At 46.6% G+C, this 56892-nt stretch carries 59 protein-coding genes and 1 tRNA gene (1 of these 60 only partly in view); 34 read left to right on the forward strand and 26 right to left on the reverse strand.

What is annotated here, in order from left to right; translation table 11 throughout:
• The first annotated feature begins 127 nt into the window (after window positions 1–127).
• Window positions 128–1672 carry a protein adenylyltransferase SelO gene (locus IC612_RS08835; RefSeq protein WP_194739825.1) on the forward strand — a complete coding sequence of 515 codons (1545 nt, stop codon included), beginning with the start codon at window positions 128–130 and terminating at the stop codon, window positions 1670–1672.
• Window positions 1673–1720: 48 nt separating this feature from the next.
• A complete protein-coding gene (locus IC612_RS08840) occupies window positions 1721–2998 on the forward strand; it encodes a DUF6080 domain-containing protein (RefSeq protein ID WP_194739826.1) in 1278 nt (425 codons plus the stop codon).
• A 6-nt stretch (window positions 2999–3004) separates the two neighbouring features.
• Here the strand turns inward: IC612_RS08840 and IC612_RS08845 are convergent, their stop codons facing one another.
• Window positions 3005–3535, reverse strand: a complete 531-nt coding sequence (locus IC612_RS08845; protein WP_194739827.1) for an SPOR domain-containing protein — start codon at window positions 3533–3535, stop codon at window positions 3005–3007.
• Window positions 3536–3722: 187 nt separating this feature from the next.
• Here IC612_RS08845 and IC612_RS08850 point away from each other — a divergent pair, with 187 nt between their 5' ends.
• The 10 genes from IC612_RS08850 to ribH all read left to right on the forward strand — a co-directional run bounded on the left by IC612_RS08850 (window position 3723) and on the right by ribH (window position 15136).
• On the forward strand, window positions 3723–5093 hold the full coding sequence (locus IC612_RS08850) for a c-type cytochrome (RefSeq protein ID WP_194739828.1): 1371 nt from the start codon (window positions 3723–3725) through the stop codon (window positions 5091–5093).
• A gap of 22 nt (window positions 5094–5115) precedes the next feature.
• Window positions 5116–8160: a TAT-variant-translocated molybdopterin oxidoreductase gene (locus IC612_RS08855; protein WP_194739829.1), complete on the forward strand. Its 3045-nt coding sequence runs from the start codon at window positions 5116–5118 to the stop codon at window positions 8158–8160.
• A gap of 18 nt (window positions 8161–8178) precedes the next feature.
• A complete protein-coding gene (nrfD, locus tag IC612_RS08860) occupies window positions 8179–9573 on the forward strand; it encodes an NrfD/PsrC family molybdoenzyme membrane anchor subunit (protein WP_194739830.1) in 1395 nt (464 codons plus the stop codon).
• Window positions 9560–10081, forward strand: a complete 522-nt coding sequence (locus IC612_RS08865; protein WP_194739831.1) for a DUF3341 domain-containing protein — start codon at window positions 9560–9562, stop codon at window positions 10079–10081. Before nrfD ends, IC612_RS08865 begins: the two co-directional genes overlap by 14 nt.
• A 1-nt stretch (window position 10082) precedes the next feature.
• On the forward strand, window positions 10083–10751 hold the full coding sequence (locus IC612_RS08870) for a c-type cytochrome (RefSeq protein WP_194739832.1): 669 nt from the start codon (window positions 10083–10085) through the stop codon (window positions 10749–10751).
• Between the two features lie 14 nt (window positions 10752–10765).
• Window positions 10766–12097 carry a quinol:cytochrome C oxidoreductase gene (locus IC612_RS08875; protein ID WP_194739833.1) on the forward strand — a complete coding sequence of 444 codons (1332 nt, stop codon included), beginning with the start codon at window positions 10766–10768 and terminating at the stop codon, window positions 12095–12097.
• A gap of 74 nt (window positions 12098–12171) precedes the next feature.
• A complete protein-coding gene (locus IC612_RS08880; RefSeq protein WP_194739834.1) occupies window positions 12172–13323 on the forward strand; it encodes a hypothetical protein in 1152 nt (383 codons plus the stop codon).
• Window positions 13323–13865, forward strand: a complete 543-nt coding sequence (locus IC612_RS08885) for an adenine phosphoribosyltransferase (protein WP_194739835.1) — start codon at window positions 13323–13325, stop codon at window positions 13863–13865. Before IC612_RS08880 ends, IC612_RS08885 begins: the two co-directional genes overlap by 1 nt.
• A gap of 79 nt (window positions 13866–13944) precedes the next feature.
• The gene (locus IC612_RS08890) at window positions 13945–14652 is read left to right on the forward strand and encodes a YfgM family protein (protein ID WP_194739836.1); all 708 of its coding nucleotides are present in this window, start codon (window positions 13945–13947) and stop codon (window positions 14650–14652) included.
• 1 nt (window position 14653) lies between these two features.
• A complete protein-coding gene (gene ribH, locus IC612_RS08895; RefSeq protein WP_194739837.1) occupies window positions 14654–15136 on the forward strand; it encodes a 6,7-dimethyl-8-ribityllumazine synthase in 483 nt (160 codons plus the stop codon).
• 40 nt (window positions 15137–15176) lie between these two features.
• On the opposite strand, the gene IC612_RS08900 is transcribed toward ribH, so the two are convergent.
• Window positions 15177–16451 (reverse strand): DUF2130 domain-containing protein, encoded by a 1275-nt coding sequence (locus tag IC612_RS08900; RefSeq protein WP_194739838.1) that lies wholly within the window; start codon window positions 16449–16451, stop codon window positions 15177–15179.
• Window positions 16452–16613: 162 nt separating this feature from the next.
• Here IC612_RS08900 and IC612_RS08905 point away from each other — a divergent pair, with 162 nt between their 5' ends.
• From IC612_RS08905 to IC612_RS08920, 4 genes are all read left to right on the forward strand, one after another.
• Entirely contained in the window at window positions 16614–17144 is a 531-nt protein-coding gene (locus IC612_RS08905) for a thermonuclease family protein (RefSeq protein ID WP_194739839.1), read from the forward strand.
• 201 nt (window positions 17145–17345) lie between these two features.
• Window positions 17346–18197 (forward strand): KPN_02809 family neutral zinc metallopeptidase, encoded by an 852-nt coding sequence (ypfJ, locus tag IC612_RS08910; protein WP_194739840.1) that lies wholly within the window; start codon window positions 17346–17348, stop codon window positions 18195–18197.
• Between the two features lie 15 nt (window positions 18198–18212).
• Window positions 18213–18827: a hypothetical protein gene (locus IC612_RS08915; RefSeq protein WP_194739841.1), complete on the forward strand. Its 615-nt coding sequence runs from the start codon at window positions 18213–18215 to the stop codon at window positions 18825–18827.
• Complete coding sequence (locus IC612_RS08920) at window positions 18824–19711, forward strand: DMT family transporter (protein WP_194739842.1); 888 nt, start codon at window positions 18824–18826, stop codon at window positions 19709–19711. The genes IC612_RS08915 and IC612_RS08920 overlap by 4 nt, the downstream gene beginning before the upstream one ends.
• 9 nt (window positions 19712–19720) lie before the next feature.
• Here IC612_RS08920 and IC612_RS08925 read toward each other — a convergent pair whose 3' ends face one another.
• The 6 genes from IC612_RS08925 to IC612_RS08950 all read right to left on the reverse strand — a co-directional run bounded on the left by IC612_RS08925 (window position 19721) and on the right by IC612_RS08950 (window position 26939).
• On the reverse strand, window positions 19721–21091 hold the full coding sequence (locus IC612_RS08925) for a tetratricopeptide repeat protein (protein ID WP_194739843.1): 1371 nt from the start codon (window positions 21089–21091) through the stop codon (window positions 19721–19723).
• Window positions 21092–21171: 80 nt separating this feature from the next.
• A complete protein-coding gene (gene glmM, locus IC612_RS08930; RefSeq protein ID WP_194739844.1) occupies window positions 21172–22554 on the reverse strand; it encodes a phosphoglucosamine mutase in 1383 nt (460 codons plus the stop codon).
• Between the two features lie 254 nt (window positions 22555–22808).
• A complete protein-coding gene (feoB, locus tag IC612_RS08935) occupies window positions 22809–24845 on the reverse strand; it encodes a ferrous iron transport protein B (protein ID WP_194739845.1) in 2037 nt (678 codons plus the stop codon).
• Window positions 24845–25099: a FeoA family protein gene (locus tag IC612_RS08940; protein ID WP_326520654.1), complete on the reverse strand. Its 255-nt coding sequence runs from the start codon at window positions 25097–25099 to the stop codon at window positions 24845–24847. The genes feoB and IC612_RS08940 overlap by 1 nt, the downstream gene beginning before the upstream one ends.
• 118 nt (window positions 25100–25217) lie before the next feature.
• Window positions 25218–26102 carry a GLPGLI family protein gene (locus tag IC612_RS08945; RefSeq protein ID WP_194739846.1) on the reverse strand — a complete coding sequence of 295 codons (885 nt, stop codon included), beginning with the start codon at window positions 26100–26102 and terminating at the stop codon, window positions 25218–25220.
• A 66-nt stretch (window positions 26103–26168) separates the two neighbouring features.
• Window positions 26169–26939 (reverse strand): Rossmann-like and DUF2520 domain-containing protein, encoded by a 771-nt coding sequence (locus tag IC612_RS08950; RefSeq protein WP_194739847.1) that lies wholly within the window; start codon window positions 26937–26939, stop codon window positions 26169–26171.
• A 115-nt stretch (window positions 26940–27054) separates the two neighbouring features.
• Between IC612_RS08950 and IC612_RS08955 the strand changes: the two genes are divergently transcribed.
• From IC612_RS08955 to IC612_RS08990, 8 genes are all read left to right on the forward strand, one after another.
• Window positions 27055–27639, forward strand: a complete 585-nt coding sequence (locus IC612_RS08955) for an RNA polymerase sigma factor (protein ID WP_194739848.1) — start codon at window positions 27055–27057, stop codon at window positions 27637–27639.
• 30 nt (window positions 27640–27669) lie between these two features.
• Entirely contained in the window at window positions 27670–28230 is a 561-nt protein-coding gene (locus tag IC612_RS08960) for a hypothetical protein (RefSeq protein ID WP_194739849.1), read from the forward strand.
• 12 nt (window positions 28231–28242) lie between these two features.
• Window positions 28243–28869, forward strand: a complete 627-nt coding sequence (locus tag IC612_RS08965; protein ID WP_194739850.1) for a hypothetical protein — start codon at window positions 28243–28245, stop codon at window positions 28867–28869.
• Between the two features lie 151 nt (window positions 28870–29020).
• Window positions 29021–30817 (forward strand): translation elongation factor 4, encoded by a 1797-nt coding sequence (lepA, locus tag IC612_RS08970; RefSeq protein WP_194739851.1) that lies wholly within the window; start codon window positions 29021–29023, stop codon window positions 30815–30817.
• Between the two features lie 133 nt (window positions 30818–30950).
• A complete protein-coding gene (locus tag IC612_RS08975; protein WP_194739852.1) occupies window positions 30951–33644 on the forward strand; it encodes a TonB-dependent receptor in 2694 nt (897 codons plus the stop codon).
• Window positions 33645–33651: 7 nt separating this feature from the next.
• Window positions 33652–34518: a GLPGLI family protein gene (locus tag IC612_RS08980; protein ID WP_194739853.1), complete on the forward strand. Its 867-nt coding sequence runs from the start codon at window positions 33652–33654 to the stop codon at window positions 34516–34518.
• Window positions 34519–34582: 64 nt separating this feature from the next.
• Window positions 34583–35101, forward strand: a complete 519-nt coding sequence (locus tag IC612_RS08985; protein ID WP_194739854.1) for a KdsC family phosphatase — start codon at window positions 34583–34585, stop codon at window positions 35099–35101.
• 1 nt (window position 35102) lies between these two features.
• A complete protein-coding gene (locus tag IC612_RS08990; protein ID WP_194739855.1) occupies window positions 35103–35672 on the forward strand; it encodes a Maf family protein in 570 nt (189 codons plus the stop codon).
• A 6-nt stretch (window positions 35673–35678) separates the two neighbouring features.
• On the opposite strand, the gene IC612_RS08995 is transcribed toward IC612_RS08990, so the two are convergent.
• The 3 genes from IC612_RS08995 to miaE all read right to left on the reverse strand — a co-directional run bounded on the left by IC612_RS08995 (window position 35679) and on the right by miaE (window position 38335).
• Entirely contained in the window at window positions 35679–37055 is a 1377-nt protein-coding gene (locus tag IC612_RS08995; RefSeq protein ID WP_194739856.1) for a tryptophanase, read from the reverse strand.
• Between the two features lie 73 nt (window positions 37056–37128).
• Complete coding sequence (locus IC612_RS09000) at window positions 37129–37746, reverse strand: DUF502 domain-containing protein (RefSeq protein ID WP_194739857.1); 618 nt, start codon at window positions 37744–37746, stop codon at window positions 37129–37131.
• A gap of 10 nt (window positions 37747–37756) precedes the next feature.
• Window positions 37757–38335 carry a tRNA-(ms[2]io[6]A)-hydroxylase gene (gene miaE, locus IC612_RS09005; protein WP_194739858.1) on the reverse strand — a complete coding sequence of 193 codons (579 nt, stop codon included), beginning with the start codon at window positions 38333–38335 and terminating at the stop codon, window positions 37757–37759.
• A gap of 152 nt (window positions 38336–38487) precedes the next feature.
• Between miaE and IC612_RS09010 the strand changes: the two genes are divergently transcribed.
• Window positions 38488–38733, forward strand: coding sequence for a hypothetical protein (locus tag IC612_RS09010; protein WP_194739859.1), 246 nt, complete (start codon window positions 38488–38490; stop codon window positions 38731–38733).
• A gap of 31 nt (window positions 38734–38764) precedes the next feature.
• Here IC612_RS09010 and IC612_RS09015 read toward each other — a convergent pair whose 3' ends face one another.
• Window positions 38765–39865: an acyltransferase family protein gene (locus IC612_RS09015; protein ID WP_194739860.1), complete on the reverse strand. Its 1101-nt coding sequence runs from the start codon at window positions 39863–39865 to the stop codon at window positions 38765–38767.
• Between the two features lie 203 nt (window positions 39866–40068).
• Here IC612_RS09015 and rplU point away from each other — a divergent pair, with 203 nt between their 5' ends.
• From rplU to IC612_RS09035, 4 genes are all read left to right on the forward strand, one after another.
• Window positions 40069–40650 (forward strand): 50S ribosomal protein L21, encoded by a 582-nt coding sequence (rplU, locus tag IC612_RS09020; RefSeq protein ID WP_194739861.1) that lies wholly within the window; start codon window positions 40069–40071, stop codon window positions 40648–40650.
• Between the two features lie 27 nt (window positions 40651–40677).
• On the forward strand, window positions 40678–40935 hold the full coding sequence (gene rpmA / locus IC612_RS09025) for a 50S ribosomal protein L27 (protein ID WP_194739862.1): 258 nt from the start codon (window positions 40678–40680) through the stop codon (window positions 40933–40935).
• 141 nt (window positions 40936–41076) lie between these two features.
• Window positions 41077–42159, forward strand: a complete 1083-nt coding sequence (locus IC612_RS09030) for an endonuclease/exonuclease/phosphatase family protein (RefSeq protein ID WP_194739863.1) — start codon at window positions 41077–41079, stop codon at window positions 42157–42159.
• 257 nt (window positions 42160–42416) lie between these two features.
• Window positions 42417–42956: a hypothetical protein gene (locus IC612_RS09035; protein ID WP_194739864.1), complete on the forward strand. Its 540-nt coding sequence runs from the start codon at window positions 42417–42419 to the stop codon at window positions 42954–42956.
• A gap of 526 nt (window positions 42957–43482) precedes the next feature.
• Here IC612_RS09035 and IC612_RS09040 read toward each other — a convergent pair.
• Window positions 43483–43941 carry a GNAT family N-acetyltransferase gene (locus IC612_RS09040; RefSeq protein ID WP_194739865.1) on the reverse strand — a complete coding sequence of 153 codons (459 nt, stop codon included), beginning with the start codon at window positions 43939–43941 and terminating at the stop codon, window positions 43483–43485.
• A 54-nt stretch (window positions 43942–43995) separates the two neighbouring features.
• Window positions 43996–44535, reverse strand: coding sequence for a hypothetical protein (locus IC612_RS09045; protein WP_194739866.1), 540 nt, complete (start codon window positions 44533–44535; stop codon window positions 43996–43998).
• 301 nt (window positions 44536–44836) lie between these two features.
• Here IC612_RS09045 and IC612_RS09050 point away from each other — a divergent pair, with 301 nt between their 5' ends.
• The 3 genes from IC612_RS09050 to IC612_RS09060 all read left to right on the forward strand — a co-directional run bounded on the left by IC612_RS09050 (window position 44837) and on the right by IC612_RS09060 (window position 48213).
• A complete protein-coding gene (locus IC612_RS09050; protein WP_194739898.1) occupies window positions 44837–46201 on the forward strand; it encodes an ammonium transporter in 1365 nt (454 codons plus the stop codon).
• Window positions 46202–47206: 1005 nt separating this feature from the next.
• The gene (locus tag IC612_RS09055) at window positions 47207–48010 is read left to right on the forward strand and encodes a GLPGLI family protein (RefSeq protein ID WP_194739867.1); all 804 of its coding nucleotides are present in this window, start codon (window positions 47207–47209) and stop codon (window positions 48008–48010) included.
• Window positions 48011–48012: 2 nt separating this feature from the next.
• On the forward strand, window positions 48013–48213 hold the full coding sequence (locus IC612_RS09060) for a hypothetical protein (RefSeq protein ID WP_194739868.1): 201 nt from the start codon (window positions 48013–48015) through the stop codon (window positions 48211–48213).
• A gap of 40 nt (window positions 48214–48253) precedes the next feature.
• Here IC612_RS09060 and IC612_RS09065 read toward each other — a convergent pair.
• The 3 genes from IC612_RS09065 to IC612_RS09075 all read right to left on the reverse strand — a co-directional run bounded on the left by IC612_RS09065 (window position 48254) and on the right by IC612_RS09075 (window position 50292).
• Window positions 48254–48327 (reverse strand) — tRNA-Asn (locus IC612_RS09065).
• A gap of 74 nt (window positions 48328–48401) precedes the next feature.
• Entirely contained in the window at window positions 48402–49739 is a 1338-nt protein-coding gene (gene rseP, locus IC612_RS09070) for an RIP metalloprotease RseP (RefSeq protein WP_194739869.1), read from the reverse strand.
• Between the two features lie 112 nt (window positions 49740–49851).
• A complete protein-coding gene (locus IC612_RS09075) occupies window positions 49852–50292 on the reverse strand; it encodes a DUF6646 family protein (protein ID WP_194739870.1) in 441 nt (146 codons plus the stop codon).
• 118 nt (window positions 50293–50410) lie between these two features.
• Between IC612_RS09075 and IC612_RS09080 the strand changes: the two genes are divergently transcribed.
• Window positions 50411–51169, forward strand: coding sequence for a nitrilase-related carbon-nitrogen hydrolase (locus tag IC612_RS09080; RefSeq protein WP_194739871.1), 759 nt, complete (start codon window positions 50411–50413; stop codon window positions 51167–51169).
• A 12-nt stretch (window positions 51170–51181) separates the two neighbouring features.
• Entirely contained in the window at window positions 51182–51757 is a 576-nt protein-coding gene (locus IC612_RS09085; RefSeq protein WP_194739872.1) for a Tll0287-like domain-containing protein, read from the forward strand.
• A 4-nt stretch (window positions 51758–51761) separates the two neighbouring features.
• Here the strand turns inward: IC612_RS09085 and IC612_RS09090 are convergent, their stop codons facing one another.
• The 9 genes from IC612_RS09090 to IC612_RS09130 form a co-directional block, all read right to left on the reverse strand.
• On the reverse strand, window positions 51762–52061 hold the full coding sequence (locus IC612_RS09090; RefSeq protein WP_194739873.1) for a thioredoxin family protein: 300 nt from the start codon (window positions 52059–52061) through the stop codon (window positions 51762–51764).
• A 3-nt stretch (window positions 52062–52064) separates the two neighbouring features.
• On the reverse strand, window positions 52065–52262 hold the full coding sequence (locus tag IC612_RS09095) for a hypothetical protein (RefSeq protein WP_194739874.1): 198 nt from the start codon (window positions 52260–52262) through the stop codon (window positions 52065–52067).
• Window positions 52259–52567 (reverse strand): rhodanese-like domain-containing protein, encoded by a 309-nt coding sequence (locus IC612_RS09100; RefSeq protein WP_194739875.1) that lies wholly within the window; start codon window positions 52565–52567, stop codon window positions 52259–52261. The genes IC612_RS09095 and IC612_RS09100 overlap by 4 nt, the downstream gene beginning before the upstream one ends.
• Before the next feature lie 17 nt (window positions 52568–52584).
• A complete protein-coding gene (locus IC612_RS09105) occupies window positions 52585–53223 on the reverse strand; it encodes a rhodanese-like domain-containing protein (protein ID WP_194739876.1) in 639 nt (212 codons plus the stop codon).
• Window positions 53224–53236: 13 nt separating this feature from the next.
• Complete coding sequence (locus tag IC612_RS09110; RefSeq protein WP_194739877.1) at window positions 53237–54649, reverse strand: MBL fold metallo-hydrolase; 1413 nt, start codon at window positions 54647–54649, stop codon at window positions 53237–53239.
• Between the two features lie 79 nt (window positions 54650–54728).
• Window positions 54729–55118, reverse strand: a complete 390-nt coding sequence (locus IC612_RS09115) for a hypothetical protein (protein WP_194739878.1) — start codon at window positions 55116–55118, stop codon at window positions 54729–54731.
• The gene (locus IC612_RS09120; RefSeq protein WP_194739879.1) at window positions 55115–55915 is read right to left on the reverse strand and encodes a sulfite exporter TauE/SafE family protein; all 801 of its coding nucleotides are present in this window, start codon (window positions 55913–55915) and stop codon (window positions 55115–55117) included. The genes IC612_RS09115 and IC612_RS09120 overlap by 4 nt, the downstream gene beginning before the upstream one ends.
• Before the next feature lie 91 nt (window positions 55916–56006).
• The gene (locus tag IC612_RS09125; protein ID WP_194739880.1) at window positions 56007–56450 is read right to left on the reverse strand and encodes a hypothetical protein; all 444 of its coding nucleotides are present in this window, start codon (window positions 56448–56450) and stop codon (window positions 56007–56009) included.
• Window positions 56451–56544: 94 nt separating this feature from the next.
• Window positions 56545–56892, reverse strand: the 3' end of a protein-coding gene (locus IC612_RS09130; RefSeq protein ID WP_194739881.1) for a TonB-dependent receptor domain-containing protein. It continues 1674 nt past the right edge of the window; the window shows 348 of its 2022 coding nt (coding positions 1675–2022); its start codon lies beyond the right edge, outside the window; its stop codon occupies window positions 56545–56547.

Raw genomic sequence — 56892 nt, forward strand, 5'->3', positions numbered from 1 at the left:
AAGAAAAGGACGGCATAAACCGTCCTTCTGCTTGGGCTAAAAACCCAAAATCTACTTTTTTAACCCCAATTGGCTAAAAACAAAAGACTGTCCTCATTTTTAGTTATGGGGACAGCCTCTTTTTGCAATGGATTTAACCAAAATTAAAGCACCGTTTCTGGAGGAATTCCCGGTAGACCGCAGCGGAAATCCTATGCAGCGTTCCATCACTGACTATTTTGGAGCAGTGGTACCACCTGCAACGTTTGACAATCCGCACTTGGTGCACTTTAATGCCGCCCTTGGAGAGGAACTGGGTCTGGGTACCCCGGAGAAGAAGGAAGATTATGCCCTGTTGCACGCGCAGTACAGCGCGCAGAACATTTCTCCCTATGCCACCGTTTACGGGGGGCACCAGTTCGGCCGTTGGGCGGGACAGCTCGGAGACGGTAGAGCCCTTTTTCTGGGAGAAGTCACTAGCCCGGAGGGCATAGGCTGGGAACTGCAGTGGAAAGGAGCGGGCGCCACTCCTTTCTCGCGCCATGCCGACGGACGGGCGGTTTTGCGCTCTACCATTCGGGAGTATCTGATCAGTGAGGCAATGCACCACCTTGGAGTTCCCACTACGCGTTCCCTTAGTATTAGCCTTACGGGTGAAGAAGTGGTTCGGGATATCCTGTATTCGGGCAATCCCCAGCGTGAGCCCGGCGCACTGATGGTGCGCGCAGCGCAGAGCTTTCTACGCTTCGGACATTTTGAGTACTGGAGCGCCCTAGGCGATCTACCCAAGCTCCAGCAGCTGGCCGATTATGTGCTTAGGCGCTATTACCCGCTGGTCGGCCTGAAGGGAAAAGAAAGCTATGAGGCACTGTTTGACCAGATCTGCAGAAGAACGGCCGAGCTCGTAGTGGAATGGATGCGCGTAGGTTTTACCCACGGAGTACTGAATACCGACAACATGTCGGTCCTTGGACTTGGAATCGATTATGGGCCGTATGCTTTTTTGGATGCCTACGATTTAAATTTTACGTCCAATACTACCGATTTACCGGGACGCCGCTATGCCTTCGGTCAGCAGGGCAAAATAGCGCAGTGGAACCTTTGGCAGCTGGCCAATGCACTGTATCCTCTCCTGGGAGAATCCAAGGCTTTGGAAAGCGCGCTTGACAGGTTCCCGGAGTATTTTTGGAAACTGCATGATAGTATGGTACACCGAAAATTTGGTTTCGCAGAGCAGTCCTCCGATTCTGCCGCCTTGGTAGTGTCTATTCAGTCGTTCATGCAATCGCACGAGGCGGACTATACCCTGTTTTTTTATCTGCTGTCGGAGCAGAAAGACGAAGCGGCGGCAATGCGGGCCCTACCTGCGGCATTTTACCGGTCTCTTTCTCAGAATGACCTGACGCAACTTCAGCACCTTCTTCAGCGCTACTTTCAACTGCGCGGCATTCAGCAGGTCCCAAGGGAAACAGCGCAGAAGATCATGCAAGAGACCAACCCTTCCTACATTTTAAGAAACTACATGCTTTATAATATCATAGAGGAAGTGGAAAAAGGAGAAATGGAGGGCTTCCGTACGGCATTCGAAAGACTTCAGAATCCCTACCAACGGTCCGCGGACAGCGTGCCCGCGCTACGGCCGCACAAGTACGACGCTCTGCCTGGATGCACCATGCTCTCCTGCAGTTCGTGATGCCGTTAGCGGAATTTATTTTCTATTTTTGCACCAAAACCCGAACTAGTGAAATTAGCAGGATCGCTCCGTCACACTGCCCAGAAGCTCATTCCCAGCGGAAGGTTCCAATGGTTGTTTTTTCTTCTCACGCTTTTTTCTTACCTGGCTCTTGCCTACAGCGTAGCCTATCCCTATTCCATTGTCTTTGATCCGCGTATCCCCTGGGACGCCTATCTTAGTTTTGATAACCGCGCCGTAGTTCTTACTGGTGGGGGTTATGAGCGGCATCCCCTTTCGGTTCATTTTTTTCAGGCCGTACGCGAGCTGGCGCTTTTTCTCTCCGAGGGAAAATTCGATGCGGTGTTCCGCGTGGTGCTTTCCTTTTCAAGTACTTTAGCCGTGGCATTGTCCGTTCTCTATGTGCTAAAGTATGCACTGGATATTCTAGAACTTGACCGTTTAGGTGCAAGTATTGTCTCGCTCTTGTTTGCAGGTTTTTCCACCGTGCTGTTCCTTAGTTTCACGCCCGAAACCTATACCTACAGTATGTTGTTTTTGGTGGGGTATGTCTATCTGGTGGCCCTGGCCATGCGGCAGGGAACAGGACCCTCCTTTCTTCTTCTGAGTATCTCGAGTGTTCTTATTGCGGGGATGACAATCACCAACATAGTGAAAGTATTTATCCCGGTTCTTTTCACAAAAGATTTTTTCCGGAGCTGGAAACGGTTTTTTTCCTCCGTTCTTTACTCGCTTCTTGCGGCGGGAATATTTGTTATTCTCTACCTTTACAGGCTGAATTTCGATATTCAGCGCGTACTGGATAAGTCCCTGCAGCAGTATGAAAAATTTTCCCAGCCCAAGAGTATACCCATTTCCGATATGGTATTTTCCTGGTTTTACGGCGGCAATATCCTTTTGCCTCAATTCGAGCTTCGGGACTACCACAATGGGAAAGGTTTTGAATTTAAAGCCCTGTTTTTGGACTTATACGACGGTTTTGGGGTTTATGTGGCCTTGGGTATACTGCTTGCGTTTGTGCTTTGGAGCGTGGTGGTAAACTTCCGTGAGAAGATGGTAGGCATTTTAGGGCTCATGCTGCTGGTGGATGTAGTGATCCACTGCGGGCTGCAGTTTGGCCTTCATACGTCCTATATCTACGGAGGGCATTTTGTGTTTATTTATCCCTTGCTACTAGGCTACCTTCTTAAAAGGTACAAGATAAAAAAAGAGCTTTATCCCAAGCTGCTGCTGGGAATGGCGTTCTTGGTATTTTATTTTTGGACCAACAACGTGTATCGTTTGGGAGAATTTTTCTCGTTTCTAGAGCTGTATTACAAAGAATAGCCTTGCCTATTTGGCTTCTACACAGAAAACGCGGTACTGTACTGCAACTGCAGACCTGAAAGCGCTTCTGATTCGGGCTAAATCAGAGGCGGCGGACTGACGGGAAATATAGCTTCCTGCTAGGATCTTGTAATTAGGACGAAGAGACGCATCGGTCTCTACTTTAATTCCTGGGAAACGGCTCCTGAAGTTGGCTTTCACCTGATTGGCTTCCGCATTACTCTTTACCACCGCAACCTGAATTTTGTACCCAAGAATACGGGGGTTCTGTTTGCATATTTCCGCTCTGGACAGCGGTCTGGACGGGGTATTATTTACCACTCGAGGTGTAGAGGGAGTGTATTCGGCATTGTCTTTCGCCTTTTCCATTAGTTCGCACTTCTCTTGCAGATCGGATAAGGACTTTTGAATTTTAGCATCCATAGAAACCGTTAAGGGAGTACCGGAAATCGTATCAGTGGTGCGGACCTGTTGCCCCTGAAGGTGGAGGGAACCCATAAGGGTAAGTACCGCAAGAATTCGTAGCGAAAATTTCATTAAAACAGTGTTTATGCAAATTTACTACAAATAAAAATCATACCAAATGCTATTATTTAGAACTGTTATAAATTAAATCAAAAGGCTTTTGGCTGCTTTTATTACGTTGTTAAATTGTTGTTAAAAAGCTTACTTTTGCAGAATTGAATGTATACTCATCAATTTTTACTAACCCAAGATTATTTAAATGATTAGTTGGAGAAAGCATTACAAAAGGGGTTTACTGGCGATAACTTTATTGCTTACAACCACCGCTTCAGTCCACGCTCAGGACGGGGATCCTAAGAACGGAGAAAAACTTTTCAAAGCACAATGTGCCGCATGCCACGCCCTGGATAAACAGATGGTAGGTCCGGCATTAGGCGGTGTGGTGGAACGCTTGAAAACCGAACAAAATCTGGATATTGACTGGTTGCGAAGCTGGATCAAGGACAACGAAGCACTTCGGGCCTCTGGAGATAAATATGCCAATGAGGTATATGAAAAATTCAATAAGACGCCAATGACTCCGTTTCCGAATCTCTCGGACAAGGACATTGACGATATTTTGGCCTATACCACTAATCCGCCTGCTCCAGAACCTGCAGCTGCCGCAGAGGGCGGGGCTTCGCAGGCCGACACTATCGCTGCATTAGAGGAGGCTAGAAAACAAAGCGATAATTCTAAGATTCTTTTAATCTCCCTGGGTTTTATAGCTGCACTGCTTCTATGGCTTCTTCTTAGGCTGCGTCAGCTCGTGAAGCTTAGCCAAAGCCAGGAGCTTGCAGAACTCGATCAGACGAGAATTCACAGCATTGGGGATTTTTATTCCAAATACAAGTTGGTAGGTCAGGGATTGCTTGGGCTACTGGCGCTTTTTGCTTTCTACGGGGTATGGAACTGGACAATGGATATTGGGGTCTATAAGGGCTACAAACCAGAGCAGCCTATTTACTTTTCGCATAAAATCCATGCGGGAGACAACAAAATTGATTGCCAGCTTTGCCACTCCTCAGCCAAATACGGAAAAGTATCGGAAATTCCTTCCATGAATGTGTGTATGAACTGCCACCGGAACATCTCTGAGTACAACGGAGCGTATCTGGAGCCAGGAAAAGACAAGGCATTCTACGACGGGGAAATCCAGAAAATATATGCTGCCACCGGTTGGGATCCGGAAAGCCAGTCCTATAAAAACAAGCCGCAGCCGGTAGAATGGGTGCGCATCCACAACATGCCGGATTTCGTGTATTTCAACCACGCCCAGCACGTCGTTGCCGGGGAACAGGCGATTCTAAATTCCCACAACAAGAAAAACCCTAACGATCAGATTGACGTTGTATGTAAAGCGTGCCACGGTCAGGTAGATACCATGAATGTTGTATCCATGGCCAATGACTTTACAATGGGCTGGTGTATAGAGTGTCACCGAACGACTGAGGTCGATATGAATAATGGATATAACAAGGAATACTTCCAAAATCTTCACGACAAGCTGAAGAAACAGTATCCGAAATCCGAAGGTAAGATCACTGTAGATGCAATCGGAGGTCTTGAGTGTGGTAAGTGTCATTATTAATAACGAAAAATCAGAAGTATAAATGGCTTCAAATAAAATACAATTCAGAAGTATTCACGAACTTAAAGACCCGGCACTTAACCATAAGCTGGCTCAGAAGGAATTTCAGGACGAAATTCCGGTGGACGAATTTTTGGAAGATGCAAACAACTCCCAGAGCAGTTCTACCTCCAGGAGAGACTTCTTAAAACTACTTGGATTTTCCACAGCGGCCGTAACGCTTGCTGCGTGTGAGGCTCCGGTGATAAAGACAATTCCTTACGTAGTTAAGCCCCACGATATCATTCCTGGCGTACCTAACTACTACGCAACTTCGTATTTTGATGGTGCAGACTTTGCCAGCGTACTGGTAAAGACCCGTGAAGGGCGGCCGATAAAAATCGAGCCGAACCCTGCTGCAGGAGCCTTGGGTAAAACCAGTGCCCGTGTACAGGCAGGAGTGCTTTCTCTATACGACAACGATAAAGTAAAACAACCGAAATTAAACGGTAAGGACGAGACCTACGATAAAGTCGATGACTATGTAATTAAAGCACTTAACGAATCGCAGGCTGGAGGGAAACGTATTGTACTATTATCCCACTCTTATCCTTCACCAACGTTTAAAAAGCTCTTTGCTGAGTTCCAGGCGAAGTATCCTACCGCAGAACTGGTAACCTACGATGCATTACCGCACGCTGCGGCTCTTGAAGCAGCCGTGGAAGTTTTTGGCACGCGCGCACTTCCAGTATACGATCTTTCCCAAACCGAACTGGTCGTTTCTTTCCAGGCGGATTTCCTGGGCGACTACAACACAGGAGGTCTGGAAACATCCTATGCACTGGCCAAAACGCCGGGACCGAATATGCTTCGCCATATTCAGGTGGAATCCAACCTTTCTTTAACGGGTGCAAATGCCGATGAGCGCATCCGTCTTAAGCCAAGTGCTGTGAACAAGCTTCTTGTAGATGTGTACAACGCACTAAACGGAGGATCTGCAAGTGGCCAGGCAGCGCAGATCGCGAAAGAACTTTCTGAAAAAGGCTCGAAAGCCGTTGTATTTGCAGACGGATCAAAGGCTGCCTACGTACTGGCACACGTTATCAATCAGAAACTCGCCTCGCAAGCATTTACAGGCAAGGCCAGTACTCTGAGAGAATTTGACGCTAAGCGCTATGAGGAATTCCTGGGATGGCTTAATGCCGGACAGGTAGGAGTCTTAATTGCACACCGCGTCAATCCGGTATACTCTTCAGCGAAGGGAGCGGAGTTCCAGAAACTACTGGAAAAAGCGACCCACGTGGTTGCAGTTACCGATAAGAAAAACGAAATGTATAAGGCTGCCAAGGTGGTTATTCCTTCCACCCACTGGTTAGAATCTTGGGGAGATCTTTCTCCGCAAAGCGGAGTGTACGCCCTTATGCAGCCTACTATTTCCAAAGTATACAAGCCTAGACAGATTGAAGAATCCCTACTGGTTTGGTTAAACGGAAAAGGCCACGAAAACAATAATTTCTACAATTATCTAAAGGCAAGCGCTACTACCCTTCTCGGGGATGTATCTTTTAATAAGGCGCTTTATAATGGTCTGAATCAAGTAGCTTCAACCGCTACGCTGAGTTACGCCGGCGGCAACGCGCAAGGCGCAGTAGCGGAGCTGTCGCGATTCAAGGCTTCCGATCTGGAACTTGTCCTGTATACTAGTACCGCGATCGGAGACGGAACCCAAGCCAACAACCCTTGGCTGCAGGAACTGCCGGATCCAATTACGCGTCTATCCTGGGATAATTACCTGACGGTATCTCCAAAGGATGCGGAACGTCTGGGACTGGTAAACGACCTGAACGGAAGGATGCAGCTTGATGGCTCGGTAGTGAACGTAAAGGTAGGAAATACCACCCTTAATAATGTTCCTGTATTCATTCAGCCAGGACAGGCCGAAGGTTCTTTAGGACTTGCTTTGGGATACGGTAAAAAAGATTCCGGCAAAGTAGCCGAAACAGGAATCAACGCATACCCACTCTTTGACGGTATGAACACCACCCTGTCCGGAGTTTCTCTTGAAAAAGTGGGCGATATGCATGAGTTCGCCGGCATGCAGCTTCAGAACACCCTGATGGGACGCTACGAAATTGCACGTGAAGTTCCTTTAGAATCGTTCCTGAATGTAGCATTCGACGACAAGCAGAATGGATGGAATAAGCCACTCGAATACCACACATTGACAGAGTCTACTCCTGCTGGAAAAATTACTCTTTGGGATGAGTTTGACGATACGGACGGACCACACTTTAACCTCTCCGTAGATTTGAATGCCTGTACCGGATGTGGAGCTTGTATCATAGCGTGTCAAGCCGAAAACAATGTCCCTGTTGTAGGTAAGGAAGAAATCAGAATGTCTAGAGATATGTACTGGCTGCGTATCGACAGATACTACTCCGCAAGAGAAAAAATCACCACTAAGGAGCAGATTGACCGCAACCTTAATGTGCCGCAGGTGTACGATATCCTTATCGACCCGGCAGAGAACCCAGATGTGATCTTCCACCCGGTAATGTGTCAGCACTGTAACCACGCACCATGCGAGACTGTATGTCCGGTGGCTGCAACTTCCCATGGTAAGCAGGGTCAGAACCAAATGGCCTACAACCGTTGTGTGGGTACAAGATACTGCGCGAATAACTGTCCGTACAAAGTGAGACGTTTCAACTGGTTCAATTACGCGCAGAACGATAAGTTTGACTTCAATATGAACAACGACCTTGGTCGAATGGTACTTAACCCAGACGTGGTAGTAAGAACCCGTGGGGTTATGGAAAAATGCTCTATGTGTATTCAGATGACCCAGAACACTATTCTTGAAGCCAAGAAAGAGGGCCGCAGAATAGTAGACGGTGAATTCCAGACAGCATGTTCCAAAGCATGTTCTACAGGAGCTATGCAGTTTGGCGATATGAACGACAAGGACTCTCAGGTTCGCAAACTATTTACAAGCAACAGAAGATATACGCTGCTTGAAGAGATTGGAACCAAGCCGAATGTCTTCTACCATACCAAAGTCAGAAACAGAAAAGAAAACAAAGTTTAAATAATAATAAGGTAACAGATGTCACACTACGAAGCCCCGATTAGGGAACCTTTAATTATTGGTCACAAAACTTATCACGATATCACAGAAGATATCGCCCGACCTATTGAGGAAAGAGCTGGAAAACTTTGGTGGATCTCATTCTACGCAGCACTGGTTCTTTTCATTTACGGATTTGGATGCATCGCCTATACCATTGGTACAGGTATCGGTGCGTGGGGTCTGAACCGGACTATCAACTGGGGTTGGGATATTACCAACTTTGTATGGTGGGTAGGTATCGGTCACGCAGGAACGCTGATCTCTGCGGTACTCTTATTATTTAGACAGCGCTGGAGAATGTCCGTAAACCGTTCTGCAGAGGCGATGACAATTTTTGCCGTAGTACAGGCGGCCATCTTCCCGGTGATTCACATGGGTAGAGTATGGGTAGGCTACTGGGTTTTCCCTATTCCTAACCAGTACGGATCGCTTTGGACCAACTTCAACTCCCCACTTCTTTGGGACGTATTTGCAATTTCTACCTATTTCTCTGTATCCACGGTATTTTGGTTCATGGGACTTATTCCGGACTTTGCTATGATTCGTGACCGCGCAAAAACCCCTTGGACCAGAAAGATCTATACCTTCCTGGCGTTTGGATGGGGTGGAAAGGCCAAGCACTGGCAGCGCTTTGAAGAACTTTCTCTAGTTCTTGCGGGTCTTGCCACACCACTTGTATTCTCGGTACACACCACGGTATCTTTCGACTTTGCTACTTCGGTTATCAAAGGATGGCATTCCACAATTTATCCTCCGTACTTTGTTGCGGGAGCGATCTTCTCCGGATTTGCCATGGTACAGACTCTTCTTTTGGTAGCTCGGAAAGTAGCCAATCTGGAAGACTACATTACCATGTACCATATTGAAATCATGAACATCGTTATTATTGTAACAGGAGGTATGGTAACGGTAGCGTACGCGGTAGAATATTTCATCGCCTGGTACTCAGGAAGTAGATACGAAGACTTTGCATACCTTACGCCGGGAGCAGCTACAGGGCCATACTGGTGGGCGTTCTGGTCACTAATTATCTGTAACCTGGTCGTACCTGCTTCGTTTTGGTTCAAGAAGCTTAGAACCAATATCATTTGGACATTCTTCGTAGCCCTTATCATTAACATCGGTATGTGGTTCGAACGTTTCGATATTATCGTAATTAACCTTTCCAGAGACTATTTACCAAGTGCATGGACCATGTTTATGCCAACCATTATCGATGTGGGAGTCTACTTAGGAACAATCGGGTTCTTCGGAGTACTTTTCCTACTCTATGCCAGAACATTCCCTGTCATTGCACAGGCCGAGCTTAAGTCTATTTTGAAAATTTCAGGTGAAACTTATAAAGCAAAAGAAGGAGATGAGCACCACTAAAACCATATACGGCCTCTACGCCGACGACGACGATTTGATGAATGGTGTGAAAGCATTCAGAGAAAAGGGAATTGAAATTGCCGAAGTGTATACACCTTTTCCTGTCCATGGGCTGGATAAGGCACTAGGCCTGAAAAAGACCCGGATTTCCGACGCCGCATTCCTATACGCAGTGTATGGGGTAACCATTGGAGCGCTCACTACCTGGTATATGATGAACCACGACTGGCCACAGAATATCGGGGGGAAACCTGCCTTTTGGTGGGCCCATAATATGCCTGCTTTTGTGGTACCTATGTTCGAGCTTATGGTATTCTGTGCAGCGCACATGATGTCTCTTACCTTCCTGTACCGGAACAAGATGTACCCTGGAGCTCCGGCGCAGAATCCTGATCCCCGTACTACAGACGACAAATTCATGATGGAGTTTGTAAGCGACGATGTGGAAAAAATTAAGCAGCTTCTCGTTGAAACCGGAGCTGAAGAAATAACCGTAAAAGACGCTTAAAATGAAAAGAAATATTGTAAAGGTATCTGCTGCTATAGCTTTTGCGAGTTTTATGCTACTTTCTTGCGGCAAAGGAAACCCTCCACTGGTATACTTCCCGGACATGTACTTTCCGGTAGCGTATGATCCACTTCAAAAGGCGGAGGATCCCTACAGCAAGCACGATAATGAAATTCCGGCATTTGTAAAGCAGAACGGTGCCACCGGTCTAGCGCCTGTTGAAGGAACCGTAGCCCAGAATAAAGACGGCGTTTTTGCGGAAAGTTTACTTCCTAAGAACGTGGACGAATACAACGCCGGGTACGATGCTTCCAAAGCAGTTAATACAACACCGCTTACCACCGTAGCGGAGAAAGACTTAGAGAGAGGAAAAGTGCTTTTCGACCGTACTTGCGCGGCCTGTCACGGCACAGCAGGGGACGGTCAGGGGCCTATCGTAGCAAGTGGTGCCTACGCAGGTGTGCCTAATTTTGCAGACCGTGAGTTGACAGTAGGCTCCGTTCACTACGTTATTGTCAATGGACGAAACGCCATGGGGTCCTACGCTGGACAACTCAACGCTGGTGACCGCTGGAGAGTGGCTATGTATGTAATGAACGCATTTAAAGGGGGCATGACTACCTCTGCCGCTATGCCAGCAGCTACCACTGATTCAACCGCTACTCAATAATAAAAAGCAAGAAAATGTATAGTTTTTCACCTAAATTAAGATTAACTTCTATAATTCTTATCATTGCAGGACTCGCAGTGTTTGCTGCAGGATATTTTATTAATAAAAGCTACGACAGTGCAGCCGTTGAGCACATGATGGAGGAGGTCTTTGCTTCCGGTCATACCGCACCGACGCACTCCAGTGAGATGGTAGGTCCTCAAGACCACGATTCCCACCTGGCCCATGCCATTATGCAGGTAGGAAACCAGCCCCTTGCAGCAATGCATTTTGTCGCTGTATTTTTCTTTGCCGCTGCCTGCTGCGCACTCTTCTTTTATTCCATCCAACATGCAGCGCACGCCGGATGGTCGGTAATTATTCTAAGAGTAATGGAAGCCATTGCTTCTTTTATTCCATGGGCAGGAGCCGTAGTAGTGCTTATTATGATTCTCAATGTACTGCACATTGGACATCTATTCCACTGGATGCACGAGAGTTTGACCGATCCTACTTCCCCGGATTTTGACGTAATCCTTTACGAGAAGAAGAAATTCTTAAATACTCCATGGTACGCGGTGCGCACCATCCTCTATGTGGTAGGTGCCAGCTTCTTTGCTTGGAAACTTCGTGCGCAGTCACGCAAAGTGGACCAGACAAAATCCAAAAGAGACTATCAGATGCTGTACCGCTGGTCGGTAGGATATATTGCTTTCTTTGGCTTCGCATCGGTTGGTTGGGCGTGGGACTGGCTCATGTCTATTGACCCGCACTGGTATTCTACTATGTATGTTTGGTATGCAATGGTGAGCTGTCTTGCTACCGCTGTGGCCCTTATAATAGTAGTAAGTGTGTATTTGAAGAAGAAGGGATTCCTTCCAGAATTCAATGACAACCACTTACACGATTTAGGTAAATTCCTTTTTGCCACCTCGATGCTATGGACCTACACCTGGTTTTGTCAGTTTATGCTTTACTGGTACGCCAACGTGCCGGAGGAAGTGAACTACTTCTTTGGTCGCTTTGAGCATTACAGCGCTACGTTCCTACCAATGCTTATTTTAAACTTTGTCATTCCGTTACTGGTAATGGTTAGCTCCAGCATCAAAAGAAATTATACGGTGGTAACCGTTATGGCTGTTGTGGTTATTATAGGACATATCGTGGACTACTTCAACATGGTGATGCCTGGAACGGTAGGACCGTACTGGGATAATATTGCAGTACTACTCCTTGTAGTAGGAGCCGTAGTGTTCTTCGTTGGGCTCTTTATCTTTGCGGTAATGACCATGCTTTCCAAGCTGAAACTGATTCCTGAAGGCAACCCGTTCCTGCATGAATCCAAGATATTTGAATATCCGTTCTAAGAACTTTAGTGGTATCAATATTAGTCCCGGCAAATTGCCGGGATTTTTTTTAATTTTGTTTAAAACACAACAACATGAACTTTAAACGTATTTTCCTGGTACTGACGTTGCTGCTGCTTTCAGCATGTAAGAAGGACGCTGTCGACGCTTCCTCTACAAAGGCGTTTCAAAGCAGTATTAACGATATGGCTTCAGAGCTTACTACCCTGGAGCAGGTAAAATTCAATGAGGCACTGTACATACTTAAAACCTTTGGCGTAGAGGAAGGCAACGATGTACAGAGGCTCGAAGCCCTCGGTAAGCTGTTAAACGGAATGAAAGTTCCGCAGATACTGGCGCTTGCCGATCAAATAGCCCAGAAAAACGGGATCGACTGGTCCAGTACCGGACCTCCATCTCTAGGCGAGATGAATATTTTTGGCAACGCAGAGGCCATGCAATTTGACCCCAACGATATTAAAGCTTCTTCACTCAATCTAACCACCTTTGAGACGATGAAGGACTCTATTCTGGGTCCAAAAGCAATACAGGTGGTACCACGCCTGGTAGACGCTCAAGGCAAACCGATCGAGTTCTCCGGTGCGGGGCTGGAGACTGTAATGGAGGTCTTTTCGGAAGGCAACCGCGTTCTTACATCCAAGAACCTTATGCAGGATAATGACTTTGCAGGATTTACTCTACGTATGGCTTCCCTACCGCCGGAGAAAGTGCTCGGAGACCGGGTGGATATTACCGTTACCGTTAAGACCACAGGGAAGAACTACCGCATGTCCAAAGTAGGAGTACCCATAAACCGCAAAGCGATGTTAATGCCTCAGGTAGCAGAACCTGCTGCAGATTCGCTACAGAGTGCAGGACCCGAGCCAGGCTCGGATCCGCTGAGCGACAGCGGACAGCCAGGGAGTAGTGCCGGGGATCCCAAAACTACGGTAACACGGTTTTTAAACCTTCTCAACAGTCAGAACCTACGTGCAGCATACGAAGTCTCCAAAAATCCTACGTGGGGATCCTATGAGAGCTTCTCAAATGCCAACAGTGGGTTTGGTGCGGTACGTAGTGTCAATGTGAAAAGTATTTCCACCGTAAACAGTTCTCCTAGTAATTCCACCGTAGGAGCTACCTACGATGTGACGGATAAAAACGGAAGAACAACTTCCCTTCAGGTTGTGTTCGGACTGGAAAATGTGGACGGGGAGTGGATGATAACCTCTTATAAAATCAACTAATGGGTGAGAATAATTCCCTGATTCAGCGTCTGGAAAAGGCAATCGTTAACGTTGCTGATTTTCCAAAAGAAGGAATACAGTTTAAAGATATTACCCCTGTTTTTCTCGATCCTCAGCTCTATCGGGATGTGATAAAAGCGCTGGCAGACTTCAGCCGTGGTAAGGTGGATGCCGTCTGTGGGATCGAAAGCAGAGGCTACCTCTTTGGGATCGCAGTGGCCATGGAACTAAATGTACCTTTTATTCTAATCCGTAAGCAAGGCAAACTGCCGCCTCCTTTTGTCTCCGAGAAATACGAGCTGGAGTATGGATTCGCCGAGATCGAAATGCGCCAGGGACAGCTTCAAAAGGGCCAAAGGGTTCTTATTCATGACGATTTACTCGCAACAGGGGGAACTACTCAAGCGGCTGCAAAGCTGGTGGAGTCGCAGGGAGCGCAGGTCGCGCAGTTCAGCTTTTTAATTGCCCTGGAGTTTTTACAGGGCCAAAAACGTCTCGAGCAGTTCGGGGCACCCATCTACAATATCCTTAACTACCAGTAGGGCGCAGGGCTAAATATCCCATAAACAAATTTTGTATATCACTAATAAACAGTTAAATTTGCACCTCACTTAAATAATTATGGCAAACGAAAGTACGAATTCAAAAAACCCACTGGAAGGAAAGGAAACGGTAGAGTTTTTTAAAGATCTTGATAAAGAGGCACTGCAAACCGAACGTTTTGTAGAGCGTAATGCAAAGACGCTTGCTACAATTTTTGGTGTTTTGGTCCTTGGCGTATTGGGTTATTTTGCCTACCAGCAGTTTGTGATTGCTCCGAAAAACGACGAGGCAACCAAGAGCTACCTCTCGGCAATCAACCAGCTTGCCACCGGAAATAACGTGGATGCTTTGGGTGGAAAATCCGCTGCAAACCCAGGATTTTTGGGAACCTACAAGAATTTCCCAGGTACGGATGCTGCCGAGCTCTCTGCGTACAATGCAGGTCTTCTTCGTTTCAAAGAAGGGAAGTTTCAGGAAGCCTACAACCTTTTGGATGAGTTCAGTTCGGACAATGATATTCTGATGGCTCTAAAGTATGGGGCAATGGCCGATGCAGCTGCCAATTTAAATAAGCCACAGGAGGCAATGGATTTACTGAAAAAAGCGTCTTCTGCATCAGAGGATCCGTATACATCGTACTACTTTACAAAGAAAGCAGGTCTTTTATCTCTGGGTCTTAAGAACAAGGAAGAAGCGAAAAAACATTTTCTGTTAATAGAAGAAAAATACCAGGAATACGACAACGGAATGAGCGATGCGTATATCGAAATGGTGAAAAATTATTAAAATGGCGACAGTTAATCTATCTAACTACCAGCCACTACACTTAAGCGATGCCGATGGGATTTCCATCGGCATTGTAGTTGCCGAGTGGAACAGTTTTATAACGCACAACCTGCGGGATGCTGCACTGGAAATTCTACACAAAGAAGGGGTAAAAAAGGAAAATATCGAAGTGTTCTCCGTACCTGGAGCCTTTGAATTGAGCTACGCCTCCAAAAGGCTGTGTGAGAGTAAAAGATACGATGCGGTAATAGCTATTGGATGCGTAATACGTGGTGAGACCCCCCACTTTGACTTCGTTTGCTCTGCCGTAGCGCAGGGAATTACCGACTGTAACATCCTAACCCAAACCCCTGCGGTCTTTTGTGTCCTTACCGACGATACCAAAGAGCAGTCCCTGGCGCGCAGCGGTGGGAATCTGGGTAACAAAGGGGTAGAGGCTGCGGTAACGGCTCTAGAAATGGTACGCTTTCAGCGCCTGCTCTAATGCGCTCGCCGGGTAAGGCGCCCAATGGTTCTTTGCCCGCCTACTCTTCTCTTCCCAGATTCTGAAATTTCGCCTTCATCGTGGGATTGTTGTGGGTGAGTTTCTTTATGGTAAGATCCTCCGCTTTTTCATTGGCCAGTCGAAGGTTGTTCTCGGAAGAAAGGAGCGCGGCCTTTGTTTTTTCCAGTTCTTTGATGGTTTTATCAATGCCCTCAATAGCATCGCGGAATTTGCGGCTCGCCAGATCGTAATTCCGGGCAAAACCCTCCTTGAACTTATTTATTTTTTCTTCAAAATGGGTAATGTCAATGTTCTGGCTTCGGACTAGAGCCAGCTCCGCTTTGTACTTTGCGGAATTCATTGCGGCATTACGTAGGATGGTAATTATCGGAATGAAAAACTGTGGACGGACTACGTACATTTTCGGAAATCTATAACCCATGTCCACAATACCGGTGTTGTAGAGTTCGCTGTCTGTTTCCAGAAGTGAGACCAGGACTGCATATTCGCACTTCTTTTCACAACGGTCCTTATCCAGTTTTGCCAGAAAATCTTCATTGCGCTTCTTAGTGGAAGTTTCCTCGTTTTCGTTTTTCATCTCGAACATAATGGAAATGATTTCGTTCCCCTCCGGGTCCAGCTCACGGTAAATGAAATCCCCTTTGGTGCCGCTGCGCGCATCGTTGTCCTTTTCAAAATAAGCATTGGGAAATGCAGTAGCCCGAAGCTTATTAAACTCAATTTCGCAGTGCTGCTCCAAACTCTCGCCCAACATTTTAGTGGAGAGTTTTAGCTTCATGTCTTTAACGCGGGCGATTTCCTCCTCCTTGTACTTTATTATGGCATCTTTGCTTTTGAGCTCGGACTCGTAATGCTGCTCCAGGGTGGCCTTGAGGTTTTGGGCCTCGAGATCTTTGGTTTTTAATTCACTTAGAAGCTTGTCGCGCTGCCTTTCAAGTTCTTTGGTACTTTGCGAGAGAGTTAGCTGGTTCTCCGTGTGGATCTTTTCCAGACGGGCTTTTAGCTCTTGAATGGCAGAATCCTTATCGGCCAGTTTTTCTATAAGCTGGGTTTTGCTGTCGGCTTTTAATGCGGCGATTTCCTGGTCTTTCTTTGCGATGTGCTCCTGCAGCATGTTTTTAATTTTTTCCTCTGCTAGGGCTATAGCGGTTTGCTTTTCCCGCTGCGCAGAGTCCAGACGCGACTCTAGCTCCTCCTGGAAGTGATGGTCCCGGACCTGCTTGAGGATTTCAGCATAGCCGGCTTCATCTACTTTAAATGCTTTATGACAGTGGGGACAGATTATTTCATTCATAGAGGGTGGAATTTTCTGCAATGGGTAGCACCGCGGTGGGTGCTCCAATGGTTTTTGCTATATTGCTAGGGTAAGATAATACATGTACCGCAAATAAAAAAGGTATTCTCTTAATTCAATACAGGAAAAGAGTATTTTTTTTCACTAATTTGGTTCAAAGCAATGAAAATAATTTTCGTAGCCCTATTGTGGGCTTTTTTTTCAGGAATTCTTTCCTTCCCATTTCTAGGTACTTTCAGCGTCCTGGAGAATAGGTCTTTTCTTCCGTCAACGGCGCAGCAAAGAACGCCTACCGACCGCTTTTATGTATATAAGGTCGTAGATGGGGATACCTTTTGGATGCGTGCCCGAAGTGGGGAGCAAATTAAAGTCCGGCTGATCGGTATCGATGCTCCGGAGACTCGCAATACTGCTTATAAAAAGAAGGGCTATTACGGGCAAGAAGCCTCGGCCTATCTGCAGCGGCTCATCGGAAATAAGTGGGTTAAGATTGCCCTGGACGTGCAACCTAAAGACCGTTATGGACGACTGCTGGCGTATGTATTCACCCTGGACGGAACCTTTGTAAACGGAGCGCTCGTTAAAGGGGGGTATGCGGTGACATCCACATTTCCTCCCAATGTCCGGTATGCGCAGCAGTTTGTAGCGTGGGAGCGCCAGGCGCGAAGGGAAAAGAAAGGAATGTTCCAATAATTCCAATCTGCCTGTGGGCGGTATATATTCCAAAAACAGTACGGGAATAGGGCTATTAACAAACCTATCGGTGCACTATGGAAGCGAAGTAGGTGCCGGTAGTATGGCGCCAAGTAGGATTGGCCTACTTTTCGATGCCAAATATTTTGTATTTTTAACTCCCTTAAGAGTACGGACCATTAGCAAACAAAACCACACGATATGAAATGGACACAGGACAGAAGCGGTAACGTCGAGGACCGACGCGGAGCAGGAGGCGGAGGCCTTTTGGGCGGAGGCCTTATTACCATGATCATTGCCGCAGTAGTATATTTTCTGGGAGGTGACCCTTCTGCGGTACTAAACTCGGGGCTGGGCAGCGGAATGCAGCAGACCGAGCAGCGGGACCTCACTGCCGAAGAGATGAAAGTACAGGAATTTATCAGTATGCTCACGGTGGAGAACGAGCAGACCTGGGAAAAAATATTTGCCGAAAATTCCATGCAGTACCGCCCGGCTAAAGTCATCTTGTTCTCGGGCGTCACCCAATCGGGGTGCGGAACGGCGCAGGCCGCTATGGGTCCTTTTTACTGTCCGAACGACGAGTCGGTATATATGGACCTTAGCTTCTTTAAAGAATTGGAAAGCCGCTTCGGCGCTCAAGTAACGGAATTCTCGGTTGCCTATGTGCTTGCCCACGAAATGGGACACCATGTACAGAATATACTTGGAACACTGCAGAAAACAGAGCAGCTTAGAAGAAGCGGTAACTATACTGAGGCGGAGATGAACCGCGTCTCGGTGGCCACAGAACTGCAGGCGGATTTTTACGCCGGACTCTGGGCGCGGTATACCGATAACCGCGAACAGTTTCTCGAGCCTGGGGATATTGACGCTGCCATCAGTGCGGCGCAGGCCGTAGGAGACGATAATATTATGCAGCGTTCTCAAGGCTATGTGCAGCAGGAAGCGTTCACGCACGGAAGTTCCGCGCAGCGGAAGCAGTGGTTTCTGAAAGGGTATGAGTCCGGAGATATACGCCAAGGGAACACATTCGATCAGTTGCTTCGCTAAATTCTGCGCTAATTCATGAACTATTTTTTGAGTCTGTTTATTTCACTATTGTGTGTTCAATTCTTCTCGGCACAGCAGAATGTCCATTTTAAATCCGTAAACAGTACCTACCAAGCGCATAAGACTGAATTATATGCCGAGTTTAAACGGCTCTATGAGACGCTCTCTCCCCAGCAGCGACCCTTCCTAGTGGAAGAACTGCAGCAGGTGGAGCAAAAAATGGACAGCCTGGAGAATGCAGGCTACATTAACTCGCTGATAATAACAAAAATAGAGGAAGATCTGTCTGGTCCAAGCAGTACCCGTACCGCTCCTCTAAAAGATTCCGTTGGAAAAGAGGTCATTGTGCCGCAGTATCCGGGGGGAATACCTGCGCTGAGAAAGGAAGTGGCGGAGCTATTCTATATGGATGCCACAGGGCTGCCTCCGACGCTTTCCACCCGTGTGCATTTTGAAGTAGATACATTGGGCGCCGTGCGCTTTGCAAAAGCCGAAGGGGAAAACCTGCTGTTCAACCGACAGGCGGAAATTGCCTTATACCGACTCTCGGGAACTTTTGTACCTGCTTCACAGGGAAGTGAGAAGATTCCCTACCGTTTCCAAATGCCGTTTACCATGCGCTTCGAATGAAAAGTTCTGCCAACCGCGAAAAGTGGATTCTACTGATTGCCCTGACCCTGATCTGGGGCTCGTCCTTCATTTTGATAAAAAAGTCCCTGATCTACTACACTCCGTATCAGGTGGGAGGTCTGCGCGTACTTATTGCCGGACTGCTGCTTCTGCCCCTGGCGATAAAGCACGTGAAAAAATTCCCCCGCGCGCAGCTTAAATACCTGCTGGTGGCTGCCTTCAGCGGCAACTTTATTCCGATGTTTCTCTTTCCCATTGCAGAAACCCGCCTATCTAGCAGTGTGGCAGGAATTGTCAACTCGATGGTGCCGATTTTCGTCATTATTCTGGGAGTACTTTTTTACCGCACCAAAACTACCCTGGGTCAGGGCATAGGTACACTGATTAGTTTTGTTGGGGTATGTATCCTTGCTTTAGGCAACCGGGCGGAGGGACAGCTGGAGATTGTACCCCTGTTGCTGCTGCTTTTAGCCACGCTGCTTTATGCCATCAACGGACTCACCGTAAAGACCCATCTCTACCAGATAGAACCCAAGATACTCTCGGCATTTGTCTTTGGATTTGTCCTTACCGTTCCTTCTGCTCTTACCTTAGTGTTTTCAGGATTCTTTACTACAGAAAACCTTTCCGCTGCGAAAGTGCCCGGGATGCTTTATGTAGCAATGCTTTCGGTGTTTGGAACGGGCCTTGCGATGATGCTCAACTACCGGCTTTTGCGCGTGTCCAGCGCCCTGTTTGCCTCAACGGTGACGCTTCTAATGCCCATCGTGGCGCTCTTTTGGGGGGTAATCGATGGGGAAACCATCACCCTTTTGCAGATTCTTGGGGGCATTATAATCATTGCCGGGCTGCTGCTTTTGCGTTCCTCGGGGAAAAAAACATAGGACAGAGCCTTATTTCTTCTTGGATTTGGTCTTAAGTACCGCCGACTGAATGTATGGATACTTGCTTTCCATGTCCTGGATTAAACTGGCGTCCAGCTCCAAGGCCTTTTCTAAGGCTTGCACTCCTTTGGCCGGCGCTTTTAGCTGGTGGTAGCAGTGACCTAGTTGGTAGTAAAGCTCTGCGCGGGAATGCAGTCTAAGCGCTTCGATAAGAACTTCCAAGGCTTTTTCGAACTCACCCACAAGCATCAATACTTCGGTGTACGCATACCAGTTGTAGAACCTCTGGGGCTCCTCTCTAACCAGGGTCTGCAGACAGCGCAAACTTTCTTCGAAGCGCCCTGCATCGATGTACAGAAAAGCCAGACGCTTTTGGTAGTCCAAGTTTCCGGCGTTAAGTAGCGCCGCCTCGCTAGCAAAATGCAAGGCCTCACGCATCGCACCCAGTTCCTCGTAGAGATAACTCTGTTCCATTAGGGCTAAATAAAACTGCGGGTCTTCAATGACGGCCTTTTGAAAGGCGCCCAGTGCCTGGGGCAGTTTTTTGAGTTCCTTATAGCAGAGACCGATCTTGTAGTAGGTAAAAGCCTTTGTGTATTCAAGCTCCAACATCTCCTGATAGACCTCGATGGCCTTAGCAAATTGCCCAAGGGCTTCGTAGCATGCCGCCTTATTGGCATATACGCCCACGGCCGAGGAGTTAATGGCAATCAAATAATCGAACGAGCGTATGGCCTGTTCGTAGTTCTTGCTGTTGAAATGAAACTGACCGTGTTCGTGCCAGGCGGTTTCGCTGAACGGAAACTCGTCCAGATACGTATCCAAAAATGCCAGAGCTTCGGAAGGTTTCTTCAGGTCCTGATAACAAAGCATCGTGTTTTCCAGGGCATAGTCGTCCTGGGGGTCCGCTTTAAGCGCATTTTGGTAGTGTTTCAGGGCATTGAACGGATCGCCCAGGTTCACGTACTCATCGCCCATAAAATTGTGCAGAAAGTTCTCCTCTTCCTCTGTAGCGAGCGCCAGCTGGCAGTACTCTATAGCCCTGCGGGGATTCCCCAGGTTCGAGTAGTACTTGGCGCAGCACACCAAATAGTCGGTGGACTCCATACTGCTCTCCCTGAGCTCCTCCATCAGCGCGCGCGCCGTGGTGTAGTCCTCCTGCTCCAAGAGCACTTCAAACTGCTTGATTTTAATCTCCAGAGAACTGGGATGAATGGATAGACCGTATTTCACCGCCATATGGGCGTAGGAAATATCCCCCAATTCAAGATAGTAAATGATGATGTCTTCAATCTCACCCGAGTCGAAATACAGGTGCTCTCCTTCTTCGATCATCTGTTCGAACCGTTGTGCCAGTTCGTTTTCAAAAAATTCTTCCAATAGTATGTCTCTCTCTTTTCAATATGCAAAACTGCGTTCTGCACTTCGAAAAGCGCTTATTATAATTCTGGGACCCTTTGTTAAATAAAGGAGCGTATTTCTGCGATGATTCGGTCCCCTAGTGCATCGGCTAGCTCCTGGGATTTGGCCTCGGTGTAGATTCGGATGATCGGCTCGGTATTGGATTTTCTAAGGTGTACCCAGCTGTCCTGAAAATCAATCTTTACTCCGTCTACCGTGGAAACCCTATCATTTAGATACTTCTGCTGCATTTTTGTTAAAAGCAGGTCCACATCAATATCTGGGGTTAACTCTATTTTCTTCTTGCCCATAAAATACGCAGGGTATCCCGCACGCAGCTCGGAAAGACTTTTTCCGCTCTTGGCCATATGGGTAAGAATCAGCGCGGCGCCCACCAGGGAGTCCCTGCCATAATGCAGCTCCGGATAAATGATTCCTCCGTTGCCCTCTCCGCCAATTAGGGCGCCACTGCTTTTCATCAGTTCCACAACGTTTACCTCGCCGACGGCACTTGCCTGGTAGGTAGAACCGTGACTCTTTGCAATATCGGACAGAGCGCGGCTGGAGGATAGATTCGATACCGCTACTCCCGGCGTGTGGGAAAGCAGATAGTCGGCCACTGCTACCAGCGTATATTCCTCACCGAACATTTCTCCGTGCTCGTCCACTAAAGCGAGACGGTCCACATCGGGGTCTACCACAATTCCTAAATCAGCGTTTTCTTTCTTTACCAAAGCGCAGATCTCGGTAAGGTGCTCTTTCAAAGGCTCGGGGTTGTGCGGGAAATGCCCGGTGGGTTCTCCGTAGAGGGAGACCACTTCGCAGCCCATCCTTTCAAGAAGCGGTGGAATGGATATACCTCCGGTGGAATTCACGCTGTCGACCACTACCTTGAATTTTTTCTCCCGTACCGCCTCTGCATCTACCCGGTCCAGAGAAAGTACCTTATCGATATGAATGCCAATTGCATCGTCTCTTTTGGTATAGCTCCCTAAGTCGTCTACCAGTGCAAAGGAAAAATCGGGATCCTCGGCCAGTTCTAAAACTTTGGCGCCGTCCGAGGCGCTTATAAATTCGCCTTTTTCATTGAGCAGTTTCAGGGCGTTCCACTCCTTGGGATTGTGCGAGGCGGTAAGAATGATACCCCCCTGGGCACCAAGCTCCGGTACCATTACCTCCACGGTAGGGGTGGTGGAGAGTCCCAGGTCAATTACATTAATACCCAGACCCTGCAGTGTGGCCCGTACCAGATCCGAGACCATAGCTCCGGAAATTCTGGCGTCGCGCCCAATAACCACGGTAGAAGAGGAATTTCCGCTGCGCTGCTGCAGCCAGCTGCCGTAGGCAGCACTGAATTTCACTATATCCAGTGGCGTTAGGTTTTCTCCGGCCCGGCCTCCGATTGTTCCACGGAAACCCGAAATACTTTTTATTAATGGCATATGAATATTCTGTCTTTAGTGTACTGCTGCAAAATTACGAAACTGCAGTGGGATTACCGCTTGGTGCAGGTTTAATTTTCTTTCACACTACTAGCAGCCGCATCCCTTACTGCAGGAAGCGCCGTTTTTGTTTTTACTGCGCGAAAAAAAGTGCTTCCACACGTAGCGACCGCTTAGAAATAGTGCTAGAAAAACAAGTAACACCGTAAGTATTTGCTGAAGAAGTAAATTGGTTTCCATACGCTTTATCATAATTATTTTAGTAGCTGGTAGGCCAGCATGGCGGCAATATAGGCCAGTCCGCTCATTCCTATCAGTTGCAGTAGGGTCCAGCGCCAGCTGCGCGTTTCGCGGTATACCACTGCTATGGTGGAGATACACTGCATGGCAAAGGCATAGTAAATAAGCACCGATATTCCGGTGGCAAAGCTAAATACCTTGGTGCCGTCCTCTCTGGTATCGCTGCGCATCTTATCAATAATGCGCCCTTCCTCCACGTCCTCATCAAGGCTGTACAGGGTAGCCATCGTTCCTACAAACACTTCCCGTGCAGCAAAACTCGAGAGCACCGAAACTCCCATTTTCCAGTCGTAGCCCAGCGGAGCTACCGCCGGTTCAATGAATTTACCCATCTGCGCCAGATAGGAATCGTCCAGATGCACCTCTGTATCCACCCATTGGGAAGAATCCTTCGAAGGCCCCAGATAACTAAGCACCCAGAGTATAATACTGACGGCAAAAATGACCTTACCGGCGCCCGAGATAAAGTCCCACACCTTTTCCAGCACTATACGCAGATCGTACAGAAACTGCGGCATTTTGTAGGGCGGGAGGTCCAGTATCAGATAGGTCTTTACGTTTTGTTTTATGGACTTTTTCAAGAGAAACGCGGAGGCCATGGCCGTTACGAATCCCAAAAGATACATCACCATAAGGGCAAGGGCCCGTTGGTCAATGCCCAGGATATAATCTTGGGGAATAATAAGGGCAATGATGATGGTGTAGACCGGAAGCCGTGCGGCGCAGGTCATAAAGGGGGTGACAAGGATCGTTATAAGACGCTCCTTGGTGTTTTCAATATTTCGTGTGCCCATGATGGCCGGAATGGCGCAGGCTACTCCCGAGATCAGCGGTACGATGCTTTTGCCTCCAATTCCAAACGGCCGGAGCATGCGGTCCATGAGAAATACCACACGGGCCATATACCCCGAATCTTCCAACAAATAGAGAAGATAGAGCAGGATGCCGATTTGGGGGGCAAAAATCACAATTCCTCCAATTCCCGGAACGATACCTTCGGCCAGCAAGCTGCGAAGCGGCCCTTCGGCCATGTTTGCAGATATAAATTCCGAAAGCGATACAAAAAGCCCGTCGATCCAGTTCATGGGGATCTCCGCCATGAAAAAGACCAGCTGGAACATTAAAAGCAGAACGGCCAGAAAGACCACGTAGCCCCAGAATTTATGTACCAGAATGGAATCGATTTTCTCGGTTAAAAGCTCTTTACGGCCGGGTGTTTTGGTCGTGATTTTATCCAGTATCTGGGCGATATGCTGGTACCGCCGCACGGTCTCCTGTGTCTGCAGCCTCTTGGGAACCGCGCACTTAGATTCCTGGTCGTTTAGTTTTTCTTCCAGGGCCTCGAGTCGTCCCAAATACGTCTCCGAAGAGAGAAGGGTCCATACCTTATAATGGTTATTCTCTTTGGTTTGTGAGGCAATCCGCTCCACCAGAGCCTTCTGCTCCAGAGGAATGGCAAAGGTTATCCCACTATGCTGAGAAAACTTCCCTTCATCAATCGCCTTTTTTATAGCTTCAATCCCTTCGCGGTCCTTGGCATTGGTTAAAAGAATCTCCACGCCAAGTAGCTTCGAGAGCGCCTCGGTGTCGATCGTAAGACCCCTGCGCCGGGCTTCGTCGATTTGGTTTATAACCAGAAGCGTAGGAATTCCCAGGTCCTGGATCTGCTGAAAAAGAAGAAGTCCTCTTTTCAGGTTCAGGGCATCCAGCACATAGACCACGCCGGAATATTCGTGCGCCTGGTCCAAAAGGTATTTGGTAAAAATGGCCTCGTCCTGGGAATCCGGATAAATGCTGTAGGATCCCGGAAGGTCGATGATTTCCACTTCCTTTCCGTTAAAGAGGTAGCGTCCCGAATGGCTCGCTACGGTGACTCCTGCATAGTTTCCGGTCTTCTGGCTTTTGTTACAGAGTGCATTGAATAGGGTGGATTTTCCCACATTGGGATTGCCCACAAGAAGTATTTGCGCTCCTGGAGATGGTGTCTGCATTATCGTATCGCTTCAACTTTTATAAATTCGGCTTCCTCTACCCGTAAGGCTATGCGTGTGCGCTCCTGGCCGTATTCAATGTACAGCGGACCGCGAAACGGCGCCTGATAAAGTATGATAAAAGGAGTTCCCGGCAGAAGGCCCATTTCGATAATCTTATTGGGCATGGTGAGTTCCGGATTTTCGTAGTCCACAACGAGCCCCGCACAACGCAGAGGGAAACGGCTTAAAAGGGTAGAAGGTCTTGATTCCAACGGCCAGAATTTAGAGTGCAAATATACATTATTTATATTAAATCTAAATAAGAAAGCACAAAGCAGGTCCTAAGACCTGCTCTGCACAATTGACTAACTTAATTTAATAGGGTACTGATTACTTTTTTGTTTTGGCAGGAGCGCTGCGCTCAATGCTGTTGTTGTTTTCGTTTAAGAATTTCTTGAGCTGCTCCTCCTGATTCTTAAGCATTTGTGCTACGGAAGTCCCGTCCGGCATCTTTGCATCGTGGGGAACCTGTGCGAGCTGCGAACGTATGGATCCGAACGGATCTTTACGGTAGGCCTCGTACATCTGTTCAAAACGCTTTCTCTCCACCATTAGTGTCTCGCCGCGTCCGCCACCGAATTCCTTCTGCATCTTCTCGGAGTAGGAAATTTCCTGAAAATCCGCAACCGGCTTATTGCCTTTCAGCTCCCAGGAATAGTGGTTTTCACTGTCGGAGATCTTTACGATCAGCCCCGGAAGTCCGTGGAACTTATAGGGTCCGTCCGGCATAGGAAGCTCCGTGGAGAACCATGCGGTCCAGCTTCTTCCTCCGAACTGCGTGGTGGCTTTCTGCGCGGAATATTCTCCAATCATGGATTTTTCTTCCTGAATTTTCCAATCGAGCTTAAGCTTTTCTTCGTAACCGACCACGTCCTGAAGGATCTGGTCGGTATAACGGATATCCATGGAAGGATAGGTCTTGGTAATTTTATAACTGAATTTCGGCGTCTTGAACATCTTGGAGAGGTCTTTGAACGTACCGCTCTTACGCATCTTTTCCATCTCTACTTCCAGCAGAGAGTCCTGCGACACCATAAGAAAATCACGGTATAGAGACTTGTCCTTAGTGACGTCCAGAATGGTCATCGTCTTATGCAGCGAATCCACCTCCACGCCTGGACGGTAGGTAAGTTCGTAGAAAAAACGGTTGGCACTCACTTGGGCTGTGACCCCAAGGGCGACCATAAACAGACAAAGCGCTAGTATTCTTTTCATTGATTTCTGATTTTACTCAATAGGTAGAGAATCCAATCCGCTTGTTACAGAAAAGCCTAAAGTTTTTCAGCGGCCCTCTCCGTAGGTGCTTCCAAAGTGCGTACGCGCAATGGAGCGGCTCATAAGGCGGTAAAGTTCCAAAAGATGTCCTTCCAAAAGCGCCTCGTGGCGCGCGAGCACCACCTGGTCTCCCCGTACGGCAGGGCCGGTCTGGGCGGTGCGGGGGTCCAGCGTGTGGATTTTTTTTACCGTCTGGTCAATGAGGGGAAGAAAATGCCGGAACTCCAGGCCGTGGGCGCTGCAGAGCTCTTTGGTCAGAGTAAACAGATGATTCACAAAATTACTGCACAGTACGGCGCTTACATGCAGGTACTGGCGCTGGCTGTAGGTGGTGCGCGTAACCTTGGAAGAAATGCCCAGGGCCATACGCTGCAGAGCCGCAAAGTCCTTCTCCAGGGGCGCCTCAATGAAAAAAGGTATCTGGGAATAGTCCAGGGCTGCCTGCCGGGAGAAAGTCTGCATAGGATAGAAGCAGGCTTTTCTGTAGGGACCTTTTAGAACTTCCACAGGAAGCGATCCACTGGTATGGGCCACCAGAACCTCTGGATCGGTGATAAGCATGGAGACCTCTTCCAGGGAAGAGTCCGAGACACAAAGCAGATACAGATCGGCCTTCTCCAAATGCGTACTGGAGACATCAATCCCCGTGGCCTCCTTAAAGTTTTTCAGCGCTGCGGTATTTCGGCCATAAATTTGCTTGAGGTCTATGCCGCTTTTTATAAAGGCGTGGGCCAGGTGCCAGGCGACATTTCCTGTCCCCAGAATTACAGTTCTCATCCCGCTAATTTAAGGAATTAGTAGCCTTTTCTGCCCGCTTTAGGCTGTTTTTTACAAAACTCGACTGTGTTGGAGCATAAAGTATTGGAGAATAATTTTAACTTTAGGACCGATAATGAATCCAAAGAACCAGAAGCAAAAGTCTAGCGAAAAAGACCAGAACATTGTGGCGCTACTCTCTAAGAGCAGCAGCCACAACGAAGGCATGAAGCTTCTGATGGACAGCTACCAGAGCAGACTGTACTGGCATATCAGACGGTTTGTGGTGGATCCCGATGCCACGGAGGATATCCTGCAGGATACTTTTATCAAAGTCTACCAGAATTTCCACCAGTTCAAACAGGATTCCCAACTCTATACCTGGCTGTATCGAATTGCCACCAACGAGGCGCTGCAGTATATAAACAAACAGAAACGCATGCAGAAATCCTCTCAGGACGTGGAAAAGGATCTGGAAAATCTCGTAGCGCACAACGCATCAAGTGATGCGGAAGAAATACAGGTCCTGCTGCAGAAGGCCATCCAGTCGCTTCCCGAGAAGCAGAAGTTGGTGTTTTCCATGCGCTACTATGAGGAAATGCCCTACGAGGAGATGAGTCAGGTACTGGATATGTCGGTAAGTACGCTGAAAACCAACTACCACTATGCCAAGCAGAAGGTAGAAGACTATATAAAACTACACTTCCACGATCTGGACTGATCCGGGAAGTTTACCGAAAAAAAAGAGAAGATGAAAGAGTTTAACATCGAAGAATTAGAAAGAAAGAACATATACCAGGCTCCGGAGGGGGTGTTTGAGCGTATACAGAGTACTGTGCTCTCTCAGGTAGAGGCTACTTCGCCTAGGAGCCAGCCGAAGCGCTTTTCCCTAAAGTCTTATACCAGATATGCGGCAGCGGCCGTACTGGCCCTAGTTTTTGGACTGGGCCTCTATACGCTGCAGACCCAGGAGCAGTTTGATCAGGAAAAAATTGATCGGGAATTTAAATTAAGCGTGGCCGGAGCGTCTTTGGAAAACAGCAACGAGCCTCTTGCCGTGGAAGAAAATTCCAAAGAGGCGCCAGGGGAGGTTTTAACTTCTCCGCCCGCAGCTAATCCAACCCATACAACGGTTCTAACTGCTGCGCGCACTACTTCGGTAAAGGCCGCTCCGGTTCAGGCAAGAGCTAAAACCACCAAACCGCTGAAAACAGAGGCTGCAGTAGAGCAGATATTGACCTCGTTTTCTTCCGCGGAACTGGCCGAGCTCTCCAGTGATGCCGAACTTGATGTGTATTTGGATCTGTATTAATTAATAATTGTGATGAAACAAATTGTATTAACCCTTTTGCTTGTATTTACCCTGGGAACGCTCAGCCAAGCGCAGAGCATCTCGGTGGAAAAATGGCAGCAGGCGGATAGCCAGGAGCGAAAAAGTATGCTCAAGGACATGAGCCCCGAGCAGAAAAAGCTTTTCTATAAGGATCTTAGAGAAAACATGCTGGTAGAGGAACTAAAAGTGCCCGCCAAAGACCGGGAATCCTTCAAGAGGATGTACTCGGAGTATCAGGACTCCCAGCGCAGAATAAAAGAGGACTTCAGTCATGATTTCGATCCGGACAAACTCTCCGACCAACAGGCCCGTGAAAAGCTGGAAGAGAGTTTTCGGTACGGAGAGCGGATGATTGATACCCGAAGAGAATATGCACGCAAAATGCAGGGAGTAATAGGACCGCAGCAGGTGCTTAAAATGTTCAAGCACGAGGGCGAGATGCGCGATCGGATGCTGGAGCGAAGAATACAAAGCCGCGTAGAGCAGACTGCTCCGGGAAGCGGCATGCGCAACAGTAATTCCGGAGAGTTCCGGTCTTCCCCACAGCACATGCAATCCGGTCAGAGGCCTATGCTACGTACGCCTGCTCCTTCGGGAATGCGCAGCGGAAGCAGATAATCAACCCATAATAGTTTATTTTTTTAATGTGAGACGGCCCCGGTGAATTTTCATCGGGGCTGTTTTTTGGATTCTGTCCCGAAAGGACGATGAGCGGAACAAATAAAAAATTCCATTAAAAAAACCTATTTTTGCACTTCGAACAAAACCAATGAAAAACATTCGTAATTTCTGCATCATTGCACATATTGACCACGGTAAATCCACTTTGGCAGACCGCCTCTTGGAATATACCAATACGGTGACCCAGCGCGAACTTCAAACCCAGACCCTGGACGATATGGATCTGGAGCGCGAGCGGGGGATTACCATTAAGTCCCACGCCATTCAGATGGATTACGAGTTTGAGGGTGAAAAATACACCCTGAACCTGATTGATACGCCCGGGCACGTGGATTTTTCCTACGAAGTCTCCCGCTCCATCGCCGCCTGTGAAGGAGCACTTTTAATCGTTGATGCGGCACAAAGTATACAGGCCCAGACCATTTCCAATCTCTACCTGGCCCTGGAAAACGATCTGGAGATTATTCCTATTCTGAATAAAATAGATCTTCCTTCCGCAAATCCCGAAGAGGTTACTGATGAGATCGTGAACCTTCTGGGGTGCAGCCCCCAGGACGTATTGCGCGTCTCGGGAAAAACCGGAGAGGGCGTTAGGGATCTTTTAGAACAGATTGTAAAGCGTATCCCTGCCCCAAAGGGCGATCCCGATGCGCCCCTGCAGGCCCTGATTTTTGACTCGGTCTATAACCCCTTCCGTGGAATAGAGGCCTATTTTAAAGTGGTGAACGGAAGCATTAAAAAAGGTCAGAAAGTACAGTTCATGGCTACGGGTAAGACCTACGAAGCGGACGAGGTAGGGACCTTAAAACTCAAGCAGGCACCCAAGTCGCAGATTCTTACCGGTGATGTGGGGTATATAATTTCCGGAATAAAAGATGCCCGCGAGGTCAAAGTGGGCGATACCATAACGGCGACAGAAAACCCCGCCACCGTGGCTATTGAAGGGTTTGAGGAGGTAAAACCCATGGTATTTGCCGGAATCTATCCGATTGAATCCGAAGACTTTGAGGAGCTGCGCACCTCACTGGAGAAACTGCGTCTGAACGACGCCTCCCTGGTGTTTGAAGCGGAGAGTTCGGCGGCCCTGGGCTTTGGATTCCGATGCGGATTCTTAGGAATGCTCCATATGGAGATCGTCCAGGAACGTCTGGACCGGGAATTTGACATGAACGTCATTACCACCGTTCCCAACGTGTCCTACCACGGGTATTCCAAGAAAGAACCCGACACGCCTATTCTTATCAATAACCCTTCGGAGATGATAGACCCTACGATTCTGGACCGTGTGGAGGAGCCTTTCATCAAGGCCTCCATAATAACCAAGTCCGACTACGTGGGAGCGGTAATGACCCTGTGTATTGAAAAACGCGGAGAAATCGTAAACCAGAGTTATCTGACGGCCGAACGCGTGGAGCTGGTCTTTAATATGCCTCTTTCCGAGGTGGTTTTTGATTTCTACGACCGGTTGAAATCCATCTCCAAAGGCTACGCTTCGTTTGACTACCATCCGATCGGGTTCCGCGCCTCGAAACTCGTAAAGATGGATATCCTTATCAACGGTGACATGGTCGATGCCCTCTCTTCACTCATCCACGAGAGCAATGCCTACTACATCGGAAAGAAAATGTGCGAGAAGCTCCGCGAACTTATACCGCGTCAGCAGTTCGATATCGCCGTACAGGCGGCCCTGGGAACCAAAGTAATTGCCCGTGAAACCATCAAGGCACTAAGAAAAGACGTTACTGCCAAGTGTTACGGTGGGGATATTTCCCGGAAACGAAAGCTTCTGGAAAAACAGAAGGAAGGAAAGAAAAAAATGAAGCAGATCGGCCGCGTGGAAGTACCCCAATCGGCATTTATGGCGGTTCTGAAGCTGAACGATTAACCCCCAAAGAATTTATTATTCCCTATAAAAAGGATGCTTTTACTAAAAGGCATCCTTTTTTAGGACCGTAAGGTACTTGGCCCCGCTGTAACATTTGGACGCTACAGAGTACTAATGTCTAAAAAAACAATCCATGAAACACACGCTGCTTTTGCTCACGTTCTTTTTCTCCGCACTCTTCTATGGACAGAGCACCCTGAAAGGAAAAGTTACCGATGAGGACGGCTCCGGGGTCGGAAGCGCTTCGGTAACGGTAGAAGAGCCTGGAAAAGATGCCATCATCGCCTATGCCCTGACCAACTCCAAGGGGGAATACACCCTTACTTTTACCTCCGAGCAGAGTCAGGTGGATGTAAAGGTAAAGGCATTCAACCACCGAAGTACCCTTAAGGTGGTGAGTAACAGCTCTCAGAATGTGGATTTTACCATTCAGACGGAAGCGACCGAAATCAAAGAGGTAAAACTAAAAACCCGCCTTATTACCAAGCGCGGAGATACCATTGCCTACGATTTGAACGAGTTCGACAGCAAAAGCGACCGTACCCTCTCCGATGTACTAAAGAAGATACCGGGGATCGAGGTCAACAGCAGTGGCGCCATCCTCTACCAGGGGGAGCCTATCAATAAATTCTACGTCAACGGAAAGGACCTTATGGAAGGGGGCTACGGCACCGTGGTCAATGCGCTTCCCAAAGACGCGGTACAGAAAATGGAGGTGATGGAAAACCACCAGCCCATTAAATCCCTGCAGGATAAAATCCCTTCGGAGAATGCTGCCATTAATATCAAACTTAAAAATAAAGTCACCATGACCGGGCGCGGAGAAGTAGGCGTGGGCATGGATCCGCTGCTTTGGAACGTGAAACTCACCCCCATGTTCTTTGGACAGAAAAACCAGTGGGTACTGAACTACAAAGCCAACAACAGTGGGGAATCGGTAGAAAACGAACGCAATATCCTGGCCTTTGGTTCGCGCTTTGAGGGCACGCGCCGCCAGGCCGCCCAGCGCAGCTGGCTGGGTGTGGACCGCGCCCAGGTGCCCAATGTCCCGGAAAAGCGCTACCTCTTAAACAATGTACATTACCTCTCGGCCAACCTACTTACCAGTCCTTTCAAGGACAAAGAGTGGGAACTTAAAGTAAATGCCAGCTACTCCAATAATTCCATTGAGCGCTCCTCCTTCCGCGAGACCATCTACGAGCCCTCGGAGTATTTTCCTTCAGGCGCCAGTGCACGCACGGACCTGAGCAACGATTTCTACGCACAATCGGCCAAGGGGGAAGTGATTTTAACAAAGAACGCCAAGAAAGGGTTCTTTAAAAATACCACTACCTGGAACGGTTTCTGGAACGACGACCGCGGCATGGGACGCATCGTAGACTCCCGCACGGGAACCATCTCCATGGACCAGAAACTCAAGTCCCCAAGCGGAATGTTCCAGAACTCCTTAAGTACCATCATACCTTTTAAAGACAAAATGGTCAACGTGATGAGCTACATTAGCCACCAAAAGGACCGGCAAAACCTCTCGGCAGAATATGAGAATTTCCAGGATTTCGAAGACTATTTCGGGCAGAACTTCTCCAGATTAGACCAGCAGCTCGAACTTCAGACCACCAATATCAACCACTCGGCCTCGGTAGGCTTTAACGTGAAGCGCTGGACCCTTTCCCCGGAAGTAGGACTCAATATGTCCCTTAACGAGATGAATTCCCTCCTGGAAGGAGACGGCGTAGCCCTGGGAGAGGACTTTAGAAACGATATGCGTTGGAACGAGCTGAATCCCTACACCCAGCTGGGAATTAACTACAAAGGAGGGGGACTGAATATGAATATCACCCTACCGATGAATTTCTACGGCATCACCTACAAGGACCAGATCCGAAACACCTCTCAGGACATCAGCAGAAGTGTCTTTGAACCGAGCTTCTGGGGAAGCTACGATTTCACGTCCTTCTGGAAGCTCTGGGCCTTTGCCAATGTAAACTATAATTTTGGGGATTTTGGTTCCCTTTATTCGGGGAACATTCTCAGCTCCCCGCAGAATATCGGAAACAACGACAACCTGCTTCCTGAGACCCGCAGTACCACCATCGCTCCGCGCCTGGAGTACCGCAATCCACTGAACAACCTGTTTTTCAATCTGCGCTACGCCCAAAGCAGCGTGAAGCGTAACCTTATTGCGCGTACTACCATCTTCTCCTCCGGAGCCAATATCAGTGAATTGGAATACTTTGACAATACCACGCGCTCCTCCAACCAAAGCGCAGAGATTGGTAAGTATTTTCCTAAGTTTAAGACCAACCTTTCCACTACGGTCTCCAACCGCGATAATAACGGTTATTCCCTGCTTGTAAACCAGTCCACCGGGGAGAGCAATTTGATTGAAACCGAGACCAACGGACAGAGCTGGAGCCTGAAATTCAACAACAGCTATTTCTCCTGGATGAGTGTGGACTACAGCCTTTCGATGAACTGGAATAAGAACAAGAACCTTTTCTACGGCAATGAGATAAAAACCTCCGGATGGAGCCATAATCTGGCGGCGTACTTCTACCCTATTGAAAACCACACCATTGGATTCTTCTGGGACGAGGGCACCACCTCACAACTGGATGAGAGCTTTAGAAACTCTTTCTACGATCTTTCCTACCAGTTCTCCTGGGCTAAGAAGAAGATGGATTTCGAGGTGAAATGGCTAAATATTGCCGGTACCAAAGTCTACGAGCAGATTTCCTACAACACGAGTCTTCTCTCCACTACGCGAAGCAGTATGCAGATACGTCCAAGCCAAGTCCTGTTTACTGTGAAGTTTAACTTTAAATAATCCACCTATGCAACGAGCTGCCCTACTTCTTATTGTTCTCTTTTCCTCGGCCCTTTCTTCCCAGACGCGCGCCATCTACGAGTACCGCTTTGCGATTGATTCCACCCGAAAGGACAGCGTGGTAAGTGAGCTGATGTATCTGGATATATCCGAGAAGGGCAGTAAATTCTACAGCAAGCAGGCCCACGACAGTGATTCCCTTGCAGCGGCGGAGGTAAGAAAACAGATCGCCTCGAAATCCTCTAACATACAGATCAAGCGCTCGGGACAGAGTGCCGTGGGCTTTGAAGTGGAAAAAACGCCCCAGAAAGAGGTGTATCTCCTAACCACTGTGGGGCGTGACTACTTCCGGGTCAAAGACGAGCGAGAGCTCTCCTGGACAATCCATCCCGAGACCGCCGTGCATGAAGAGCTTAAAATACAGAAGGCCACCACGCAGTTTGCAGGAAGGGAGTGGACCGCCTGGTTTAGTCCCGAGGTACCGATTGCGGAAGGTCCCTACAAGTTCCACGGACTTCCGGGACTGATTATAAAGCTTGAGACCAAAGACCAATCGCATAGCTTTACCCTCAAAGGCCTTAGGAAATCCCCGGGTTCTTCGGCCGACATGTCCCTTCCCCAGGGCGTGGAGGTGCCGTTCTTCTCGCGCAAACCCATCGAAGTGGACCGCAAACAGTACAACAAACACCTTGAGCAGTACCGAAAGGATCCCGTGCAGGGCATGCGTGAGATGCTCTCTCAGCCTAATTCCAAGGTGGTAATCAATGTAGGGGGCGTGGAGTACTCAAATCCCCAGGACATACTGCGTCAGATGGAGAAGAGCGCAAAAGAGCGCGAGAAGAAACGCAACAATCCAATAGAGCTGGAAAACTAATTCCTTTCTTTTACTTCCCTCTAGTAGGAAGGAACTTCGTATTTTAGCTGGATAATAAGCTGCTATGTCCTATAAATCCAAGCTACACGCCGTAAAGGCTTTTGTATTTGATGTCGACGGGGTCTTTACCGACGGAAGTGTATACTTACTTCCGGGGGGTCATATGTCTCGCGTAATGACCGTTTTGGACGGGTACGCCGTGGTAAAAGCCGTAAAGCTGGGCTACCCGATTGGGGTGATCACCGGAGGAGACGATGCGATGGTGCGCCACCGACTGGAGTATCTGGGAATTACCGATTACTACCCCAAGTCCCACGACAAGATGCAGGATTTTAAATCCTTTCTTTCCAAACATTCCCTTGCGCCATCGGACATTCTTACGATGGGGGACGATCTTCCGGACTACGAGATGATGCGCTCCTCTCTGCTTGCGACCTGCCCGAGTAATGCCGTGGCGGAGATAAAAGCGATCTGTCAGTACGTATCGCCCTACGGGGGAGGGAAAGGTGCGGTGCGCGATGTCATTGAGCAGGTGCTTAAAGTGCAGGGACACTGGCAATTAGATAACACGCAATCTGTTTAGTATGTACCGCCTTCTTCTTGCTTCCCAGTCCCCACGCCGTCAGGAGCTGCTTTCCTCCCTGGGCTTTTCCTTTAACGTGGTCTCTACCGGGACCGAGGAGCTTTACCCCCAGGACCTTCCCGCAGCAGAAATTGCGCCCTATCTCTCTGAGCTCAAGGCTCGGGAATATGGCCCCCTGGAACGCGGAGATCTGCTTCTTACGGCCGATACGGTAGTAGTGCAAAAGGAGCGCATTTTGGAAAAACCTCTGGATGCAGCCCACGCCCAGGAAATGCTCTTACTGCTCAGCGGCTCTTCCCACCAGGTCTATACCTCCTTTACCCTTAGATCTACAGATGCTTCCAGTACCTACACCGACCGGGCCACTGTGCATTTTGATACCTTTTCCCCAGAAGAAATACAGTACTACATCGCCCGCTATAAACCCTTTGACAAAGCCGGAAGCTACGGCATACAGGAATGGCTGGGAATGAGTAAAGTGACAGGGATTGAAGGCAGTTTCTACACCATCATGGGGCTTCCTACCCATTTGGTGTACTGCCATCTATCCCCGTATTTTCCGCTGGGCTAAACCCGATTACACCGGGGAGAGTTGTACGGTAAAATGGCGCATGATGGGCGCTTCCTCTATAATCCGATAGCCTTTAGTGATCTCATCGCGGCGCGCAAATACGTTTTCCACGGCCTGCGCCACATAATCCATATGGTTATTGGTATAGGTTCGCCGGGGGATGGCAAGACGGACAAACTCGGTCTGCGGATAGCGGTTTTCCCGGGTAAGGGGATCGCGGTCGGCTAGGATGGCCCCGATTTCTACGCCGCGTATGCCTGCCTCCCGATAGAGTTCCAGCGCCAGGGTCTGGGCCGGGAACTGCTCCCGGGGTACATGGGGCAGGAATTTCAGTGCATCGATAAACACGGCATGGCCGCCAATGGGATTCTGAAGCGGTACACCGCTTTTTAAAAGACGCTCCCCGAGATACTCTACCTGCGAAATCCTGGAATGCAGATAGCCGTGCTCGGTGGCTTCATCCAGTCCCACGGCAAGGGCCGCCATATCGCGTCCGCTCATTCCTCCGTAGGTTACAAACCCCTCGTAGACAATAACCAGCGTGGAGGCTTTATCGTAGAGCGCCTTATCACGCAGGGCAATGAATCCTCCGATATTTACCAGTCCGTCCTTCTTGGAGCTCATGGTCATTCCGTCTCCGTAGGAGAACATCTCGCGGCAGATCTCCTTAATGGAGCGCTCCTTTTGACCTTCTTCCCGCTGCTGGATAAAGTAGGCGTTCTCGGCAAAGCGTGCCGCATCAAAAAACAGGGGAATGGAAAATTCTTTGCAGAGGGCACTTACCTGGCGTATGTTTTCCAGCGATACAGGCTGTCCTCCAGAGGTATTGCACGTTATGGTAATTAGGCAAAAGGGTATTTGCTCTTTGGGGGTGGAGGTAAATTCCTTGCGCAGTTTTTCAAGGCTCAGATTGCCCTTGAATGGATGGGGGCTGGAGGTATCAAAGGCCTGGTCCACCGTGCAGTCCACGGCCGTGGCTTTTCGAAACTCGATATGGCCCTTGGTGGTGTCAAAATGGGAATTTCCCGGTACCCGGTCCCCTTCTTTGACCAGAACCGAGAACAGTACGTTTTCGGCGGCCCTTCCCTGGTGGGTGGGAAGAAGATGTGCAAATCCAGTGATGCGCTCCACGGTATCTTTCAGCTCGTGGAAGGAGCGCGAGCCTGCGTAGCTCTCATCGCCACGCATCAGGGCCGCCCACTGCAGATCGCTCATAGCGCCTGTGCCGCTGTCGGTGAGAAGATCAACAAAGACCTGCTCGCTGCGGAGGTTAAATAAGTTGTATCCCGCACTTTTAATCCACTCAGAACGCTGCTCTTGGGTGGAGGGGAAAATGGGCTCGACCATTTTGATGCGGTAGGGTTCGGCGTAAGGTAGTTTCATAACAAATGGGTATTTAGGTGCTGTTTGAAATAAGAGTTTAGAGACGGGAGTTCTTGGGAACTAAAGTCTGTGCTTATTCCGGCGCCTTAAATACCGCCTCGTCCGAATGGAAGCCTGCAACGCCACCGCTCACTGCAAATTTCATGGCCGAAGCCGCCGACATAGTGTGGATGCGGCGTATGTCCTCTTTTCGAGAGATAATTACCCATCCGGAAATGGCGTAGGAATGCGGAAGGTACACCGCGCAGTGCGAGGCGTCGAATTCCCCGGACATATCCTCCTGGGTTAAGAACCCAATCCGCCAGGTCTCCGGACTTTCCTCAGTGCGTACCCAGACCGGTACGTTGAATTTCTTCTTGTCTCCTACAAACGAAGACATCACATCCTTGGTGGGCGTGTAGATATGCCGTACTCCGGGAATGCGCTCTAAGGTTCGGTCTACCTTAGAGAAAAGCCGCTGCCCGAAGACAATTTTATTGCTTATATAGCCTATAGTGATAAGTCCCGAAAGCACCAGAAGAAACGTGATGCCGGGATAGAGCTTTTCCGAGAGGTAGGGGATGCTTTGGTCGATGGAAGAGACCAGATACCACAGTACCATAACCGTCAGGGTGGTCGGCCCCACAATCAGCAGCCCCTGAAAGAGGTGCTTTAGAAGGGTACGGGCTATATGTCTGCGGGACAGGTTCATGGGATCGGGGTTATCCGTGTATAGTTTCTTTGGTGCCGTATCCCTTGATTACCTCGGCCTCATATTCGAGCCACTCTTCCCAGCGCTTATTTACTTTATCGGGATCTCCCAGCTGGCGTGCAAAGCCTATAAAGGTCGTATAGTGATTCGCCTCGGAAATCATCAGTTCGCGGTAGAATACCTTTAGTTCCTCGTCCTTTATGGTTTCGGTTAGCACCTTGAAACGCTCGCAGCTCCGGGCCTCGATCATGGCCGCAAAAAGCATACGGTCGATGATAAGGTTCTCGCGACTGCCCTGAACGATGAATTTCGCCAGATCGTTCACGTAGTCGTCCTTCCTGGCGCGTCCCAGAACATACCCACGGGCTTTTATAATCTCATGGACCTGCTGAAAATGCTCCAATTCTTCCTGGGCAATGGAAAGAAGTTCCGAGACGATTTCGGGATGCTCGGGAAGCATGGTGATCAGGGTAATGGAGTTGGTGGCGGCCTTTTGCTCGCACCAGGCGTGGTCGGTTAGTATTTCCTCCAGATTTGACTCTGCGATATTGGCCCAACGGGGATCGGTGGGTAGCTTTAATTTAAACATGGCTTTTTAACTCTTCTTAGAAAGTTTAAAAATAGCATATATTTTTCAGAATTTTTTTTCCTATTTATATGTTTCAGTAGATTTCAGTGGGTTTAGAGGTTCTTGGCACTCCAATTGAGAAGTAGTTGGTATAACAAATAAAAAAATAAATTATGAAAGCAACTACCACTCTAGTAAAAAGAAAGTTCGAGAAACTTACGCTTCTTATGATCATGTTCTTCTCCAGTGTATACGCATTAGCTCAAGAAGCAACCGATGCGGCAGTAGATATTACTACCACTGAAACCACGACAACTACTACGGAAGAATGGTTCACTAACCCACTGTACTGGGTTCTGGGTGCACTTCTTTTAATAATTCTTATTGCCGTAGTTGCAAGAAATAATAAAAGAGACTAGATAGTAAACCAAAACAATAGCCTTATATATGCTACTGCGGGATTTTTCTCGCAGTAGCTTTTTTTATGCGCTGCAGCACGTTCCATCCGAAGCTATCGTAGCGCTTCAAAACAAGTGCTATACCGTAAGCGAGCAGCGCATTTACTACAAAGGCAAGAATAAGGAGCACTGGCCATGGGAGTAGTTCTTCCAAAGGTACCACCATAAAATAAATAAGCGAGGAACTGATCCCTTGCGCAAAATAAAAGAATATGGCGTTCTGCCCTATGAAAGTAACAACCGAGGCCCTAGAAATTTTTACCCGGTTGTACAGATAGAAAAGAAGCAGCAGTGAGGGTGCGATCCACAGCACGTACGGAAGGCGTGGAGGGAACTTCTGTTTGTTTATAAGGTAAAAGTATTCTGTGCCCTTGACATAAAACAGTAGCCCAAGGCTAAGGATAGAGGCCGTAGCTAAAATCAGTCCCCAGGTCCTGGAGAGTTTTCTTCCTTTTAGAAGGTTTGCTAAAAGGAAAATCCCCAGATACAGCGCTACATACCCGACCTGCCCGGAAGGATAAAGCCATGGGAAAAGTGCATAGATTGCGGTAAGTCCCAGGCAAACGGCTACAATCCACTCCACGTGGCGCGGGAAAAACCGAAGGACAAGAACACCAAAGACGGTAAGGATGAAATAGACTTTCAGGTACCAGAAGCTTCCCATTACTACCGGAAAACTATCGGCATTGGTATAGCTGTGTACCCACCAGTTCCCTAGGTTCTGCCACTGCGGATAATAAGAGAGCGAGCGTGGAACGTACTTTTCTCCGAAGATCTGAAACATTTCTTTAAAGGCTGCTTCCCCAAAAAAAGAAAGGCCCACAACTTTTATAAGATAGTCCAGGACAAACAATAGGCCCACAAAGAGCATGTAGGTAATCTGTAGCTTTAAGAGCCGCATGAGGGTTTTGTCTACATTCCCTCCTGAGGTGATACCGCTCAGGGCATAGAACAGCGGCACGTCGATAAGAAGCGATAAGATCCTTAGTTCCGTCGGAACATAGAACTGTCCGGACCAAAAGACCGTATGGATGAAAATTACCGAGAGGGTGGCTATGCCTTTGGCGTAGTCGATAAAGAGGTCGCGCTTCATAGTACTTAAGGAAGAATTTTATCAAAAATAGGAAATGTTCTTCTTGCTGCGGATTATTTTTTTTTGTGGGTCCGAGAGAAGGGACCTTTATACATGTGTTACCGGAATTACTTAAAATATTGGAGTGCTAGGTTTTAATTCAAATATTTTTGTTATTTTTGCACACTCAAATAAGATTATTAACACTTAAAATTTATAAACAAATGTTTGCAATTGTAGAGATAGCAGGGCTTCAATACAAAGTTGAGCAAGACCAGAAGTTGTTTGTAAACCGTTTGAAAGGAGACAAAGGTGCGAAAGTATCTTTCGATAAAGTGCTTCTTACAGTAAACGGTAAAGCAACGGTTGGCGCCCCGGCTGTAGATGGTATCACTGTAGATGCTGAAATCGTAGATCACGTCCAAGCGGACAAAGTAATCATCTTCAAGAAGAAAAGAAGAAAAGGATACGCTAAGAAAAACGGTCACAGACAACAGTTAACCCAGATTGTAATTACCGGAATTACAGGTTTCGATAACAAGAAGTCTGAAAAGAAGGAAAACAAGAAGTCTGAAGCAGTAGCTACAGGGAACGCCGATTCGGATACTGTAAACTTCAGCGAAGACCACGAGCTAAACTACCACCTTAAAAAGCACAGTCTTTCTCAGTCTAAAGACAACAGAGAAACACTAACGACTTTAGCAGGTGAGTACAAAACCGCAGAAGGAAAAAACGTTCTTACGCATCAAGAGGTCGATACTCTTATCGAAAAGAACATTTCCCAGTTTAAAGAATTAAAAAAATAACAAACCCCTTAAATACCTAATTAAGAAATGGCACATAAAAAAGGAGTTGGTAGTTCCAAGAACGGTAGAGAATCGCATTCCAAAAGATTGGGTGTGAAAATCTTCGGTGGACAGGACGCAATCGCAGGAAACATCATTGTAAGACAGAGAGGTACGCAACACCACCCAGGTGACAACGTGGGTATTGGTAAAGACCACACCCTGTTTGCATTGGTAGACGGAAAAGTAGTTTTCAGAAAGAAAGCAAACAACAGATCGTTCGTATCTGTAGAGCCTAACGCGTAAGACCGCGTATAGGTTAGACTATACCATAAAGAAAGATTCCATGTAAATGGGATCTTTTTTTTTGTTCCTTACAGCAAAGAAAAAGGCTAAGAAGTATAATTATTGTATTTTTATGCCACTAATATCCCGTGATAACTCCTGATGGACACTGTTTTACTACTTCTCTCGGCGCTTTTAATCCTTCTTAGCGTCCTGCCTTTTGTTCCCAACCAACACTGGGTATTCCGCGCTGCAGAATTTATAAAACTCCAACTGTTTTTACTCCAGGTGGTGGTTTTTGGTTTGGTCTGGGCGCTGGTGCCTCCCACCTGGCCCGTTCTTCTGCTGCAGGGAGTGCATCTAGTAGTCATTGGGTACCACCTTTGCCTTTTGCTTCGGTATACCAAATTCTGGAAAAATACCAAGCACACGCCTACAAAGCGCGCCTCAGAGTCTGTATCGCTTATCTCGTGTAATGTGTGTCAGTTCAACACGCAGTACGAGCGCTTCACAGACTTTGTCCTAGCAGAGGATCCCGATATACTATTAACGATGGAATCCGATGAGAAATGGGGTAGGGCGCTTGAAACGCTAAAGGACAAGTACCCGACTTTTCATGACGTGCCCTTAAACAATACCTACGGCATGCATTTTCTAACGCGCCTTAAGGTCCATTCGGTAAAGACGCATTTTTTTGTGTCTTCGGATATTCCCAGCATAGAGGCCGAGCTCGAAACCCCCGACGGACAGCGCTTTGTATTCTTCGGCGTGCATCCCCCACCACCCAGCCCTACGGAAGAGCCTACCTCTAAAGAGCGCGATGGGGATCTTTTAAGCGTAGCAAAATGCGTTCGGGATATGAAGCTTCCGGTAGTGGTCACCGGAGACTTTAACAACGTGGCCTGGGGGAAAACCTCCATTCTCTTTAAAAAGACCAGTGAGCTCATTGATGCGCGCATCGGCAGGGGCATCCTTGCGACTTTCCATGCGGACTACTTGTTTTTTCGGGCGCCGCTGGACCTGCTCTTCCACAGCGCCGATATCTTCATTAAAAAGCTCTTTATATACCCGACCGTAGGATCCGACCATTTTCCGGTAGGCTGCCGATTCTACATCGATAGAATCTCCATGAAACAGGTAAAGGATATCAAGACTCTCGAACAAGATGAAAAAGAGGAAGTAGAAGAGCTTATCCAAAATGGTAAAGGGGAGCATAGTCCCAATCGGGATCCGCACAGAAAGTAGTCACTTCAGCACATGTGGGTGCCTTTAAAGTCTATTGATTTTTTCATTTATTCAGCGTATGGGCATTTTCTATGCCACTTCCGTTTTCGTATTGGTTGTACTTTAACGAATGTTCTTATCTAGAGCTACGCTCTCTCCCATTACTTCTTAAAAAACTATAAGAAATGTTAAACGCCTAATTGCCCCATCTCTGTGGCAAGGTAATTGGTCTTAGGTTATTAACCAAAAAAAATATTAAACATTAAAAAATTTACATTATGGAAAATCAACCGTACAGACCAGAATTTAGAAGTGATTATGTATCAAGAGTGTTTAAAGACAGAGACGAGGCCGACAGAGCCTACAGTGATCTGTATGAAAGAGGATACACTCAGGACGATATCAATGTAATGATGTCCGACGAGACCAGAGACCGTTACTTTACCAACTCAGAGCATGATAGTGAACTAGGGGACAAAGTAGCCGAAAACGCAGGAAAGGGATCACTGATCGGAGGAGGTATTGGAGCTGTTGTAGGAGCAGTGGCTGCCATTGGAACTAATGTTATATTTCCTGGATTAGGGCTTATTGTAGCTGGTCCACTTGCTGCTGGGCTTGCAGGCGCAGGCGCAGGAGCTGCAACGGGGGGACTTGTAGGTGCACTTACCGGTACCGGCGTGCCTGAAGATGAGGCAAAAAGATATGAATCTGAAATAAAAGACGGAGGTATTTATATGGGTTACAAGCCGAAATCAGAAGAGGATGCCCGAGTTACTTACGACCGTTGGTACAACGACGATACAGAAGCGAGACTGTAAATAGTACATCAATAAACTAACCGGTACAGGATAATTCTTGTGCCGGTTTTTTTAATTGATGAAATTGTCACGACAATTAAGTACAAAGCGTAATCTCCTGATGCTCCCTTGTGGATTCTTGGAAGTAAGCGAAAGATTGAATTCACGGAAAAAGTTCTCGACAAATTTTCTGATAACATTGATTGGAAATCTCTTTCAAATAACGAAAATCTACCAATTTCAGAATCGTTACTAGATAGATACATAACTAAATGGAATTGGAACAATTTATCTTCAAATCCTAATCTACCTATTTGTGAATCTTTTGTAAATAAATATTCATCATTGATTGATTGGGGTTCGCTATCTTTAAATCGAAGTTTACCTTTGCACCATTTTTATTCATGCTGCTACAACCATGTTCCATATCTTAAATGAAAAATGTGGAACATGGTTGTTTACATAGCCTTTAAATCCGTGAGTTAAAAAACAGATACATGAAAGTTTTTTAAGTCTCATTAGCTGTTTAAAAAGGTATTAACATCTGTTACGAAATAATTTCTTTTTCAAAACAGATGCTACTTTCCACATTTGCGTATTGTCCATAGTTAGGAATGATTTGAAAATCATTTTTCTTATACAGACCAATAGCTTCAATCATTTTGTTACCGGTTTCTAAAATACATTTATTATAACCTAATTCCTTTGCCCAAAGTTGTAATTCTAATAGGATTATTCCTGCAATTCCATTCCCTCGTTTATCTGCAGGAACAAACATCCTTTTAATTTCCATAATTCCTTCTTCATAATCTTTCATAGCTCCGCATCCTACAGCAATTCCATCAGCATCGTAAGCTAAGACAACATTTCTAATCTTGTCTATTTTGTTGTATTGAGCAAAGAACTCATTTGTATCTCCATTTTTACTCGCCAAATCTTTATCAAGTTCTAAGACTAAGTTTTGAAAATCTACATTATCGGAATTTGTTCTTTTTATGATATGCATATGTACGTCTTCAAACTAAATTTCACATTCTTCTTTAAAGTCTTTCAGTTAGAATTACTTCTTCTCCAAAAGGTAGAGCTTATAGCCGTTAAACGCCATGCTTGGCACCAAACCACCCTCTAAAACCATGGTTTTTCTGGACGCATCGACCACCGTTATATAATTACTGGAATGAAACTGAATGTAGTTCTCCCTCTCATTTGAGCTGGGATTCTTCCCATATTTCATTTTGTAGTCCACAAAATTCTCCTTTTCACCGGAGCTATACACTGGTCGAAATTTCTCTCTTTTTGAGTTGAACTCAATTTCCATAGAACCGCAGCCTCCAAAATCAGCAGTACTTTCAGGCGCTGGATCATTCTCAAAATCCTCATACGTACCTTTGTACACACCCACAATCTTCCACGTGCCATCTAAGCGGTCGGGATCTATTTTCCCTTTGGCTTTACTTACCGTCCAGCTAATGCCCTCTACGGTTCCTTTAACAACTTTGTAACCGGCTGTAGCAAAGGTTTTAACTACTTTACCCGCAGTTGATACCACACAGGACTCTAAAATAAAGAAAGCTAGTAACAATAGGATAATCTTTTTCATCTTGATTGTTTTTGGATTATAAGAATGCTTATTTCAATTCTTAAAGCAACTAGCATCAATTATCTCGCCTTTATTCTCACCCAAGTCAAGTAAAATACCCTTTTAAAGAATTGTTTGTGGTTTTCATATTAACACAAAAACCATCTAGAGAAACTCCCCTTTATTATAATTTTATACACAAACTATAAAAGATAAAATCGGGGTTAATATGAATTTTTTATTAAAATTTTCAATATACCCCCTTAAAATTAATCCTTATATTTTAAAAAACATATATTTGCTTAAAATTACTGATAAAAACATGGGGGTACTAGAAAATAAAAAGAAAATTACTGCAAAGTGGTATGTTGCATTTTCCTTAATTTCTGTTCTTGCTATTTCGGCATTATTTATTCCTGACTCAAATGACTCGACTCCTGATCCAAGACGATTTTTAACTGAGAAAGATATCGTCCCTTCGGACATAGCTTGGGTGTTGTCCGCAGCAGGACTGGTTCTTTTAATGACTCCAGGACTTTCATTTTTTTATGGCGGTATGGTTGGAAAGAAAAACATTATTTCAACCATGCTTCAAAGTTTTGTTTCTCTTGGTGTAATCTCCATTCTTTGGCTTGCCGTTGGATTTTCCCTATCATTTGGAGAATCTTTAGGCATCACCTTAGCAGGTGAGCATTACGGCCTTATTGGAAACGCACTCTCCTATCCTTTCTTTTTAAATGTACCACTGGTTCCACATAAGGACATGGCACCAACCATTCCCTTTGTATTGTTTGCTTTATTTCAAATGAAATTCGCGGTTATAACCCCTGCACTTATCACCGGATCATTCGCAGAGCGTGTACGTTTTATTGCGTACTTACTTTTCATTGTTTTGTTTTCTCTTTTAATTTACTCTCCGCTCTGTCATATGGTGTGGCATCCAAATGGACTGCTAAACAAGTTCTTTGGTATTAAAGATTTCGCAGGGGGTACCGTGGTTCATATCAGCGCTGGCTTCGCAGCACTTGCAGGTGCATTAAAACTAGGAAGAAGAACCAGTCCACACCATGAGCCCTCCAACATTCCATTTGTAATCCTAGGAACAGGCATGCTTTGGTTTGGATGGTTTGGCTTTAACGCAGGGTCAGCCTTATCAGCAAGTCCAACCGCTGCGCTTGCATTTGGAACAACCACCATCGCTTCAGCGTCTGCTATGATGACTTACATCTTTTTTGATCGAATCAATGGGCGAAAAATATCCGCTGTTAGCGCATGCATTGGCGCAGTGGTAGGCCTTGTGGCCATCACACCTGCCGCTGGATTTGTTACAATTCCTGAAAGTTTGTTTATTGGATTCATTTCGGCTATCACTTCAAACCTCATGGTGAACTGGAAAAAACTTAAAAAAATAGACGATACGCTGGATGTTTTTGCTTGCCATGGTGTTGGCGGTATTATGGGAATGATTTTAACCGCTGTTTTTGCGCACGGTGAAAATGCCAGTCTTTTACATGGAGGCTTTTGGGTATTCCTTCATCACATGGCAGCTCTTATCCTTGTATGCGTATTTTGCCTTTTTGGCGCTTTGGTCATTTACGAAATCACCAACCGACTTATTCCACTAAGAGTTTCCAGCACTTCAGAAGAGCTTGGACTCGATCTCTCTCAACACGATGAAAAACTGTAGCATATATTTTTGATTTTTAAGGAAGGCCGCCAAAGAGTAAAATCTGAGGCGGTTTTTTTTCTCACAATTTTAAATTTCTTCGATTATAAAAACAATAGGATTTGGGATTAATCATACCCAACAAAATTAAGACTGTACGCTATTTTTACTCCAAAACTACATACTATTCATTGTTGTAAAACCCATACATATCGGCGTTTAAGCGAATTTTTTCACTTTATATTAAAAAGCAAAAAGAAACCTAAGAATTAATTTCTTAACCTTAACTAACTAGAAAACAAAGCCATTATGCGGTGCATTTTTCTTTAGAGCTAAAATCAATTAAACCTTTTAAATCATGAGAAAAACCTTATTCATCTTTCCCCTTGTAGCGTCTTTAGCGCTTTTTCAGGCACAAGAAAACCTTAATTTTGGCGCCTCTTTTTATGTGTAAAATGGCAAAATTTGGGGTAAAATTTAGGGTAATAGGGAAAAGAAAAAGCACCTACAAAAGTCTGTAAGTGCCTGATTTTCAACTGCTACTCCTGCTAGGCTCGAACCAGCGACCCTCTGATTAACAGAAGGCCAAGCCTACTTTTCATCTATTTGCATCCTGTTGTATATCAATGAAATAGCAAATTTTTCCTTTCCGTCTTTTTCCCATTTTTTCATTGTTTCACACAAAATGTTTCAGTATTGTTTCAGGAGATTTGTTCATGGCAGAAGATTGCAAAGCTTGCAGTTTCTGCAATTTCTGCAGAATTGATATATTTGTCCAACCTATAAATAATATGGACAATGGACATATTGTTCATTAGAAAATCTGTCCCAATGAAAAAATCTGTTTTTAGATTAAGCGATACAAATCAACATGTCAATTACGACACATTTGATATTGCGGATGCAGACAACATGCGAACTGTTAAGAAATTACCAGTTCTTGTAACAAGTGTATGTAACTAAAACTTTAAAGGCTGTTTTTATTCAAGAAGCAGCCTTTTTACTTCAAATGACAATATTACAATTATGAAAAACTATTTTTTATTTATTTTTTTTACATTTAGCATTTTAAACGCTCAAAATATAACATTTATTTATGAAGTAAAGAATAAATCCAATCCTAACATTAAGGATTATTTCACAGAAAATTATTATTTAGATGTTTTGGGGTTACAATCGGTATTTCGTTCAGAAAAAGATAGAATTTCAGATTCGCTTGTTGAGAAGTCTGGTTATGGATTGGGACGTAAAATAAATTTTAATAATCAATTATACTCCTATAAAAATTTAGCGAACAAATCTGTTAGAAAAAATATAACGTCACCTTCCAATGATAATTATTTTATAAATATTACAGAACCTCTTAGATGGAAAATACAAACAGATACTATTAAAATTTCTCAATTTAATTGTCAAAAAGCAAATGTTTCATACGGTGGACGGAATTGGACAGCGTGGTTTACCTCAGATATTTCTATTTCTGATGGACCATACATCTTTTACGGATTACCAGGTTTAATTATAAAAATGCAAGATGAGAGTCAAGACTATATCTTTAATATGATTGAAGTTATAAACTCTAATAAGAATAATATGTTTGCATTGAGAAATGGAAAAGAAATTACGTGGGATACATATAGGAAATTACTGATAAACTATTATGACAATCCTTTTTCAGAAATTAAAACAATGGGGGTAAAATACCAGTCCGTAGACAGTAATGGGCAGCCAATAAATGTAGATTTAAAAAGTTTAACAGAAAGTACCCAAAGACAAATAAAGAATTATAACAATCCATTGGAACTAAATCATAAAATAGATTTTAAATAGTTATGAATTTAGATAAGCTAACCAAAAAACTTAACGTAAATACTCAAGAATTTAAATTCCAATTCCAATCCCATCCCAATTATCCCTCTGCATTAGCATTAAGTGATACCTTAAACTTTTTAGGTATTGAAAATTCCGCTTATGAATTAGAGAAAGAATATTGGAATGAAATCCCAACCGAAGAATGTTTCAGGCAAAAATAGAAAAAGGGTTTCACATTTCTGTAAAACCCTCTGTTTTAAGCTCCTCCTGCTGGGCTCGAACCAGCGACCCTCTGATTAACAGTCAGATGCTCTAACCAACTGAGCTAAGGAGGAATGCTCTATTGTTTTTAAGCGTGTGCAAATATAAGTCCTTTTTTGAATTTGCACAAATTATTTTTTAAAATTTTCTAGAATCTACCCGTAATCCACTTGAAGATATCGTTCCCGAAGATAAGTACCATTAACCCAAGTAAGAAGATTACGCCAATCATCTGTGCGTTTTCCAGCACCTTCTGAGGTACCGGTTTCCCTACGATCATCTCATAAAGGGTAAACATCACATGACCTCCGTCCAGTCCCGGGATAGGGATAAGGTTTAGGAAAGCAAGCCACACCGAGAACATCGCTGTGAAGCCCCAGAAAAATTCCCAGTTTATTTCTTCCGGCATTTGCTTAATGATCCCAATAGGACCAGAGACTTTCTTATAGCCTTGGGTGGTGCTGTTAAATACAATCTTGAACTGTTTAATCTGCATTACCAGTACATCGATGGTGCGCTCAAGCCCTCTAGGAATAGCTTCCAAAAAGCCATATTTACGTCTAACCTGCGTTTTTTCAAGTTCTTGCACCATTTTACTTACGTCTGGTGCAAAGCCAAGTTTTCCGTCGGTAGAAACCTTTGCCGGCGTTGTAATTAGTGAATCCCCACGCTGTACCTGAAGAGTTATATCTTTATTCTTAGAGGAATCCAGTGCTAAAGAAAGCTCGTCAAAAAAACGAATGGGTTTGCCCTCTACTCCTACAATCTGATCACCTTTCTTAAGGCCCGCCTCCTGGGCGCTGCTTTTTGGAAGTATAGAGTCTACAACTGCGGGAAATCGCTGCGAAAAATAGGCGCGGGCCTCATTGGCTTTAAGTACTTCGGCTACCCCATGTTCGTTTACCGGGAAGGTGACTTCTTTTCCGTCTCTAAGAACAGTTACCTCATCGGCAAAAAGCATATTTATTAGAGAGGTCTCAAAACGGGGCGTTTCTTTCCCGTCAATCTTTAGAATCTTATCGCCACTGCGAAGTCCTATTTTATGTCCTTCTGCAGTTACTGCTATTCCGTTTTCGAATTTGCTGTTGTCGTGGTACTGCTCACCGTTGAAGAAGGAAAGGGAGGAGTAGATGATCCAGGCGAGAAAGAAGTTTACAGTAACCCCACCGAGCATGATGATAAGTCTTTGCCAGGCCGGTTTGCTTCTGAATTCCCAAGGCTGCGCAGGTTTACTCAGCTGCTCCGTATCCATACTCTCATCGACCATTCCGGCAATCTTTACGTAACCACCCAAAGGAAGCCAACCGATTCCGTATTCCGTACCGCCGATTTTCTTTTTGACCACCGAAAACCACGGGTCAAAGAAGAGATAGAACTTCTCAACGCGGGTTTTAAAATATTTAGCGGGGATAAAGTGACCCAGTTCGTGAAGAACAACAAGTATGGAGATGCTTAGAAAAAACTGAAATAGTTGGACAGCAGTCATTAATTAGGTTTAATAAAAATTAGAATTCTGCAAATGTACACATTATGAGAAGTATGCCAAAGAAAAAAGGTTCTCCCAAAAGGAGAACCTTACATATAGAATTTATACTTTCTTAGAAATTGAAGGAAACACCAAGGCTACCGTTGTTTCCAAATTCACCATAGATACCTACATTCTGGTTAAAGAAGTACCGAACACCTAAGTGGGCACCGATACCAAAATCCTTACCTAGAACACCTAAGTTAACTCCTGGATAGATATCCCACTGTTCAGGAAGATTTAGTGGCTCCTGTAGGTGGAAGCCCAAACGTCCAAATAGAAACACATTATTGTCTTCGTTGTCGTCTTTATATCCGTCAAAATATACGTTTGCACCTGCACCAATGGATACGATGCTACCTAAACCGTAGTCGTACGTTCCGGTGATACCTGTACCGTAACCCCAGCCGTTAAGACCGATCTGTAGTTTCTGATCTCCCTGACCGTCCCACGCCTGCGCAGAAACAGTACTTCCGAATAGTAGCATTGAGAATACTAAAACAAGCTTTTTCATAATTTTTTATATTTTTATAAGTTCAAGGCCCTAAGTCCAAAAAAAGGGCCAACTTTGCCCTATTAAGCACGGAAATTTTGCATTCTGTAAATTTTGATAATAAAAAACAATATTCTGTATGCAGCAATTAAAAGTTAAAGGTCTGGAACTAAATACAGAATGGTACAATAAGAATGCGAACTTTACTTCTGTAGAAAATATCCTACAAAACGAATCGGCGGATCTCTTCTTGCTTCCGGAGATGTTTGCCACCGGGTTCTCGATGGAGCCCGAAGTGGTCGCGGACCGAAGCGAAGAGACCTTCGCGTTTTTAAAGAAAATGGCAACTAAGTACGGCACTGCTTTAAGTGGCACAGCCCCGGTGCACGAAGAGGGGAAGTTTTTCAACCGGATGTATTTTGTAACTCCTACCGATACCTACTTTTACGATAAGCGCCACCTATTCAGCTACTCGGGTGAGGATAAAGTGTACAGCAAGGGATCTTCTCGCAAAGTCATAGAATACAAAGGCCTGCGGTTCTTACTCCAGGTCTGCTACGACCTTCGGTTTCCGGTGTTCTCCCGTAATACAGACTCCTACGATGTGGTTCTTTATCTGGCCAATTGGCCGGTGCAACGCATCGATGCCTGGAATACCCTTTTAAAAGCACGCGCCATTGAAAACCAGGCGTACGTTATAGGGATAAACCGAACCGGAAAAGACGGAAACGGTCTTGTATACGAATCCAGCTCCCACTGTTTTTTTGCCGACGGGACCGAAGTGGGAAGTATTAATGGCGGGCTGCTTAGCTGCACCCTGGAGAAGGAGAAACTTCAGGAGTTTCGCGAGAGATTCCGTTTTTTAGGCGATCAGGACACCTTCCACATTACTAACTAAATCCGCTTTACCATGCGTACCCTGCTACTTTCTTTCCTAATGCTTTTAAGCGCCCTTCAGTGCACTAAAAAAAGCGACAGCATCGCTGCTTCATCCTCTGCAGTTAAAGAGTTTAGCGCCGCTGAAAGAGCGCAGCTACCCCTCGTTTCAAAAACATTTAAAGAGTCGCTTCTTAAAGAAGTCTCTACGCGGATGTCCTCTGAGGGTCCGGCTGCAGCGGTTGCCTACTGCCATGAGAATGCTCTTCCCCTTACCGATTCCATTGCTAAGGCGCACCAGCTAAAGATCTACCGCGTCTCGGATAAGCCCCGTAATAGTAAGAACGCGCCCTCCACTAGCGAACTCGCCCTTATTAACCATTATAAGGAGGCGCTTTTGGAAGGGAGGAAACTTAAAGATTCTCTATCCGCCGGAGTTTACTACAGTCCGCTGATTACCAGTGGAGCCTGTCTGAAGTGCCACGGCACTCCGGATAATCTAAGCCCGCAAGCCCTTGCCGTCATTAAAGAAAAATACCCTGCAGACAAAGCCGCAGGGTATAAGGAAGGGGAAGTGCGGGGACTGGTAGTAATCACCCCGCTTCCCTAAATATTTATTTGTATTGGGATAGCAGTCCCGTTAAGGTATTGACATCGTGCACACCGCTCTGCTTATAAAGAAGCTCGCCTTTCTTGAAAATTGCAAGGGTGGGTACGCCACGCACCCCGTACTCGGCAGCGATGGACGGGAACTGGTCCACATCGATCTTTACAATACGGGCGGCGTCTCCGACCTGCTCTTTTACGCTCGTAAGCACGGAAGACTGCACTTTGCAGGGTTGGCACCAGGTGGCAAAAAAGTCGATCAGCACCGGGCGCTCCGATTCAATAAGTTCTTTAAATTTTGCTGACATAATCTAAGTGTTTTTTTCTATCTTCGATGAAGGGCTGCATCCTGATGAGCCACAACCCCATCCCATCACTCCCATGAGTAGGAAATACACTCCTACCGGAAGCATCCACGGGGCGCGGTCCATTACTGCAAGGAGCAGGAAAAAAAGTCCTGCACCTCCCAAGAGGGCCCTTCGAATCATAGTGTTGTTTAGTATTTTCATTTCAGTTTTTGCTCTAGCGCATTCCACCCGCCTCCATTATAGGCTTCGTAGCCCGCTGCTTTAAGCAGGCTTTTGGCCGAAGCCGAGCGCATGCCACTGGCGCAGCAAGTAATGACAGGTTTGGACTTATCCAGCTTAGAGAGCTGCGATTGCAGCTGCTGCAAGGGAATGTTTTTGGATTTTTTAATATGTCCGGATTTAAATTCCGCTGGACTGCGCACATCGATGATCTGCGCGCCACGTGCGGTAAGTTCCCCATAATCTACAGAACTTCCTTTAAAAAGGTTTTTTATAAAATTTAGCATTTGTGTTTTTTTAGTTTCTATTGTATGTTTTCTTTATTCTCAATAATTAATACGACCGCACTGGAAGAAAGGGCCCGGAGCGTCGCCGGCTCCTGAGAGGGTAGTACTATTTGATCCCCTTCAGTATAGAGACTCTGTTTGGAAGCTGTTAGCTCTAACTCCCCCTTAACCAGATAAAGAATGCTATCGCCTCCCGCAGCGAATTGGTAGCTCTTATCTTTTGACAAAAACAACCGCTTGTGCGTAGCATCCTTACCGCTCCACAGAGCCGTGGCTTTGTTTTCAGTCTTAAAACCTGGAGGCTCAAAGAACAGGTTGTGAAGGCTGGTAGTAATGCGGCCTAAATCCTTTCCGTCGTAGATGTTTTTCTCGCCCATCGCACGCAGTTTCTCTACCGCCTTGGCAGATTGCCTTCCGGTATTGCAGAAAACCACAACGGGTTTGTCAACGGGGTGGAATGTACCAAACTGCTCAATATCCTTTAGCGGAAGATGCAGCGCTCCTTTAATGCTACCTTTCTCGAAATCTTCCTTTGAACGTACATCGAGAAGCAGAGCCCCCGACGCTAGCAGCGAGTCCAGCACTTTTCGCTCCACCACCTGCGCAGAAAGCACCAGTGGCAAAAGCAAAAACAGCACTACTCCATACGTTCGCATTTTTTAAAAGAGTTTAGGAGGACAGCTTGCTCTGGCAAACAAAATTACTCACTGGGACACTTCCGGTAGATTTGATGGCACCAAATCCTCCTTCCACTTCCGTGAAGTTGCGGATACCGCGCGCATTTAAGATGCTTGCCGCAATCATGCTTCGGTACCCTCCGGCGCAGTGCAAAAAGAAATGCGCTTCGGGATCCACCTCCGAGGCCCACTGAGCGATTTCATCGAGGGGTCTGCTGTAGGCCTCTTCTACGTGCTCTGCTGCGTATTCCGATGGTTTTCTAACATCCAGTACTTTGCTCTCTGGCGTATGCAGTCTACTGAACTCCTCAGCGGAGATCCTGCGCACCTGATCCGTCTCCTTACCTGCGTTTTTCCATGCCTCAAAACCGCCCTGCAGGTATCCAACCACCTGGTCGAATCCTACTCTGGAAAGCCTTGTAATGGCCTCTTCTTCGGTTCCTGGTTCACAGACCAAGAGTAGCGGCTGCTTTACATCGACAATCATAGCGCCTACCCAAGGGGCAAAGTCGCCTTTAAGACCAATGTTCACCGAATTGGGCACATAACCAATGTGGAAGTCTGCGGCGGGCCGCGTATCTAAGATAAGCGCTCCGGTATGCTCGGCGGCACTTTCGAAGTCTTCCGGGGAAAGTCCCTGCATGCCTTTTTTAAGAACCTGTTCAAAGCTCTCATAGCCTTCCTTGTTCATGGCCACGTTCATACCGAAATATTTCGGTGGAGCGCTCAGCCCGTCCAGAACCGCTGCCATAAAACTCTCCTTGTCTTTCTGATTCAGCGCGTAGTTGGTTTTTTTCTGATTTCCCAGCGTATCCTGCGTTTCCTTCTGCATGTTCTTCCCGCAGGCAGAGCCCGCTCCGTGCGCCGGGTATACCATCACCTCGTCCGGCAGGGGAAGGATTTTATTTGTTAGGCTCTCGTAAAGAAGTCCTGCCAGTTCCTCCTGGGTCATACTGGCTGCTTTTTGCGCCAGATCTGGACGTCCCACATCTCCTAAAAAGAGGGTGTCGCCGGAGAAAATAGCATGTTCCTTACCGTGCTCGTCCAGTAGCAGATACGTGGTGCTTTCCATGGTATGCCCTGGAGTGTGCATAGCTACGATCTGAATCTTTCCTAAAGGAAAAATCTCTCCGTCGTGGGCAATCTTCGCATCAAACGAGGGCGATGCCGTTGGTCCGTAGACAATAGGTGCGCCTGTAGCTTTGGAAAGGTCCACATGGCCCGAGACAAAGTCCGCATGAAAATGCGTCTCAAAAATGTATTTCAGCTTTACGCCGTCTTTTTCCAGTCGTTCCAGATAGGGCTGGATCTCGCGCAAAGGATCGATAATCGCTGCCTCGCCATCCGAAACAATGTAGTAGGCCCCCTGGGCAAGACATCCGGTATAAATTTGTTCTATTTTCATATCATCTGATTTTGTTAAGGCAAAGTTCCTTAAAAATACAAAAGGATTATGTAACCTAAATTACATAATCCCTAGTCCGTTATTCCAGTACGTACTGTACGGCCACTCCGTCCGCTCCGGTGAGCTTTCCGCTGCTTCCCGAATCGTCCATTTCCCAGGACAGGTCTTTGGTGCCAAAGAGCAGATTACCCGAAGAACTTACCGTCTGTCCCTTAAGCTCCACTTCCGGCTCCTGGTTCTTCTGCACTTTCACCGCTACGCGGTCTCCCAAGGCAAAGTAGGTTACTTTTAGTACGTCGCCGGTTTCACTTCTAAAGGTTTTGGGCTCCTGCACATTGCTTACTTCGTTCGGGTCGGTAACTTTTACCTCCTCCTCTGTAGCTTCCGTAGCAGCGGTACTTTCCGCCTCGGTTTTTGTGCAGGCCACAAGCACTAGAAAAGCACTTGCTGCCAGTAGTATTTTTTTCATAATAGAGAGTTTAAAAATAATTCTTTAATTATTATCCAGATGCCCATTACAAGAACGAACCATCCAAAAATAGGTTTTAGTTTACGTCCCTCAATTTTACGAGCCATTCTAACGCCCAGAAGGATTCCCACCACCGAAAGGGCGGTGAAGGAAAGTAGGAAGACCCAGTCTACTGCCACGCTGTCCAGTGAGGAGACAAATCCTATCAGGGAATTTATCGCAATGATAAAAAGCGAAGTGGCTACGGCCTGTTTCATGCGCATGCCTACCAGCATTACCAGGGCCGGAACGATTAAAAACCCGCCGCCGGCGCCAATAAATCCCGTGATGATTCCTACCAGAAGTCCCTGAGAAATTAGTAGCGTATCGCTTGAGACGTTCTGCACCTGAGGACGGATCCTTTCCTTCTTCTGTATCATCCTAATGGCCGAAAACAGCATCAGGGCAGCAAAGATTACCAGGATGAACATATCTTTGCTTACCACCAGTCCGTAGCGGTTAAGGATATAGTCGGGAAGATGCGGAACGACCACCCTTCGCGAGAAGAGAATACCCAGTATGGAAGGTACCCCAAAGCGAAACGCTGTGGTGAAATTCACCTGTCCCTGACGGATAAACCCTACCGAACCTACCGCGCTGGTGAATCCCACCACAAACAGGGAGAGTGTTGTGGCGCTCACTGCATCCATGGAAAATATATAGGCAAACACCGGAACGCTAAGGATGCTTCCTCCGCCTCCGATAAGTCCCATTACCAGCCCGATCACTACGGCCATTAAATATCCCAGTATGTGCATATCTTTACGCTTTTATCGGCAAAGGTAGCATCGGAGTTCCATAGGCAGTGTAACAAAGGTTACAGCAGTTGTTTTTAACGCTTTGCAGCATTTAACCAATCTCTTTAATTGTATAGGAATTCTCGCCTACCTCCACTTTGTCGCCCGGCTGCTTACCTTTAAACTTGGCAAAGACCGGAGCGCCGTAGGAAAAACTCATTACCGGTGTTCCTTCGAAATCAAAGACCGGCACCGATACCCCTACAAAAAAGTACTTCGTATCGGTTAAAATGAGCGTCCCGTCCTCTATCTCCTGGTGGGTCTTAGAAAGTTCCTCATCGAGAAAAGCCATTTCCCGCTGCGCGTAATTGAGCAGTTTCTCAAAGCGCAGCTGCATGTCTTTTGCTTCGGCCTGACGCGAGAGGTCCTCAGGATCCAACGTGGAATCTTCATCGATATCCGAGGCAACGCGGTAGCGCTCCACTTGGTTTTTTAGATTTTCTATAATTTTCTCCTGCTCGGCGCGGAGTCTGTCGAGTATTTCGCTTCTTTTCATAGCATTTTGATTTAGTGCTGTTCTAACAAATTTACTAAAATAAACTAAGATACCACCTCCTTCGCCCCTTTTGAAAGTGCCTGGGAACTGCCCCTTAGAAGGCTACTGTAAACCCGACACTTAGGCTTCTTCCAGGAGACAGGATCCGTTTTGTACGGTCCTGCGAAAGGGTGCGCGAAAGGTGCTCGGAGTACGCGGCATCAAACAGGTTGTAGACGCCCAGCTGGAAGGATGCGCCGGAAAAAACCGGGATGCGGGCCTCCAGATCTACTACATGGAACGCCTCGGTGGGAAGTTCTCCAAATTCCTTGGAGATTCTCTCCTGTTTTGCGCTGTAGCGGTATTTTACTGCGGCAGAGAATTTCTCCCAAGCGCCGTGGAGCTTTACCCGCCCGTCCAAAGGGGCTATTTCCGGCAGGGGCTCTCCAGAGTCAAAGTCTCT

It is taken from the genome of Planobacterium oryzisoli (genome assembly GCF_015354315.1).
Lineage (GTDB): Bacteria > Bacteroidota > Bacteroidia > Flavobacteriales > Weeksellaceae > Planobacterium_A > Planobacterium_A oryzisoli.

Excerpts from the sequence above, each read along its gene's own strand:
- IC612_RS08835 (WP_194739825.1), top strand. The coding sequence starts at position 128 with ATGGATTTAACCAAAATTAAAGCACCGTTTCTGGAGGAATTCCCGGTA.
- IC612_RS08845 (WP_194739827.1), bottom strand. The coding sequence starts at position 3,535 with ATGAAATTTTCGCTACGAATTCTTGCGGTACTTACCCTTATGGGTTCC.
- IC612_RS08850 (WP_194739828.1), top strand. The coding sequence starts at position 3,723 with ATGATTAGTTGGAGAAAGCATTACAAAAGGGGTTTACTGGCGATAACT.
- IC612_RS08855 (WP_194739829.1), top strand. The coding sequence starts at position 5,116 with ATGGCTTCAAATAAAATACAATTCAGAAGTATTCACGAACTTAAAGAC.
- nrfD (WP_194739830.1), top strand. The coding sequence starts at position 8,179 with ATGTCACACTACGAAGCCCCGATTAGGGAACCTTTAATTATTGGTCAC.
- IC612_RS08865 (WP_194739831.1), top strand. The coding sequence starts at position 9,560 with ATGAGCACCACTAAAACCATATACGGCCTCTACGCCGACGACGACGAT.
- IC612_RS08870 (WP_194739832.1), top strand. The coding sequence starts at position 10,083 with ATGAAAAGAAATATTGTAAAGGTATCTGCTGCTATAGCTTTTGCGAGT.
- IC612_RS08875 (WP_194739833.1), top strand. The coding sequence starts at position 10,766 with ATGTATAGTTTTTCACCTAAATTAAGATTAACTTCTATAATTCTTATC.
- IC612_RS08880 (WP_194739834.1), top strand. The coding sequence starts at position 12,172 with ATGAACTTTAAACGTATTTTCCTGGTACTGACGTTGCTGCTGCTTTCA.
- IC612_RS08885 (WP_194739835.1), top strand. The coding sequence starts at position 13,323 with ATGGGTGAGAATAATTCCCTGATTCAGCGTCTGGAAAAGGCAATCGTT.
- IC612_RS08890 (WP_194739836.1), top strand. The coding sequence starts at position 13,945 with ATGGCAAACGAAAGTACGAATTCAAAAAACCCACTGGAAGGAAAGGAA.
- ribH (WP_194739837.1), top strand. The coding sequence starts at position 14,654 with ATGGCGACAGTTAATCTATCTAACTACCAGCCACTACACTTAAGCGAT.
- IC612_RS08900 (WP_194739838.1), bottom strand. The coding sequence starts at position 16,451 with ATGAATGAAATAATCTGTCCCCACTGTCATAAAGCATTTAAAGTAGAT.
- IC612_RS08905 (WP_194739839.1), top strand. The coding sequence starts at position 16,614 with ATGAAAATAATTTTCGTAGCCCTATTGTGGGCTTTTTTTTCAGGAATT.
- ypfJ (WP_194739840.1), top strand. The coding sequence starts at position 17,346 with ATGAAATGGACACAGGACAGAAGCGGTAACGTCGAGGACCGACGCGGA.
- IC612_RS08915 (WP_194739841.1), top strand. The coding sequence starts at position 18,213 with ATGAACTATTTTTTGAGTCTGTTTATTTCACTATTGTGTGTTCAATTC.
- IC612_RS08920 (WP_194739842.1), top strand. The coding sequence starts at position 18,824 with ATGAAAAGTTCTGCCAACCGCGAAAAGTGGATTCTACTGATTGCCCTG.
- glmM (WP_194739844.1), bottom strand. The coding sequence starts at position 22,554 with ATGCCATTAATAAAAAGTATTTCGGGTTTCCGTGGAACAATCGGAGGC.
- feoB (WP_194739845.1), bottom strand. The coding sequence starts at position 24,845 with ATGCAGACACCATCTCCAGGAGCGCAAATACTTCTTGTGGGCAATCCC.
- IC612_RS08945 (WP_194739846.1), bottom strand. The coding sequence starts at position 26,102 with ATGAAAAGAATACTAGCGCTTTGTCTGTTTATGGTCGCCCTTGGGGTC.
- IC612_RS08950 (WP_194739847.1), bottom strand. The coding sequence starts at position 26,939 with ATGAGAACTGTAATTCTGGGGACAGGAAATGTCGCCTGGCACCTGGCC.
- IC612_RS08955 (WP_194739848.1), top strand. The coding sequence starts at position 27,055 with ATGAATCCAAAGAACCAGAAGCAAAAGTCTAGCGAAAAAGACCAGAAC.
- IC612_RS08960 (WP_194739849.1), top strand. The coding sequence starts at position 27,670 with ATGAAAGAGTTTAACATCGAAGAATTAGAAAGAAAGAACATATACCAG.
- IC612_RS08965 (WP_194739850.1), top strand. The coding sequence starts at position 28,243 with ATGAAACAAATTGTATTAACCCTTTTGCTTGTATTTACCCTGGGAACG.
- lepA (WP_194739851.1), top strand. The coding sequence starts at position 29,021 with ATGAAAAACATTCGTAATTTCTGCATCATTGCACATATTGACCACGGT.
- IC612_RS08975 (WP_194739852.1), top strand. The coding sequence starts at position 30,951 with ATGAAACACACGCTGCTTTTGCTCACGTTCTTTTTCTCCGCACTCTTC.
- IC612_RS08980 (WP_194739853.1), top strand. The coding sequence starts at position 33,652 with ATGCAACGAGCTGCCCTACTTCTTATTGTTCTCTTTTCCTCGGCCCTT.
- IC612_RS08985 (WP_194739854.1), top strand. The coding sequence starts at position 34,583 with ATGTCCTATAAATCCAAGCTACACGCCGTAAAGGCTTTTGTATTTGAT.
- IC612_RS08990 (WP_194739855.1), top strand. The coding sequence starts at position 35,103 with ATGTACCGCCTTCTTCTTGCTTCCCAGTCCCCACGCCGTCAGGAGCTG.
- IC612_RS08995 (WP_194739856.1), bottom strand. The coding sequence starts at position 37,055 with ATGAAACTACCTTACGCCGAACCCTACCGCATCAAAATGGTCGAGCCC.
- IC612_RS09000 (WP_194739857.1), bottom strand. The coding sequence starts at position 37,746 with ATGAACCTGTCCCGCAGACATATAGCCCGTACCCTTCTAAAGCACCTC.
- miaE (WP_194739858.1), bottom strand. The coding sequence starts at position 38,335 with ATGTTTAAATTAAAGCTACCCACCGATCCCCGTTGGGCCAATATCGCA.
- IC612_RS09010 (WP_194739859.1), top strand. The coding sequence starts at position 38,488 with ATGAAAGCAACTACCACTCTAGTAAAAAGAAAGTTCGAGAAACTTACG.
- IC612_RS09015 (WP_194739860.1), bottom strand. The coding sequence starts at position 39,865 with ATGAAGCGCGACCTCTTTATCGACTACGCCAAAGGCATAGCCACCCTC.
- rplU (WP_194739861.1), top strand. The coding sequence starts at position 40,069 with ATGTTTGCAATTGTAGAGATAGCAGGGCTTCAATACAAAGTTGAGCAA.
- rpmA (WP_194739862.1), top strand. The coding sequence starts at position 40,678 with ATGGCACATAAAAAAGGAGTTGGTAGTTCCAAGAACGGTAGAGAATCG.
- IC612_RS09030 (WP_194739863.1), top strand. The coding sequence starts at position 41,077 with ATGGACACTGTTTTACTACTTCTCTCGGCGCTTTTAATCCTTCTTAGC.
- IC612_RS09035 (WP_194739864.1), top strand. The coding sequence starts at position 42,417 with ATGGAAAATCAACCGTACAGACCAGAATTTAGAAGTGATTATGTATCA.
- IC612_RS09040 (WP_194739865.1), bottom strand. The coding sequence starts at position 43,941 with ATGCATATCATAAAAAGAACAAATTCCGATAATGTAGATTTTCAAAAC.
- IC612_RS09045 (WP_194739866.1), bottom strand. The coding sequence starts at position 44,535 with ATGAAAAAGATTATCCTATTGTTACTAGCTTTCTTTATTTTAGAGTCC.
- IC612_RS09050 (WP_194739898.1), top strand. The coding sequence starts at position 44,837 with ATGGGGGTACTAGAAAATAAAAAGAAAATTACTGCAAAGTGGTATGTT.
- IC612_RS09055 (WP_194739867.1), top strand. The coding sequence starts at position 47,207 with ATGAAAAACTATTTTTTATTTATTTTTTTTACATTTAGCATTTTAAAC.
- IC612_RS09060 (WP_194739868.1), top strand. The coding sequence starts at position 48,013 with ATGAATTTAGATAAGCTAACCAAAAAACTTAACGTAAATACTCAAGAA.
- rseP (WP_194739869.1), bottom strand. The coding sequence starts at position 49,739 with ATGACTGCTGTCCAACTATTTCAGTTTTTTCTAAGCATCTCCATACTT.
- IC612_RS09075 (WP_194739870.1), bottom strand. The coding sequence starts at position 50,292 with ATGAAAAAGCTTGTTTTAGTATTCTCAATGCTACTATTCGGAAGTACT.
- IC612_RS09080 (WP_194739871.1), top strand. The coding sequence starts at position 50,411 with ATGCAGCAATTAAAAGTTAAAGGTCTGGAACTAAATACAGAATGGTAC.
- IC612_RS09085 (WP_194739872.1), top strand. The coding sequence starts at position 51,182 with ATGCGTACCCTGCTACTTTCTTTCCTAATGCTTTTAAGCGCCCTTCAG.
- IC612_RS09090 (WP_194739873.1), bottom strand. The coding sequence starts at position 52,061 with ATGTCAGCAAAATTTAAAGAACTTATTGAATCGGAGCGCCCGGTGCTG.
- IC612_RS09095 (WP_194739874.1), bottom strand. The coding sequence starts at position 52,262 with ATGAAAATACTAAACAACACTATGATTCGAAGGGCCCTCTTGGGAGGT.
- IC612_RS09100 (WP_194739875.1), bottom strand. The coding sequence starts at position 52,567 with ATGCTAAATTTTATAAAAAACCTTTTTAAAGGAAGTTCTGTAGATTAT.
- IC612_RS09105 (WP_194739876.1), bottom strand. The coding sequence starts at position 53,223 with ATGCGAACGTATGGAGTAGTGCTGTTTTTGCTTTTGCCACTGGTGCTT.
- IC612_RS09110 (WP_194739877.1), bottom strand. The coding sequence starts at position 54,649 with ATGAAAATAGAACAAATTTATACCGGATGTCTTGCCCAGGGGGCCTAC.
- IC612_RS09115 (WP_194739878.1), bottom strand. The coding sequence starts at position 55,118 with ATGAAAAAAATACTACTGGCAGCAAGTGCTTTTCTAGTGCTTGTGGCC.
- IC612_RS09120 (WP_194739879.1), bottom strand. The coding sequence starts at position 55,915 with ATGCACATACTGGGATATTTAATGGCCGTAGTGATCGGGCTGGTAATG.
- IC612_RS09125 (WP_194739880.1), bottom strand. The coding sequence starts at position 56,450 with ATGAAAAGAAGCGAAATACTCGACAGACTCCGCGCCGAGCAGGAGAAA.